Source organism: Rhizobium sp. K102 (genome assembly GCF_022385315.1).
In the GTDB taxonomy this organism is placed as follows: Bacteria; Pseudomonadota; Alphaproteobacteria; order Rhizobiales; family Rhizobiaceae; genus Rhizobium; species Rhizobium croatiense.
This window is the reverse complement of the sequence record NZ_CP092436.1, coordinates 1716215-1771988: the sequence shown is the minus strand read 5'-3', so window position 1 is coordinate 1771988 and position 55774 is coordinate 1716215. Positions and strand designations below refer to the sequence as shown.

Below are 55774 nucleotides of genomic sequence, written 5' to 3'. Positions count from 1 at the left end.
ACCTAGTGCACGAAAAAGCCGAGCGTGGCAGCCCGGCTTTTCCATCTTCAAGTCAACTCGGCTATTAGAGTTCAAACGCGCTGGTTTGCGAATGAACGCTGCGTAGCTCGCTCAGCTGCACCCGCTCGTCGCCCCGCACGTATCGCACTTCTCGCAGGTCCCGTTCCGCACCATCGTGAAGTTCTGGCACTCCGAGCACATGTTGCCGGTATAGCCCTGCATGATCGAGCGCTGGCGGCGTTCGGCCTCCACCTTCTTGGCTTCGGTCTTGGCCGTAGCCGCGTCGGCTGCAGCCTTGTCGGAGAAGAGGGCGGTGGCGTCGCTGGCGATTTCCTCCATCACCTCTTCGGCGATCTCTTCGGCCAATTCCTTGGCGCGCTCCTCGTAATCGCGCTTGAAGGCGACGATTTCGGAGGTGGAGATGGCGACCGTCGGTTCCAGCTTGCGGGCAGCACTTCCTGCAAAGGCGGTGACCGTGCCGGTCGACGCGGCGCGGGCAGGCGCTGATGTGGCAGCACCCTTGGGTTCGCCCGCCTGGCGTTCGCCGCCGGTGCCGGACACCAGCGTCGGCTTGTAGCCGCGGGTCCAGCCGGTCGACAGCAGGTTGGTCTTGCCTTCCTGGATGCCCTTGCCGAGTGCGGTGTTGGAGAAGTCCGACGTATCGACATGGGCGAGGTCGTGGCGGCCGAGATAGGAGACGGCAAGCTCGCGGAAGACATAGTCGAGGATCGAGGTGGCGTTCTTGATCGCGTCGTTGCCGATGACCATGCCGGCCGGCTCGAACTTGGTGAATGTGAAGGCCTCGACATATTCCTCGAGCGGGACGCCATATTGCAGGCCGAGCGAGATGGCGATGGCGAAATTGTTCATCATCGCGCGGAAGGCAGCGCCTTCCTTGTGCATGTCGATGAAGATCTCGCCAAGACGGCCGTCGCCGAATTCACCGGTGCGGAGATAGACCTTGTGTCCGCCGACGGCGGCCTTCTGGGTATAGCCCTGGCGGCGGTTCGGCAGCTTCTCGCGTTCGCGCGAAACGCGTTCGATCACCCGCTCGATGATCTTCTCGGTGATGGTGACGGCCTGGGCGGCGACGGGGGCCTGCAGCAGTTCCTCCAGCGCGTCCTCGTCGTCCTCGTCTTCGATCAGCGAGGCATTGAGCGGCTGCGACAGCTTCGAGCCGTCGCGATAGAGCGCGTTGGCCTTGAGGCCGAGCTTCCAGGACAGAAGGTAGGCGTTCTTGCAATCCTCGACGGTGGCGTCGTTCGGCATGTTGATCGTCTTGGAAATCGCACCGGAGATGAAGGGCTGGGCGGCCGCCATCATGCGGATATGGCTTTCCACCGAGAGGTAGCGCTTGCCGATCTTGCCGCAGGGATTGGCGCAATCGAAGACCGGCAGGTGCTCGGCCTTCAGGAAGGGGGCGCCTTCCAGCGTCATCGCGCCGCAGACATGGATGTTGGCGGCTTCGATGTCCTTCTTCGAGAAGCCCATATGGTCGAGCAGGCTGAAGCTCATGTCGGCGAGCTGCTCGTCGGAAACCTTCAGCGTCTCCTTCAGGAAGTCGGCGCCGAGCGTCCACTGGTTGAAGACGAACTTGATGTCGAAGGCGCTCTTCAGCGCCGCGTTGACGGCTTCCACCTTCTCGTCGGTAAAGCCCTTGGCCTTCAGCGTCGACGGGTTGATCGCCGGCGCCTGGTTCAGGTTGCCGTGGCCGACGGCATAGGCCTCGATCTCGGCAATCTGGCTCTCGGAATAACCGAGCGTGCGCAGCGCGTCCGGCACGGCGCGGTTGATGATCTTGAAATAGCCGCCGCCGGCGAGCTTCTTGAACTTGACGAGCGCGAAGTCGGGCTCGATGCCGGTCGTGTCGCAATCCATGACGAGGCCGATCGTGCCGGTCGGCGCGATCACCGAGACCTGGGCATTGCGGTAGCCATGCTGTTCGCCGAGCTCGAGCGCCTTGTCCCAGGCCGATTTGGCATGGGCGGCAAGATCCTGATCCGGGTTTTCCGAATGGATCAGCGCGACCGGGTCGATCGACAGCGCCTCATAGCCGGAGGTTTCGCCGTAAGCGGCGCGGCGATGGTTGCGGATGACCCGCAGCATGCTCTCGCGGTTCGGCGCGAAGTTCGGGAACGGCCCGAGCTCGGCCGCCATTTCGGCCGAGGTCGCATAGCAGATGCCGGTCATGATCGCGGTCAGCGAGCCGGCAATGGCGCGGGCTTCGGCCGAGTCATAGGGAATACCCGACGACATCAGCAGGCCGCCGATATTGGCGTAGCCGAGGCCGAGCGTGCGGTATTCGTAGGAGAGCTCGGCAATGCGCTTCGACGGGAACTGCGCCATCATCACCGAAACCTCGAGCACGACGGTCCACAGGCGAACGGCGTGTTCGTAATCGGCGATATTGATGCGCTTGGTGGCCTTGTCCTTGAACTGCAGGAGGTTCAGCGAGGCAAGATTGCAGGCGGTGTCGTCGAGGAACATGTATTCCGAGCACGGGTTCGAGCCGCGGATCGGGCCGCCGGCCGGCGAGGTGTGCCAGTCGTTCATCGTCGTGTTGAAATGGATGCCCGGATCGGCCGACGCCCAGGCGGCGTAGGAAATCGTTTCCCAGAGATCGCGCGCCTTCAGCGTCTTCATCACCCGGCCGTCCTTGCGGGCAGTCAGGTTCCATTCGCCGTCATTTTCGACGGCGCGCAGGAAGTCGTCCTTGATCGAGACCGAGTTGTTGGAGTTCTGGCCGGAGACCGTGAGGTAGGCTTCCGAATCCCAATCCGTGTCGTAGGTCTTGAATTGAAGATCCTTATAGCCCTGGCGGGCGAACTGGATGACGCGCTGGACGTAATTCTCAGGAACCTGGTCCTTCTTGGCAGCGCGGATCTCGCGCTTCAGGGCAGGGTTCTTGGCCGGATCGAAGCAATCGCCGTTGTCGCCGCCTTCGCAGTTGAAGCAGGCCTTCATGATCGCCTTCAGATGTTTGGCGACGATCTTCGAGCCGGTAACGAGAGCCGCGACCTTCTGCTCTTCCTTGACCTTCCAGTTGATGTATTCCTCGATATCGGGATGGTCGATATCGACGACCACCATCTTAGCGGCACGGCGCGTCGTGCCGCCCGACTTGATGGCGCCGGCGGCGCGGTCGCCGATCTTCAGGAAGCTCATCAGGCCGGAGGAGCGGCCGCCGCCGGAAAGCTTTTCGCCTTCGCCGCGCAGCATCGAGAAGTTGGAGCCGGTGCCGGAACCGTATTTGAACAGGCGCGCCTCACGCACCCAGAGGTCCATGATGCCGCCTTCGTTGACGAGATCGTCCTCGACCGACTGGATGAAGCAGGCATGCGGCTGCGGATGTTCGTAGGCCGACTTGGACTTGGTCAGTTTGCCGGTGAAGGGGTCGACGTAGAAATGGCCCTGGCCGGGGCCGTCGATGCCGTAGGCCCAGTGCAGGCCGGTGTTGAACCATTGTGGCGAGTTCGGCGCGACGCGCTGGGTGGCGAGCATATAGGCAAGCTCGTCCTTGAAGGCCGCCGCATCTTCTTCCGAAGAGAAATAGCCACCCTTCCAGCCCCAATAGGTCCATGTGCCGGCGAGACGGTCGAAGACCTGGCGCGCATCGATTTCGGAGCCGGTCTGCTCTTCCTTCGGCAGGGTCTTCAGCGCGGCATCGTCGGGAACGGAACGCCACAGGAAGGAAGGAACGTCGTTTTCCTCGACCTTCTTCAGCCGCGTGGGAACGCCGGCCTTGCGGAAATACTTCTGCGCCAGAACGTCGGTCGCGACCTGGGAGAACTGGGCGGGAACGTCGATATTCTCGAGGCGGAACACGATCGAACCGTCCGGGTTCTTGATCTCGCTCGTCGCCTTGCGGAATTCGATATCCGCATAGGCGCCTTGGCCGGCCTTCGTGAAACGACGTTCGATGCGCATAGTCTTGACCTCGCGTTGGCGCCTGTCCCCAGGGCGCAAAATTCCTATCCGGCGGCACATGTCGTCGTGCAGCCAGTCTCGTTTCCGTATCGTGACAGGGATGTCATCCGGAGATGCCCTTCCTGTATATTGTGGTGATGGTGGCTGCAAACACTAAATATAGTATTAACAGCTTATTATCGCCAGTCCCGATGTCACTTTTTTTGGGGGCTGAAAATCGCGCGGAAATCCTGTCGGGCCTGAACCGTTTTTCGGTGCAGCACCTGATTCCGAGTCCTATTTTCAAAAGGGAACCGGGCTCGTTACCTCCGGTCCTGTCGCCGCCGCAACATCAGGGACAGTAAAGTTTGAAACAGCTGATTCCGTCAAGGGCTGGGTTTTAATTGATTGCTAACCACAACATCTTGTGGATGCGCCTGTGGAGATTGGGGAAAGCCGGGGAACGCTGAAATTACAATGGCTTGCGGTCGCTGCCGGCTAAAGAAAATGCCGGAACCACAAAAAAGCGTCCTGCGGCAAATCTTGTGATGGCATTTCCGGCGCAAATGCGCATGGCGATTCGCCGGAAATATCGGGCTGTCGAACTGCGCCGGCGCACCCCGATGGGTGGCGGTCAGCGCGCGCCCTTGGCGATCGGCTCTTGATAGGTGAAGCCCATATCCCAGGGGAAATAGATCCAGGTATCCTGGCTGACCTCGGTGATGAAGGTGTCGACGGTGGGCACGCCCTTCGGCTTGGCATAGACGCAGGCGAAATGCGCCTTCGGCAGCATGGTGCGCACCTGTGCGGCGGTCTTGCCGGTATCGGTGAGATCGTCGACGACCAGCACGCCTTCGCCGCCGTTTTCCGCAAGCTCGGCCGCAATTCCCTTGAGCAGCACCATGTCACCCTGGTTGGCATAGTCATGATAGGAGGCGACGCAGACGGTTTCGATCAGGCGGATGTTCAATTCGCGCGAGATGATCGCGGCCGGAACAAGGCCGCCGCGGGTGATGCAGACGATCGCCTTGAACGTCTGTTCGAGGCCGGCAAGCCGCCAGGCAAGGGCGCGCGCATCGCGGTGGAACTGATCCCAGGAAACGGGAAAGGCTTTATCGGGAAGGGACATCGGGCTGCTCCGCGGCATGATAGAGATGACACGCCGTTTGCCGGCGACCGGACGGGCTTGCGGCGGCGATCGGCAAAACAAGAAATCGCGCGAGCCGGAACTGCGCGAGATCGGCCGAGGCTCGAAGCCCTGATCGGTCGCCGCAATTAGCGGGATTTGCCGGCAAAACGCAAGAGCGGCCAACTATTCCGGCAAGAGGATCAACGCGACAGAAGTGTCAGCGCCGTCATCGATTGCAGCAAGGTCCTCGTCGTGCCGCCGAAGATCATCTGCCAGAGCCAGGAATGGGTATAGGCGCCCATCACGAGGAGATCGATGCTGTCGTCGGAAAGCCGGTTCTCGATGACATGCGAGGTGTTCTTATCAACACTACGGGCCGTCGAAAGCGTCGTCCTTACGCCGTGGCGGGCAAGTGTCGCGGCGATCTCGGCGCCTGGGATCATCGATGAATGCGGCGCCATCTCGGCCGGATCAACCGAAAAGATCTCCACGGCCTCGGCCGCCTTCAGGAACGGCAGCGCGTCGAAGGTTGCGCGCGCCGCCTCCTTCGAGCCGTTCCAGGCGATCAGCACACGTTTGATCGGCTTCGGCTGGCGGATGATATAGGGGATCATCAGCACCGGCCGGCCGGTTTCGAAGAGGAAACTGTCGAGATCGACATGGCTGTCGGATGGGTTGGCCGGATCGGCTTGTGACGCAATCAAAAGATCGGCGCTGTGCGCGCTGTCGATCAGCGGTGCGGAGCCGTAGCCGGTCGATGTGGCAAAGCTGCGCCATTCGGAGGAGGTGCCGGCGGCCTGCGCCTTGGCGCGGAATATGGCCTCGACGGCGGTCGTTTCGCCATGCGCCATGTCCTGCAGCGCCTGCACGGCGACCGGATCAGGAATTTCCATCGGCGCCACCAGCGGCACGGCGGAGATGTTTTCGGCGTGCAGTCCGATCACATGAGCGCCGTTTTCGGCGGCAATGGCAAAGGCGAAATCGGCAACGGCGGCGCTATTGTCTCTCGTATCGAGAATGGCGAGAATGGTTTTGTAAGACATATCAATTCTCCTTGCGCTGAAATTGCTGGCGCGAGGGAAGGAATGCACCGGTCCTCTCTGCTGTTCCTTGACCGATATCAAGGATGGCCAGTTCCCGTGCTGTCCTCACGCCTCGGCGGAATGGTTCTCAGTGACCTCCTTTTTCCGGCGGATGGCGTCGATCATCGCATGCACCTCGGCGCCGGCCGCATCGATCGCCGCCTGCGCGCGGCCGCGCACGACGATCTCGGTCGAGAATTTCTGGCCAATATATCTGGGGTAGGAACCGATGCTGGTGTCCGGATGGGCTTTCTGGATGGCGGCAAGCGGCGTGCCGATATCGCCTTCGCCGTAAGGGCAGGCGATGGCGAGCGACAGCACCGGCGTGCCGGTTCGAAGCGTCGGCAACACATTGTCGACCATCGCCTGAAAAACCTGCGGCACGCCGGCCATGACATAGACATTGCCGATGATGAAGCCCGGCGCGGTCGAGACCGGATTGGCGATATGGGCCGCCCCGCGCGGCATGCGCGCCATGCGCTGGCGCGCCTCGGTGAATTCCATCTCGCGGCGCCGATACATCTCGGCCAGCAGCGTCATCGCCGCCTCGTCATGCTCGCAGGGCAGGCCGAACGCCTTGGCGATCGCATCGGCGGTGATGTCGTCATGCGTCGGCCCGATGCCGCCCGAGGTGAAGACATAGTCATATCGAGCGCGAAGCGCGTTCAGCGCCTCGACGATCGCCTCTTCGTCGTCGGCGACGATGCGCACCTCCTTGAGATCGATGCCGGAAAGGGTAAGGAGCTCGGCGAGGTGGCCGATATTCCTGTCCTTGGTGCGGCCGGAAAGCAGTTCGTCGCCGATGGCGAGCATAGCGGCGGTGACGACGGTGTCATGGCTCATGGGGTGTTCCGTGATGTGAGGCTGGTCAATAGGTAGCGCCGTTCGGCCGCTTTGCAAACACTCGAGCATGATGCGGAAAGGTGTGAGCGGCACGGTCGCCTCGCAGATGTGCAATTTCTGGGGCTTGGCGGTCGCCTTCGCGAAGGACGGGTACTTGGGAAGCTTGCCTTGTTCGTGCGATAAGAAGCCTGATATAGGCGATTGCGCGTGGCATCCATTGAGTCGCGCGCATGCATGGATTGAAAAGCAGGCCGCTTGCCGAAATTGGTAGACGGAAGGCACTTAAAATGCCTCGGGCTACGCCCGTGCGGGTTCGATTCCCGCAGCGGCCACCAATGCCGATTGCATAGGTTGAGGGCGAGCGCTCTCCCAATCGTCAACCGCGCCGCTTGCAATGAGGAGCGTGTCGATTGCGACGTAATTCATAGCGTTTCTCGGGTTGCAGCCAGTTGGTTTACAAGCTATCGCGATTTTCAAGATGACAAAGCTGTTGGACCGACGTGCAGACCTCCCGTAATTTTGAGTATTTCGCTATGTTCAGGCAGATGTCCGCCGTCCAGAGATCCGTTGCCGGTCAAACGGTTCGTGCGTTCGCATCCATGCTGCCGGCGAAGTGGGGCGCTGCATCAGGTGGGAGGAGCGCCAGGCCATGACCGTCCTCGCCGCCTGGCTTGTCGTTGCAGCGATTTTGCTGTTCGGCCTGATCTTTCATCGCGCCCTTGCGCTTCAGTTGAACCGCGGCCTCAATCCACCTGTTCGTGACGGCACGGACTTGCTCTTAAGCGGCATCTTGCCTGGAATTGCGCTCGTCGGTGGTTTGGCAACCGTTCTTGGGGCGATACATCTGCTGCGCGTGGAGGTCGTGCTGCCAATCGCCGCCCTTTTCGTGATCTGGCGCCGGAATGACCTGCTGGGTATTCTCGCCGATTTGCGCGCTTTGCTTGTGGCAGGCGTGCGGGCGACCGGCAAGGGCGATCCGTTTCCTCTCCTGGCGGCCCTCGCATTTATCGGTTTGGCCTGCGTCATATCAGTTACCGCTCTTTTCCCAGCGGCATCAGCCGACGTTTGGGCCTTTCAAATTCCGCTCGCACAAAGCATCGTTTCCCACGGCGGGTTTGTGACGCCGCAGATGGACAGTAATTTCTACGGAAACATACCGCTTTTCTTCAATGTGCTTTTCGCGTGCATATTGCTGTTCATCGATCATTGGCTGGCGGCGGGTCTGCTCAACGCGGCGATTTTCCTCGGATTCCTGCTGTTGCTTGTAAGCTGCGCGCACCGCTGGCGGGCGGCCGGATCATTGCTGGTCTGCTTCCTGATCGCCTTCCAGCCCTTTTTTACCCCGGGGGCTGCGGTTCCTCTCACGGACCTTCCAAGATCGTGTTTTTCGGTTGCCGCCGTCCTTTATCTTTGGCGGTACCTCGAAACCTCACGGCCTTCGGAGCTTGTCTCCTGTGCTCTCGTCCCGGGCGGGGCCGTCGGCGGCAAATACACGGAACTTCAAATGGTTGGGTTGATCGGCCTGGCGCTGTTGCCTTCGATCTGCCGCGGAAAGCTGCCATTACCGCTTTTCCTGACATGCGTTGTCGCCTTTTTGTCCCTAGCCGGCTATTGGTACGCCAAAAATCTCATCGTGCTCGGCAACCCCATCTACCCTTTCATGTTCGGACATCCCGGGCTTTCGGATCAATGGATGGCGGACTATACGCTTGAGCTCGGACGCGCTTTCGATCCGGCAAACCGGGTTTTTGTCACCGATCTGACAACCCGCCAGGGCTGGCACGACTTTTTCTTATCATGCATGATTGGTTTCTGGATCGCAGGCTCTATGCGATCGTCGCACTCATCCTCATCATCGGCGGCTTCATCGCGTCGCCGAGACGGATATTCATGCTTGTTGCAACGACTACCGCGATGTTCATCATCTGGTATGTCGTCATGTTCAACCATATCCGATGGGCGACGCCGGCTTATTTGCTTTATTTTTCGACTGCTTATATCGGCGCGAGCCTGATCGCGGAGAAAATTGCCGTGAGCAAAACCGCTCAGCCGGGCGGGTTTGTGTTCGATAAGTCCGCACCTCTGCTGGCAGGATATAGGGCCGTCAGCGGCTATTTGTTTGCGTTTGGAGTGGCCGCCGTCACTCTCGTGGTTTTCTGCCTTCCTGCCGTTAAATTCGTTTACCGCCCCAGCGGCCAGCCCTATTCCTGGATGGAGCAGGGGGTGATGGATGTCCTGGTCGGCCGGCAGGGGCTTGATGATTTTCTCGGCGCCCAGCGCGAAGGCTATGTCATCTACCGCTATGTCGCGGCGAATGATTTGAGGACCGTTTTCCAGCCATTCGATACGGGTAGCACTCTGTACGCGGCCGCCTACACCGGAGGACGGGATAAGGGATGGTTGTTGCCGCCCTATATATTTCCTGAATCCGAAGGAGATGTGGATGCCTTTATCACGCGCAACAACATTCGTTATTTCATCCAGGTAACCGAAAAAAGGAATTATTGGCTGACCGCATTGGCGCGGCCAAGTTCGTGTTGGCGGAGGAAACCATTTCCCGAATGCTGCCGAAGTCGACTTTGTTGCTGAAGGACGGATTTGGATGGGAATTGTATCGGTTCGACGGGTTCTCCGCGCAATAATGGCGGCCACGCCAGCTGCAATCGATCTACCCGCATCCACATCAGCTCGTTAGCCGTTCCATCCACGGCGCAGATGCGCCTCGCTCGTGTGCATCGCCTTCATAATTCCGTTGAACATGCATGTATATTGTGCATAAAGGCGAGTTATCGCTTGACAAGTGCATTTTCGGTGCAAGCATTGCGCCGCGACAGTTGAGTAAGTGTTGTCTTGTGGGAGTAAGGCGATGGTTTACGATTGGAGTGGGACTAAGGTTCGGCGCATCCGGATCTTCAAGGCCGGTGTTGCGCTTGTTCTGGGAACTGCGATGGCCGCAATCCCGCTGTTCTTGTGGGCGGTGCAACTGGCCGATTTCTAGAGTGTCCTTAGCGCGTCGGAGAAGACGCGCTAAGGACACTCTATCACTTCCGAACCGCACAGATTCCGAATTGGATTTTCGGGCTTACCTGTGGTCTGTTCCCTCTAATCGTCACCGTTCTGTGAGCGGAACGGGGCGCGGCGCCCTGGTCTCGCGCCACCTGTTGATTACCCAGCCGGCCAGCAGCCCGAGGGCCGCGCCCATCGCCTTGATGCCGGCGTCATGCAGGCGCGGATGGCGGGTCGGCGTGAAGTATTGCAGATATTCGATGGCGACCGCCCCCGTTATCAGCAGCATGGCGACCAGTTTCCACTGTCTGGGATAGGCGAGCGCGAAGGCGAGGCCGAGGAGAACATAGGCACCGCCACGATCCGTATCGACGCTCGTGACCGTATGCGGTCTCAGCCCGATCGGCGAAACCGTGAGAAAGAGGATCAAGGCGAGCAGCAGCCAGGCGAGCGGTCTTGCGAATTTGACGATCATCATCGCTCCATATAAGTGGCAGGCCTTTGCATTGACAGTTAAAATCAGTTCATCTGCCGCCGATTTTGCGATTGGCTTAAGAAACGCTTCGCGAGACCGGAACCGGCATCAGGAGATGAGCGGCTCGGTCAGCGAACCGGAAATGGCCGGAGCCGGCTTTCTTTTGCCGGCCGGCCTGTGCCATAGCGGCGGCGGTTAATCTTTAGGAATGGACCACGCCCGTGACAAGACTTGAAGTCGAAAGCGCCGAAGCGGCAATGCGCAGCCTTTTCCCGGCGACGCCACTGCAGCTCAATGACCATCTCTCCGCCCGCTACGGCGCCGATATCTGGCTGAAGCGCGAGGATCTGTCGCCGGTGCGCTCCTACAAGATCCGCGGCGCCTTCAATTTCTTCCGCAAGGCGATCGGGCAGGGTGCTTCAGGCAAGACCTTCGTCTGCGCCTCGGCCGGCAATCACGCCCAGGGCTTCGCCTATGTCTGCCGCCATTTCGGCGTGCCGGGCGTCGTCTTCATGCCGGTGACGACACCGCAGCAGAAGATCGACAAGACCCGCATGTTCGGCGCCGAATTCATCACCATCCGGCTGTTCGGCGATTTCTTCGACCAGTGCTACCAGGCCGCGCGTGACCATGTCGAGGCGATCGGCGGCGTCATGGTGCCGCCCTTCGATCACGCCGATATCATCGAGGGGCAGGCGACCGTCGCCGCCGAAATCCTGCAGCAACTGCCCGATGGAACGGTGCCCGACATGGTCGTGCTGCCGGTCGGCGGCGGCGGGCTTGCCGCCGGCTTTACCGGTTATCTCGACGGCATCGTGCCGAAATCGGCCTTTGTCTTTGCCGAGCCCGCCGGCGCGCCGAGCCTCAGGCGCAGCATCGAGGCGGGCCAGGTCACGACGCTTGCCAAGGTCGACAACTTCGTCGACGGCGCCGCCGTCGCGCGGATCGGCGACCTGAATTTCGCCGCTCTGCGCGATTTCCCGGCAAGCCAAGTGCAACTGATGCCGGAGAACGCCATCTGCGTCACCATTCAGGAGATGCTGAATGTCGAGGGCGTCGTGCTGGAGCCGGCAGGCGCTCTGTCGCTGACGGCGATCGCCGCGATGGAGGCGCAGGCAATGCGCGGCAAGACCGTCGTCGCCGTCGTCTCCGGCGGCAATTTCGATTTCGAGCGCCTGCCTGACGTAAAGGAAAGAGCCATGCGTTACGCAGGGCTGAAGAAATACTTTATCCTCAGGCTTGCCCAGCGCCCCGGCGCGCTCAGGGATTTCCTCAATCTGCTCGGCCCCGACGACGATATCGCCCGCTTCGAATATCTGAAGAAATCGGCGCGCAATTTTGGCTCGATCCTGATCGGTATCGAAACCAAGGCGCCGGAGAATTTCGCCCGGCTGATCGCAAATTTCGAAGCCGCCGGCATGGGTTACGAGGATATTACCGAAAACGAGATCCTCGCCAGTCTGATCATTTGACTTGGCGAGCGCGATACCGCCGTGTTAGAGACGGATCATGGCTTCGTTCCTTTCAAATCTCTTTTCGATGTTCTCCGGCGGCAAGGCCGCTTCGGAGGCGGCAGGCCCCTCCGGTGAGCCGCAGCTTTACGGCGACTGCACGATCTATGCGGAGCCACGCAAGGAAGGCAGCCAATACCGTCTGGCCGGTCGTATCGAAAAGAAGGTCGGCGACGAGGTGCTGGTGCGCAATTTCATCCGCGCCGATCTCTTCTCCTCCTCCGACGACGCGATCGACTGCACAGTGCGCAAGGCGCACCAGATCATTGACCAGCATGGCCCGTCGCTCTTCGGCGACGGCGAGAAGCTTCGCCAGGTCTGAAGCCGCGATCCGTTCCGACCCGGCGCGCCGGACAGAATTTCCTTGCTTTTCAATCGTATGCCTTGAGCGTCCATCGCAAATATAAGTACGCGCTCACGCAATCTTAAAGGATTGCGGTGAAAGCTATGGCCTGCAGGATTTGCAGGGCGCCCTCGTGTTTGACTTTTTCAGACGATCGATCAAAGGATCCGCAGCCGCGATCGCCGCGTCGGCGCGACGCCGGCCTGTAGCCGAGGTGTCGTAATGGAGGCACTGAACCTCGTTCTCTTCGTCGTCGAAGCCGTCGCCTATTTCGTGCTGATGGTGACGCTTCTGCACTTCCGCCATCGGCTCGGTCTCGGGGTCTTCCTGACGGCGCTCGGCGTCATGCATTTCATGGAAACCTATCTTGCTGCGGTCTTTTACGTCTCGCTGCCGTTCGGAGACGTGTCGCCGGGTTCATCCGTCTTCTTCTCCGGCAAGCTGATGATGATCCTGATGTTATACCTGTGGGAGGATGCCGCGACGGTGCGCCAGCCGATCTACGGCCTGTTCCTCGGCAACCTGCTCACCGTCGGCATCGCCTGGGTGCTGCAACTGCACGAGCCACTGCAGCTGTCGTCAAACCATACGCCCGACGTCGATTTTCTGAAGGAGATGGGCTGGCTGATGATCTGGGGCACGGCGCTGCTCTACGTCGATTCGCTCGGCATCATCCTGCTCTACGAAAAACTCGGCGAATTCTTCCGCAGGCGCGTCGTGCTGCGTTTCATGATCTCCGGCTTCGTGCTGCTGACTTTCGACCAGATCGGCTTCTTCGCCGCGCTGCACTATTTTCTCAATGTGCCGGTCGCCGTATTCTGGGGCGGCTGGAAGGCGAAGATGCTCTCCGTCTGCCTCTATGGGGCGATGTTTGCGATCTATGAATATCGAATCCGCCGCCTTGGCGCCGATGCCGCCGCGCGCTCCATCAGCGACGTCTTCGGCGATCTGACATTCCGCGAGCGCTACAACGATCTTCTGGAGCGCACCGGCCGCGACATGCTGACCGGCGTCTATGACCGCACGCGCATGGAGCTGGAGGCGCCGCTGATGTTGCGCGAGGCGCTGCGGCAGGGGCTGTCTGCGACGGTTCTCATTATCGACGCCGATCACTTCAAGGACGTCAATGATGGTTATGGTCATCTCCAGGGTGACGCGGTGCTGAAGTCGATTGCCGCCCGGCTCGGCACGACGCTGCGCTCCAGCGACCGCATCTTCCGCTTCGGCGGCGAGGAGTTCGTCGCCGTCTGCCCCGGCACGAACCATGAGGAAGGACTGCTGCTTGCAGAGCGTCTGCGCTGGACGATCGCGACCAGCGTCAAGACGCCGGATGACAATCCGGTCACCGTCAGCATCGGCGTTGCGACCGCCGATGAGGACGGCACCAGTTTCACCACGGTGCTTTCGGCTGCCGACGGCCGGCTTTACGCGGCAAAGAAGAGCGGCCGCAACTGCGTCGTCGGCCGCTCCGGCGTGGTGAAACTCGGTTAAGCTGGCGCCGCGGCCATGCCGGGCCTGGGTTATGGGCTGACTTATTCCGTCATCAACGGCCTGGCGGCAAACGAGGCGCCCACGGGCCTTATGCCGCAATCGCTGCTCTTGTTCTCGCTGTCCTATTTCATCGGCGTCTTCGGCTTTCCGCTGATCGCCGGCAACCTGATCGACTCCTCCGGCATCCAGACGATGCTCTGTGTCCTGCTGTTGCTTGCCGTCGCCAATTTGGCGTCCTGTTTCGTATTGCCCACCGCATCAGGAATGGCGAAGCGATACTGGGCAAGGTCGACTTGCCCAGCCTTTCGTTCACTTAGGCGGCCCGGAAGATCTTGGCGCCCGCAGGCGCGCTCGTCATGCCGCCATCGACGGTGATCTCGATACCGGTGACGTTGGACGCGTCATCCGAGGCCAGATAGAGCGCCGCCTTTGCGATTTCGTCGGCTTCGTTCATGCGGCCGAGCGGGCTCATGCCACCAAGCCGGGCCTCGAGCGCCGACATCGCGTCTTCCGTCTGTGCCATTGGCGACCAGATCGGCGTCTTCGTGCCGCCGGGCGTCACCTGATTGACGCGGATGCCGCGGGGTGCAAGCTCGGAGGCCATATTGCGCGTCATCGCGCGCACCGCCGCCTTGCTCGCTGCATAGGCTGACCAGCCGGGAGCCCCGACCACGGCGTGCACAGAACCGTTGAGAATGACCGAAGCGCCGTCGTTAAGATGCGGTAGGGCCGCCTGCACTGTGAAGAAAACCGCCGTGAGATTGGTGCTGATGATCTGGTTGAATTGCGCGGGCGACGTGTCACCGAGCGGTGTCGCCCCGCCGATGCCGGCATTGGCGAAGACGATGTCGAACTTGCCGGCCGTTCCGGCCGCTTCAGCAAAGGCCTTTTCGGTGGCGACGGCATCCGTGACGTCGAGCCTCAGGGCCACTGTGCCGGCGCCAAGCGCCTTTTCGGCGGCGGCCAGCGTTTCCGGATTGCGGCCGGTAATCACGACCCTGGCGCCCTCATCGATGAAGGCCTTGGCGGTGGCAAGACCGATGCCGCTATTGCCGCCGGTGATCAGGGCCACCTTGTTTCTCAGACGCATGATTCACGCTCCTCTTGGAAATGATAACGATCTGGATTATGATTGTTATCTATAAGGATTATGATTGTAATCCACCTAAGTCAAGAGGCACCGATGGGGCGTTCGCAGCTGGAAAAACAGAAGACGCATCAGAAGATCGTCGAGACCGCGTCCAGGCGGCTGCGCGAAGCGGGGCTCGACGGTATCGGCGTTGCCGACCTGATGAAGGAGGCCGGGCTGACCGTCGGCGGCTTTTACAAGCACTTCGCCTCTCGCGACGATCTGGTCGCCGAGGCGATCCAGTCGGCTTTCGATTCATGGGGAAGCAAACTGGAGGCCGATGGGATCAACCCGGCGGAGATGACGGCTGCCGATATCGCCGAGCGTTATGTCAGCACCTGTCACCGCGACAATCCCGGCGAGGGCTGCCCTTTTGCTGCGCTGACCTCTGATATATCGCGGAGCGGCGAGAAGGCGCGAGCGATCGCGACGGACGGGCTCAGGCGCAACTTCGAGGGATTGGCGAGCAAGGCTGCGGGAGCCGATGAAGGGGAAAGACGGCGCAAGGCGATCATGGCCTTCGCGATGATGGCCGGCGGCGTCGGTCTTGCCAGGATTTCTTCCGACGAGGCGCTGTCGGCCGAAATCCTGGAGACGGTCCGGGATTTTGTCGGCGGTATCGACAAATGACGAACGGCCGGCGAAGGCCGGCCGTTCCATGGAATATTGAAGAACCGATCAGGCGGCCAGAGCGATTTCCTCGACGCGCGACTTGGCGGCGTCGATGGCCTTTTCCGCAGCTTCAGGACCGAAGGCCAGGCCTTCGACATAGATCGTTTCGATGTCGGTGATGCCGAGGAAGCCGAGAACCGACTTCAGGTACGGCACGGCATGGTTGAGGGGAGCGGCCGGACCCTGTGAGTAGACCCCACCCGAGGCGAGAACGACATAGACCTTCTTGCCGGTGACGAGTCCGACCGGGCCGCTTTCCGTGTACTTGAACGTCACGCCGGCGCGGGCGACGTTGTCGATCCAGGTCTTCAGCGACGAGTAGATATTGAAGTTGATCAGGCCGGTGCTGATGACGATCGTGTCGGCGGCAAACAGTTCGGCGACGAGTTCGTCGGAGGTCTTGACGGCGGCGATTTCTTCGGCCGTGCGGGCCTCCGCCGGCTTGCGGATGGCGCCGGTGAACAGGTCATCGATATGCGGCAGCGGGTTGGCTGCGAGGTCGCGGCGAACGACGACGCTGCCCGGCTTCTGGTTCTTCAGCTTATTGGCGAGATCGACGGCGATCGGGGTCGAGAGCGACTCGGCGCGCGGGCTGGACGTCAGAAGAAGGATGGACGACATGCTGCATTCCTTTCGAATTGAATTTGACGGCTCGTTGCTGGGAGGTGAGCCGCGGTGTCGAGGAGGAAAATAAGTCTGGCCCGCTATCGAAAAAACGGTGATAATGTCGATCGAAATTATCGATGGAATGGATGGAAGATGCTTCCGAACCCGACTTTGGACCAGCTGCAGGTGTTTTTGACCGTTGCCGAAACCGGCAGCTTTTCGGCCGCATCCCGGGCGCTTAACCGTGCGCAGTCGGTCGTCAGCTATACGATCGCCAATCTGGAAGCGCAGCTTGAAATGCCGCTTTTCGAGCGCTCCGGCGCCCGCCAGCCGAAGCTGACGGAGGCGGGCAAGGCGATGCTCGAGGATGCGCGTCGTATCCTCGGCGACCTGCAGGTCATGCGCGCGCGCGTCAAGAGCCTGAGGGAGGGCCTCGAAGCCGAGGTTTCCGTCGCCATCAGCGTCATGGTGCCATCGCAGGCCGTCGTGGACGTGCTGCACGAATTCCGCGAAAGATACCCGACCGTTTCGTTGAACCTCAATGTCGGTGAACTCGGAATGGTCATGGATCTCGTTCTGAGCGGCAAGGCGACGATCGGCATCGGCGGCGCGGTCCTCAAGCCGGACGATTCGGTGGTCACCGAACGGATCGGCCATTCCTTCATGCTGCCGGTCGCCGCGCCCGACCACCCGCTTGCCGCGATCGGCCGGCCGCTCACGCTCGGCGACGTGCGCGAGGAGGTGCAGCTCGTCGTCACCGACGCGTCAGGCCGGACGAAGGGGCGGGATTTCAACGTTCTGTCGTACAAGACGTGGCGCGTCAGCGATATTGCGACAAAGCACCAGCTCATTAAGGCCGGTCTCGGCTGGGGCGGTCTTCCGGCGCCCATAATGCACGACGATCTGCGCAGCGGCGCGCTCGTCCATCTCGACCTGGATGCCTACGAACAGGGCGAATACGCCATCTATTCGATGCGCCAGCTCGCCAACCCGCCGGGGCCGGCCGCCGCCTGGATGATCGAGGCGTTCCGCACGCGGCTTTCCCATTGCCCGAACCAGGCCGATTTCCACGCAGAGATGGCGGAACTGCGTGAGCCAGCTCCGCCGCTCGCGGCCGAATGACGAAGGCGCTGTGCCACGCCTTCGTCGATATGCCTTGACTTAAAGAACCAGCCTGAACTTCGAGAAGCCGTCGGCCCCGTCGCCGGCCTCCTCGATCTTGACGCTCTTGACCGCGGCGAGGAACTGCTTCGCCTTGGGGCCGCTTTCGAAGGTCGCCGTCGTGCCCGGCAGCGGCTTGAAAGTCCAGTTCGCATCGGCCGACGGATTGATCGTGCCCTGCTCGTGGACGTAGCGCACGATGACGTCGCGGTTGGTGTCCGGCGCCTGGAAGATCACCTTGTCGGCAGCGATCTCCGGGAAACTGCCGCCGCCGCCGGCGCGGTAATTGTTGGTGACGACGACGAACTTCTGGGCCGGATCGATCGGCTTGCCATCGAAGGCGAGGTTCTGAATACGGTTGGCATCCGGATTGATCGCCTTGCCGGACGAATCATATTTCGGCGGCTGCGACAGGTCGATCTGATATGTAACGCCGTCGATCACGTCGAAATTGTAAGACGGGAAGTCGGCGTTGAGCAGCGGCGCATCCTTCGCGCCGGCGTCGATGTGATTGAACATGCCGGCCGACATTTCCAGCCAGTTCTTCACCTGGGCGCCGGTGATCGCGACAGCCTGCACCGTGTTCGGATAAAGATAGAGGTCGGCGACATTCTTGATGGCGATATCGCCGGCCGGGACATCGGTATAGTAGTCGGCGCCGCCGCGGCCGCCGGCCTTGAAGGGAGCTGCTGCCGAAAGCACCGGCAGATCCTTATACTCGGTGTCGGCGAGCATCTGCTTGATGTACCAGGTCTGGGCCTGGCTGACGACCTGCACCGAAGGATCGTCGGCGACCAGCGCGAAATAGGAATAGAGCGGTGCCGACGTCTTGCCGACTGGCGTGCGGACATAGGCGAGCGTCGCCTCATGCTCGGCCTTGGCGGCTTCGACCACGTCCTTCTTGTCGGCGTAGTCGGCGACCACTTTCTTCTTGTCGTCGCGATGATAGATCGGCCGCGCTTCCGAGGTGAAGTCGACGATCTTCCAGCTGTTGCCGTCCTTTTCGAGCAGCAGGTCGATGAGGCCGAGATGCGAACCCCAGAACCCGGCCATCACGGCGGGCTTGCCGTGCAGCGTGCCCTTGACGGGATCGGCATTGGCGATGCCGTCCCAGCTCTTCGGGCCGGGGAAGACGAGATGCTGGTGGCCGGTAAAGATCGCGTCGATGCCTTCGACGGCGGCAAGATGCAGCGAGGCATTTTCCATCTTTTCGGACGGTGCTGCTCCGTCGATGCCGGAATGGGAGAGCGCGATGACGATATCGGCGCCGGCTTCCTTCATGGCGGGAACCCAGGCCTTGGCGGCCTCGACGATGTCGCGGGTCTGCGCCTTGCCTTCGAGGTTCTTGATGTCCCAGAGCATGATCTGCGGCGGTACGAAACCGATGAAGCCGATCTTGACAGGGCTCTCCTTGCCGGCGCCGTCTTTGATCTGCTTTTCGACAATGATGTAGGGTTTGAAGAAGAGATCGTCCTGCTTGGGATCCGAGGCGAGCTGGCCCTTGGTCAGGTTGGCGCAGACGAAGGGGAAGTTAGCGCCGGACAGGACCTTAAACATGAAGTCGAGGCCGTAATTGAACTCGTGATTGCCGAGCGTTCCGACCGTGTAGCCGAGCGTGTTCATCGCCTTGATCACGGGATGGACGTCGCCGTCCTTCATGCCGTGCTGATAGGCCATGTAGTCGCCCATCGGATTGCCCTGCAGCACGTCGCCATTGTCGATCAGCAGCGAGTTGACGGCCTCTGCGCGGATATTGTCGATGATCGTTCCGGTGCGCGACAGGCCCATCGTGTCGTTCGGCTTGTCGGCGTAATAGTCATAAGGGAAGACGTTGACGTGAATGTCGGTCGTTTCCATCAGCCGCAGATGCGCCTGGTTGGCGTTGGCACGGGCGCTGAAAGGGTGCAGCAGCACCAGGGCGGAAGTCGCGGCGAGACCGCCGAGCAGGGAACGGCGGCTCATGACGCCGACATCAAAAATGGAAGACATGGAACTCTCCTATAGGGATCATGCAATCGTCCGGCCCGTCAGAATTAGGACGAATTGGCGAGGAGTACACTGCGAAAATGACAGGACGTCAAAACAACCGGCAGCAAAGGCGATATGATTTTAAAAGGCAATTTATCGCACCGCGGCGCCAGTCCGGCGCCGACGCAAGGCCGCCATTGCGCACGACGTCAATGTCAATGGCAGCTGCCGGAACGATGTCAGCCGCTCCTTCGGCGCAAAAGCGATGCGGTCCTACGATTTCGGCGTCAATGTCGCCAAATGCGGCGGGCGATCGCCGTTGGTCATGGCTCTTAGTTGACGCACCGCGAGTACCGGCCGGATTTCCTTATGGAAAAAGCGGAAATAGGAGGAAATCTGCGCCCGCGCATTCGAATTCACGTCGAACTGGATGCCGATGCGGCCATTGTGCTTCCAGCGGATGATGCCTTCGAGCATTCCAAGGTTTTCGGCTTCGATGCGCACCTTGCTGCCGGAAGCGGCATGGAGCGGGGTCTTCGTCTCCAGGGCGGCGCCGGTCACCGACAGGTTGAGAATTCGCACATCCACTTCGCTGTTCAGATATTTGACACTGCCGAAGACGCGGCAATTCTTTCGATCGGCCTTCCGCGCCGTGATTTTCAAGTTGCTGCTCATGCTGTCTCCCTTTGAAACGCGAGGGGAGCATAGCGCCGGAAAATTGAAATGGTTTTAGGGGCTTGGCTAAAATTGCAGTGAAACTTCAGTTGGCGGCCGCCGCCCTGCGCCCCACCACATGTTCGCGCCAGATGGTGAAGATGCCGGCGGCAACGACGATGACCGAGCCGATGACCGTGTTGAGACTGAGCGTTTCGTCATAGATCGTCACACCGATGATCGAGGCGTAGACCAGTGACAGATAGGTCAGCGGCTGGACGGCGGCGGCATCGAGAACATCGTAGGCGCGGATCAGGAAATAGTGGCTGGAAATGCTGGTCATGCAGACGAGCGCCATCCAGCCCCAGTCGCCCGGCGACATCCAGCTCCAGTAGAACGGGCCGACGAGCGTCATCGTGATGCCGCCGATAACGCCGGTATAGAAGAAGCTGGTCATCGACGAATCGTCGCGGCTGACGAAACGGGTGGCGATGACGTAGAAGGCGAAGTTGAAGCAGGAAAGAATGGCGAGAAGCAATTTCACGTCGAAAAACTCGCCTTCCGGCTTCAGGATCAGCAGCACCCCGCACAGCCCGACGCCGATCGCCGTCCATCGTCGCCATCCGACCCGCTCGCCGAGGATCGGCATCGACAGCAGCGCGATCAGGATCGGCGTCGCGGAAAAGATCGCTTGCGAGCGGGCAAGGCCGATCACGGCAAAGCAGGTGATGGCCAGAACCACCTGGACGGCCAGCAGCACGCCGCGCACCACCTGAAGAAGCGGCCGTTTTGTGCGGGCCGTCGCCTGGAGGCCGCCCCGCATTTTCGAAGCGAGCACGATCGTGAACAGCGCGAAGGCCCAGTAGCGGATCATCGTCACGAAGATCGGCGGATAAGTCGACGCCAGATGTTTCGAGATGGCGTCCTGCAAAGAGAAGATGGTGGTGGCCAGCAGGGCAAAAATATAACCGTGGGTCTTCGATGTCATGATATGCCGTAAAGGGGAAAACGTCCGCAAGCCCCGAAAGTCTGGGCAGCGTTTCGGCAAATAAGCAAGGCCTCAAAGTCCCACATTCGGCCTGTCGATGATTTCTCTGAGCGCGAAGCTCGAATTGATCTTGACCACATGTGGAAGCGCCGACAGCCAGTCGCGATGGATGCGCTCGTAATCCTCGAGATCGCGGGCGGCGACCCTGAGGATATAGTCATATTCACCCGACATCAGGTAACAGACGAGCACGTTCGGGCAGAGCTTCACAGCGGCTTCGAATTCCGCCAGCGTTTTGGCGAACTGGCCGGAGAGCGAGATATGCACGATGGCGATCATCTTGTAATCGAGCGCCTTGTGTGAAAGCCGCGCATGATAGCCGCCGATGACACCGCTTCTTTCGAGGATGTCGAGCCGGCGCGAACAGGCCGAAGGCGACAGCCCGATCTTTTCCGCAAGCTCGGCGTTGGTGATGCGTGCATTGGCCTGCAGGACCTTGAGAATCGCAAGATCGATAGTGTCGAGATCGGTCATTCGAAGAACTTTCGAATAATAATGATGATGGCGCAATAATCCGCGAAAAATTGCTTCTTCGCAAATCGTCTTTGCAAGGACATTTCACTGTCTTGGTGGTTGGATTCATCGTGCGAGGAGATCCGCGGCTGCGGAGACAAAATGAGAGGAACGCCAATGCGTGTCGGTTGCCCGAAGGAAATCAAGAACCATGAATATCGTGTCGGCCTGACACCGGCTTCGGTGCGCGAATACGTCGCCCATGGCCACGAGGTCTGGGTGGAGACGAAGGCGGGCGCCGGCATCGGCGCCGATGACGCCGCCTACGCGGCGGCTGGCGCGAAGATCGCCGCCTCCGCCAAGGATATCTTCGAAAAGTGCGACATGATCGTCAAGGTGAAGGAGCCGCAGCCCTCCGAATGGGCGCAGCTGCGCGACGGTCAGCTTCTCTACACCTATCTGCATCTGGCGCCCGACCCCGAACAGACCAAGGGTCTGATCGCCTCCGGCGTCACCGCGATCGCCTATGAGACGGTGACCGACGAACGCGGTGGCTTGCCGCTGCTGGCGCCGATGTCGGAAGTGGCAGGACGCCTGTCGATCCAGGCGGGAGCGACCGCGCTGCAGAAGGCCAATGGTGGCCTCGGCGTCCTGCTCGGCGGCGTACCCGGCGTGCTGCCGGCCAAGGTCGCGGTGATCGGCGGCGGCGTTGTCGGCTTGCACGCCGCCAGAATGGCCGCCGGCCTCGGCGCCGATGTCAGCATTCTCGACAAGTCGCTGCCACGCCTTCGCCAGCTCGACGACATTTTTGCCGGCCGTGTGCACACCCGTTATTCCAGCATCCAGGCATTGGAGGAGGAGGTCTTTTCGGCCGATCTCATCATCGGCGCCGTGCTCATTCCAGGGGCGGCTGCCCCGAAGCTCGTCACGCGCGAAATGCTGTCCGGCATGAAGAAGGGCTCCGTCATCGTCGACGTCGCCATCGACCAGGGCGGTTGCTTCGAGACCTCGCATGCGACGACCCATTCCGATCCGACCTATGAAGTCGACGGCGTGGTGCATTATTGCGTCGCCAACATGCCGGGCGCTGTGCCCGTCACTTCGGCGCACGCGCTGAACAACGCCACACTGGTCCATGGCCTGGCGCTCGCCGATCGCGGCCTGCGCGCCATTGCCGAAGACAAGCACCTGAGAAACGGCCTCAATGTGCACAAGGGCCGCATCACCAACAAGCCGGTCGCCGAAGCGCTCGGCTATGAGGTCTTCGCGCCGGAGAGTGTGCTTAACGTAGCGTAAGTTACCTGACTCGGGGTTAGGCGAGGACGCCGGTCTCCAAAAGGGCCGGCGCCTTTGCCTTGTCGATCCGGCATTGAAAGCAGTTGTTGCGGGCCGAGCGTACATGCACGTAGGCAATTTCGGGCCGCGCCAGCAATGTCTCCGCATAGGCCGGAATATCGGCGGTATCGGTCACCGCGCCGGTGCCATAGACGATGCGGTTGTTTTCGCCGTAGCCGCGCACGATGAAATTGGGACTCATGGTCAGTATCGGCGGCTGGATCTCCTCGGCGTAACGCCGGCACGGCTGTTTGTGGAGGAAAATCGGCCCGGTTTCGGCATAGGGCTGCAGTTCCGGAAACGGCCGGTAGGCGAAAACCAGCAGTTCCTCGCCCTCTTCGATATTCCGCAGGCAATGGCGGCAGGGGTTGCCGTCACCATCGGAAACCATCGTCTCAGGCAAATTCCCATAGGCATCGCGGCCGCCATTCCAAAGGGCTCTGGCATCGGCAGTCGGCATGGCGGCAAAACGGATGGCGGTCATGGCAAATCTCCTTGGTGGTTGCCATGAAATGCGCCCAGGTCATCGCCCAAGCCACCCGTTTCTTGCGCCTGCTATTATTTGTCGAGATCGCCGCGGCAAATTCGTTCGTGAAGCCAGGCATGCCAATTCCTCAACGCGTGGAGGAAATTTCCACCTCGCCTCCCTCATTCCTGTGCTTGTCACAGGAATCCAGCGCGCCCAAGTCCTTGGGCGCGATAGACTATTTCCGTTATAGTATTGCTTCATTCACGGCGCAGACGCGCCGTAGCTGGATTCCTGTGACAAGCACAGGAATGAGGGGCGGCCGGGGTAGGCGCTTTCCCCATATAGCCTGCTATACCCGATATGGGTAGCGAGCAGACACGTGCACCGGGAACCACCCCCTCAGCCTTTCCGCGCGATCTCCAGCAATTCCTTGTCGCTCAGCGGCCGGACGATGCCGGTGCCGGTCGAGACCGGGGAGAAGCCGTACATCTGGTAGAGCTGCAGCGCGCGCGGATGGTCGAGATTGTTGGTGGTGGTGGTGACCCGCTTCGGATTGAGCGACCAGATGGCATAGAGCGCCTGCAGCAGGAACCATTTGCCGATGCCGAGGCCGAGCGCATGTTCGATCAGGCCGAAATGGCAGAGTTCGATCGTATCCTCGTCCTCGCAGAAATATTCATAGAAGCCGGCAGGGGCGCCGTTCACATAGAGAACGCTGATATTGTTCCGCTTGTCGTTCAGCGTCTGGGTCAGCTGCTCGTCGCTCATGCGCAACCGGTCCACCCATTGCCAGCGCGCGCCCACCTGCCGGTAGAGATAGCGATAGAAGGGTAGCGGTATGCCGGGCGCGCGCATGATCGCTGTCTGGATATTGACCGGCACCGGCATGCTGGTTTTCGGCGCCGCCGTCATTTCGAGACGAGTGATGTGAGCTTTCAGCGAAGCGGGTGTCTTCCCCATGGCGATCAGGCTTTGACCGGCGTCGGCGGGCCGGTGACAACGGGCGTATCGTCACGGCTGCCCCATTCGCTCCATGAACCGTCATAAAGCTTGTTGTCGTGATGGCCGAGCGATTCCAGCGCCAGCGTGATGATGGCCGCCGTGATTCCCGAGCCGCAGGAGGTGACGACTGGCTTCGAAAGATCGATGCCGGCCTCCTCGATCGTCTGGCGGAGTTCGGGCAATGATTTGAACCGGCCCTGGCTGGCAAAGACGCCGGAAGGCAGGCTACGGGCGCCGGGCATATGGCCGGAGCGCATTCCGGCCCGCGGCTCAGGCTCGGTGGCGGCGAAGCGGCCGGCGCTGCGGGCATCGGCGATCTGCATCGCGCCGCTCGAGACGATGTCGCGCATGGCATCGAGCCTCACCACGCGGCTCGCATCGAAGTTCGGCGTGAAGGTCGCGGGCGCATGGCCGGGCACCGTGGTTTCGAGCGGACGACCCTCGGCCTTCCAGCCGTCGAGACCGCCGTCGAGCACGAAGACGTTCTTTGCCCCCATGACCCGGAACAGCCACCAGACCCGCGGCGAGGCGAACACGCCGATGCCGTCATAAACGACGATGCGATCGTTCTCGCTGATGCCGAGCCGGCCGGCCTCAATGGCGAAATAATCGGGCGAGGGGATCGAGTGCGGCAGCGACGTCGAATGGTCGGCGATCTTGTCCTGGTCGAAACGGATGGCGCCGGGAATATGGCCGGCCGCGTATTCGGCATCGGCGTCGCGTTTCTGCGCCGGCAGATAGAAGGAGGCGTCCAGCACACGCAGATCCGGTTTGCCGAGCTCGGCCTGCAGCCAGTCGGCGGAGACGACGAAACGGCTCTTGCTCTCAGTCATTTGGGTCTCCCTTGTCAGGCTTCTTCGCCGGGCGCACCGAAGCGGATGCGGAAGCGCCGGTTCTCCTTGCCCTTTTTTTCGATCTTGGCGATATGGATCTGACCGACTTCCTGCGTCTCCGAGACATGTGTGCCGCCGCAGGGCTGGCTGTCAATCGAGGAGTTTTCGCCGATGCAGACGAGGCTGACACGACCGAGGCCGATCGGCGGGCGCACGTTCTTCGATTTGACGATATCAGGATTGGCCGCAAGCTCGTCGTCGGTGATCCATTGCAGGTAGACCGGATGGTTCTGGCCGACCAGTTCCATCAGCCTGGCGGTGACCTCGTCCTTGTCGATCGTCTCGCTCATGTCGAAGTCGATGCGGCTTTCCTCCTCGCCGACCGCGGCCCCGGTGATCGGATAGGAGCAGACGACGGAAAGCAGGTGGCAAGCCGTGTGCATGCGCATCAGCCTGTAGCGGCGCGGCCAGTCGACATGCAGCACCAGCGTCTCGCCGATCTCAGGCTGCGGCGCATTGTCGAGCGGCACGTGGATGATGATATCCTTGCTCGCGCCATGCTTCGTCTGGCCGAGCCCGATCTTGCTGCCGTCGGCCCGTTCAAGCTGACCGGTATCACCGGGTTGGCCGCCCGATGCCGCATAGAAGCAGGTCTGGTCGAGTTCGATGCCCCCGTCGTCGTGAACGGCGGTGACGACCGCCTCGCATGTCGAGAGATAGAAGTCGTCACGGTAGAGGGCATTGACGGGCATGGATCTCACACGGGTTCGTAGGGAACGTGTATGTCGGACGACCTAGCCATCCAGCCCGGAACGGGCAGTCCCTTCGACCTCAGGAAATCCGGATTGAAGAGCTTCGACTGATAGCGGTTGCCGTAGTCGCAGAGGATTGTCACCACCGTGTGACCTGGCCCGAGATCCCGGGCGAGATTGACAGCGCCGGCAATATTGATCGCCGTCGAGCCGCCGAGGCACAGGCCCTCGTTTTCGACGAGATCGAAAAGATAGGGAAGGGCTTCGGCATCGGAGATCCGATAGGAAAAGTCCGGCGTGAAGCCCTCGAGATTGGCGGTGATGCGGCCCTGGCCGATGCCCTCGGTGATCGATGAACCTTCGGATTTCAGCGTGCCGTTCTGGTAGAATTCATAGAGAGCGGCGCCGTCGGGATCGGCGATGCCGATCTTGACGTCGGCCTTGAAAGCCTTGAGGCCGGCAGCGACACCTGCCAGCGTGCCGCCCGAACCGACGGAGCAGATAAAGCCGTCGATCTTGCCGTCGGTGTCGTTCCAGATTTCCGGCGCGGTCGTTTCGACATGCGCCTGCCGGTTGGCGACGTTGTCGAACTGGTTCGCCCAGATCGCTCCGTTCGGCTCGCTCTTCGCCATCTGCTCGGCGAGCCGCCCGGACACCTTCACATAGTTGTTCGGGTTCTTGTAGGGAACGGCGGGCACTTCGACGAGTTCGGCGCCGAGCAGTTTCAGCGCGTCCTTCTTTTCCTGGCTCTGCGTTTCCGGGATGACGATCACGGTGCGGTAGCCGAGCGCCTTGGCCACCAGCGTCAGCCCGATGCCGGTATTGCCGGCCGTGCCTTCGACGATGACGCCGCCGGGCCGGAGCAGCCCCTTCCGTTCGGCGTCGCGGATGATGTAGAGCGCGGCACGGTCCTTGACCGACTGGCCGGGGTTCAGGAACTCCGCCTTGCCGAGAATGGTGCAGCCGGTTGCCGCCGAGGCGCCCTTGAGTTTGATCAGGGGCGTATTGCCGATGGCTTCGAGGACGGAGGGGTGGAAGGTCATGGAATCTGCCTCTTTCGAACTCTTACTTTAAGAACGGTCTTTTCCCTTCACAAGGCTGTGTTGGCAAGAAATGCTATTCCATGCCTCTGTCGGCCACGACAAAATTTCGCTTTCCCTGGCCGAAGAGGCGCATTGTCCGCCATCCGGCGGTTGCGCGGTGATCCGAAGATTGACTTTACCCGTACGGATGACGACAAAACGAAACGGAGCGCAGCAACAGGGCGTGACCAAAACCGACATGGTTCACGAGCAGATCGATACGATCGACGCATTGATGGCGCATTACGTCGCCGGTTCTTTGCCCGAGCCGGCGCGGGTGCTCGTACGATCCCATCTGCAAATGAAGCCGGAGAATCGAAGCCTGGTGAGCAGCCTCGAGCTTTTGGCCGGGGAAGCCCTGGAAAGCACACCGGAAGCCGCCATTGCCGATCGCGACCAGCGGCTTGCTGCGATCTTTGCCTCTGCGCCTCCTGCCTCCGAATCCCATGTTTCCACGGGGCCACAAAGGGCGCTGTTTCCCCCGGCTTTGCGCGATCTCCTCGGCTTCGAAGCCGAGGACGTGCCCTGGCGCCGGCGCTTGCCCGGCTTCAAGGAATATTCGTTCGGGATGGAAGGCTGCGAAGTCAGCCTGATGTGGATCCGTCCGGGCCGGGCCTTACCGGCTCACACCCATAAAGGCATGGAACTGATCCTGATCCTCGATGGCGCTTTCAACGATGAACGCGGCCGTTTCGGTCCCGGCGACATCTCCATTGCCGACGAGACGGTCGAGCATCGGCCGGTCGCCGAGAAGGACAGGCCCTGCATCGCCTTTGCCGTTTCCGACGGGCCGATCAAGCTCACCGGATCCCTCCGTCAGATGATCGGCGACCTGATCGGCTGAAAGCAGCCACAATGGTGTGATAGAGCCATAAATCCGGGAGGAGATGTGAACTTCCGGACCTGTCTCGTGTTGGTCAGGCTGAGCCGGAGGAACATGTCATGCGTGATTTCATCGCCCGTCCCGAACATGGAATCGTCTGGATATCGGGCGCGAGTTCCGGCATCGGGCGGGCGCTTGCGCTGAAGCTCGCCGGCGAGGGATACAAGGTCGCCGTCACCGCCAGAAGCCATGAAAAATTGGTCGACCTGCAGACCGAGGCCAGCGGCCTTGACGGCAGCATCGTCGTTCTCGACGGCGACGTCACCGATGCCGAGGACATGGAACATGTCATGGCCTCCATCGAATACGAGCACGGCACGCTCGCCATGGCGATCCTCAATGCCGGCGTCTATCTGCCTGTTCATGCCGAGGACCTGCACCGCGCCGATTTCGAAAAGAGCTTCGCCGTCAATCTTTCCGGCGTCGTCAACTGTCTCTTGCCGGCGATCCGCCATATGAAGGCGAAAGGGCAGGGGCAGATCGCCATCGTCTCCTCCGTTTCCGGCTATGGCGGCCTGCCGACGGGGGCGGCCTATGGCGCCACCAAGGCGGCGCTGATCAACATGGCCGAAAGCCTGAAGTTCGATCTCGACAAGATGGGCATCCGCATCCAGCTCGTCAGCCCAGGCTTCATCGATGCCCCGGCGACAGGCAAGAGCGCCTTGCCGATGACGGCGCAGGTGTCGCCTGAGGAGGCTGCCCGGCAGATCGCAGCCGGACTGAAATCGCAGGCGTTCGAGATCACTTTCCCCGGGCGCTTCACCACGATGCTGAAGCTTGCGCGTCTGCTTCCCTACGGCGCTTATTTCCCGCTGGTGAACCGCTTGACCGGCTGGCGCGAACGGCCGTCATCGGCCGGTCACCATCCGGCGACACCGCATCCGGCGGAATGATCAGCAGCGCGAGAACACCACCTGGCGCACATCGATATTGCGGGCCCGGAAACCGGCTTCGCAATAGAACAGATAGAATTCCCAGAGCCGCTTGAAACGCTCGTCGAAGCCCATCGGGCGGATGCGTTCCCAGACCGACCGGAAGCGCTCGCGCCATTCGGCAAGCGTACGGGCGTAATCGAGCCCGAAGCTGAAGTCCCTGACCAGAGACAGATCGACCTTGCCGGCGAGCTCGGCCAGGTGGTTGCGCGTCGGCAGCATGCCGCCGGGAAAGACGTATTTCTGAATGAAGTCGGGATTGCTGCGGTATTGGTCGAAGGCTTCGGGCCGGATGGTGATGATCTGCAGGCCGGCCTTGCCGCCCGGCTTCAGGCATTGCCGGAGCTTGGAGAAATAGGACGGCCAATATTTTTCGCCGACCGCCTCGAACATCTCGATCGAGACGATCCGGTCGTAGAGCCCGGTCTCGTCGCGGTAGTCCTGGAAGCGGAATTCGACGCGATCGCCAAGACCGGCCTTTTCGATGCGCGCTTCGGCATAGGCGAGCTGCTCGCGGCTGATCGTCAGCCCGGTGACCTTGCAGTTCAGCTCGCCGGCTGCGAATTCGGCAAAACCGCCCCAACCGCAGCCGATCTCCAGCACATGATCCCCAGGCCTGATGCCGGTCGCCTCGGCAAGCGCGCGGTATTTGGCATTCTGTGCCGATTGCAGGTCGTTGGCGCCGGTGGAATAGAGAGCGGAGGAATAGGTCATGCTCGGATCGAGCCATTCCCGGTAGAATTCGTTGCCGAGGTCGTAATGGGCGGCGATGTTGCGCTTCGAGCCCGCTTTGGTATTGGCGTTCATCCAATGGCGGACACGCTCGACCAGGCGCCCGACGCCGCTTTTGCCATGCGCATAGCTGTGCGCGGCCTCGCCATTGACGAGGAAGAGCTCGAGGAAGGCGGCGATGTCGGGGCTGTCCCAATCGCCGTCCATATAAGTCTCTGCGACCCCGATCGTGCCGCTTGTTAGCGCCCGGTAGGCAAGGTTCCAGTTGTAGAGGCTGAGGGCCGCCTTCGGCCCCGCCTGCTTGCCCTCGATCAGCAGCCTGCGGCCATCGGGCAGGGTGACGGCAAGCGAGCCGTGCTGCATGCGCAGAAGTCCGCGCAGCGCCAGCTTGGCCTTGAATGGCAGACCCTTCACCAGACGGGATATGTTGTCGGCCGTCAGCGTCACCGCGTCACGGGCCAGCAGATTCCAATCCTGCGCCTTGCTCATCTCTCCTCCTCCAGCATTTTTTCGCCGGTTAGGGACGACGATACATCCGTGACGATGTGCTCGGGCGGCCTCCGGCCATTGTCCTTGAAAGCTAGCGCATCGGCCCGAAAATCGGAATCGATTTTCAGGCTGCTACGAATCTACGGATGGTCGGATCAAGAGTTTCATCCGAAGAGAAAGGCTTTTGGTGATCGCCGCGACATGAAAAAGGCCGGCGTGAACCGGCCTTTTCTCAAAGCGGGCGAAGGCCTGCTCAGTTGTCGTATTCGCGGCATGCTTCGCTGATCGATGCGCCGCTCTGTCCGCCACGGGTGTCGACGCCCGACATCTGCTGCGGCATGCCGGGGCATTCCATGGTTTGCGGCCGGCCGATGCTCTGCGTCGTGGTCGGATCGACCGGAGCGACCTGCACTGGATACATGCCATTGTCGCTGTTGGTGTAATCCGACGAATAGTTACCCGAACTCGGATCGGTCGAGCCGCCATTCGTCGGCCCGATCGGATCGGGGTTCGACTGGGCAAAGGCCGACGACGCCATGCCGATCGCGAGCAGCGAAGCGGCAATAAGGGATTTGGTCATGAGGATATCCTCCTTTGATTTTCATCTTGGATGACCCTGGTGTAACTGCGTCACGGAATCATTGTTCCGAAATTTGCGAAAAACCTGCACGCTGGCCTTGCATGGTTACGCATAAACCTTAACGGGCGAAGCCGCTGGATCGTTGCCACTGCCTGTCTTAGGGCATGACGAAACGCCAATCCGCAGCATGAGGCCACTATGTTCGTTTCTCCCCGCGAGGCCGCAGATATCGGTCTGCAGATTGCGCTTTCACTTGCTTTGACGGCAGGTGGCATGGCGATCGCCTCCGCGGCGATGGGCGGCGAAAAAGCCGGCGTTTCCGCGATCGACGTCAGCCGCCCCTTGTTATGGACCGCCATTCCGACGCGCGTCGATCCGACAGCACAGTCTTATGTGCGGGCCGACGCGCCGGCCGAACTGGAGCTTGCCGCCGGCACCGGCGACCTCTGCCATGACCGGATCGGCCTCCGCCTCTCCTGCGACCTGATCGCCACTTCGGGCGCCGCCGCTTTCTAGGGCGGATTTGCGACATCGTCGCCGTCACACTCTCGAAGCTTGCAAAACATGGCGATTTGCCGTTTCATCGCGTCCAGCGATCGCCACCCGACTCTTTTTCCCGAAGGATTCAGCCTTTTGTTCCAGCCGATGCCCCGTGGCTTCGAGAAGCCTTATGCCGCCTTCCTGTTCGATATGGACGGCACCATTCTCAATTCGATCCGTGCGGCCGAACGCGTGTGGAGCGACTGGGCAAGGCGTCGGGGGCTCGATGTCGCCGACTTTCTGCCGAAGATGCATGGATCGCGCGGCGTCGACACGATCGCCCGGCTGAACCTGCCGGGCGTCGATCCCGAACATGAAGCCAGGCTGGTGACCGAGGCCGAGATCGCCGATGTCGGCGATGTCGTCGCCATTTCGGGTGCCGCAGCATTCCTGAGCTCGCTGCCGCCGGATCGCTGGGCGATCGTCACCTCATCGCCTTTGCGACTTGCCCGCCGGCGGCTGGAGGCGGCAGGCCTGTCGCTGCCGAAATTCATGGTGACGGCTGAGGATGTGAAGGTCGGAAAACCCGATCCGCAATGTTATATTCTCGGCGCCGAACGCCTCGGCGTCAGCACGCAGGACTGCCTGGTTTTCGAGGATGTCGCCGCCGGCATTACTGCCGGCGAGGCGGCGGGCGCCGATGTCATGGTCGTCACGGCGACCCATCATGACAAGATGGAAACGCCGCACCCGACCTTCGCATCCTATGACGAGATCTCGGTCCGCATCTCAGCCGACCATAAGATGTTTATCGTGCCGAACGCGGCCTGACATCAGCCGCGTTACGGTTTCCTGCCTTTCATTCCGCGGCCGCGGCAAGACAGCGATCGATGATCCTGCCGATTTCGCCGCGGCAGGAGCCGCAATTGGTTCCGGCGCTGGTTTCCTTGCCGACCGCCTCGACGCTGTGGCATCCCTCGCGCACGGCGGCGGCGATCTGGTTGACCCCGACACTGAAGCAGGAGCAGACGGTGGCGCCTGGATCCGGCCTGCCGGCGCCGGGACGGCCCGCGACGAGCGCAAAACGTTTCCTCAGATCATCATGTGCGGCGGAGAGCTGCGAGATCGCCCAGTTGCGCGCGACGGCGACCGGCTCGCGAGCAAGGAACAATGCGGCGAGCAGCGTCTCGCCATCGAAGAAGGCGAGCCGGAGGTCGCCGGTTTGCCGGTCGGCATAACCCAGCGGTTCGATCTCATCAGGAATGGCGAAAACCGCCCGGCACCAGGCCGTCCAGTCTTCGACGGTCCGGTCGAAGGCAAGCTCCAGCCGCCAGCCGCCCTCGGCTTTCGCCAGCGCCCAATAGGCCGCGTCAGGTGTTACGGGTTTTGTCGCCGAGACGGCGAAACCGTAATGGCTGGCGGGGAAGGGCCGGACGGCGACAGCGACGTTCTTCGACGCCGGCTGGCCGGAAAAGGGATCGGTGATCGGTGCGACCACGGCGTCGATCCGCGCTTTTGCCGCGAACTGGTCGTTCCAGTGCATCGGCGCGAAGATACCGCCGCGCGCCTGGCGATCGGTCACCAGCGCCCGGACGATCGCCTTGCCGTGGGGGCTGTCGATCTCGACAAGACCGGCGCTCGATATGCCGGTCTCGATCGCGTCGCGCGGATGGATCTCGGCAAAGGGTTCGGCGATATGGGCGGACAGCCGCGCGCTCTTTCCGGTTCGCGTCATCGTGTGCCACTGGTCGCGGATGCGCCCGGTATTCAGCGTGAAGGGGAAATCGGCATTGGTGCGATCGGTTGCGGGCGCTTCCACCGCGACGAAGCGCGCCTTGCCGTCGGCATGGTAGAAACCGCCATCGGCGAAGAAGCGGGTGACGCCGGGCGCGTTCCCTGCCGCCTGCGGCCACTGGAAGGGCGACAGTTCGTCATAGGCGGCGCCTGAGATACCGGCGCGGGCGCCGATGTCGAAGTCGCGGCTGCCATTGTTTTCGAAGGCCGAAAGAGCGGCGTGTTCGGCGAAGATTTCGGCCGGCGCATCGAAATCGAAGGCGGTGGCAAATCCCATGCGGCGTGCGACCTCCGCAAGCTGCCACCAGTCGGCTTTGGCATCGCCGGGAATGCCGAGAAACGGCCGCTGCCTGGAAATGCGCCGTTCGGAATTGGTGACGGTGCCGTCCTTCTCGCCCCAGCCGAGCGAGGGCAGAAGCACCTGTGCGTGCCGGGCCGTATCCGTCTCTTTCAGGATATCGGAGACGACGACGAAGGGACAGGCGGCGATGGCGTTTTCGACGCTGTTCGCATCCGGCATCGAGACGACGGGGTTGGTGGCCATGATCCAGAGCGCCTTGATGCGCCCTTCGGCCACTGCGCGGAACATGTCGACCGCTTTCAAACCGGGTTTTGCGGCGATGACCGGCGATTCCCAAAAGCGCTGAACGCGGTCGCGGTCTTCAGGATTTTCGATTGCCATATGGGCGGCAAGCATGTTGGCGAGACCGCCGACCTCGCGCCCGCCCATGGCGTTCGGCTGGCCGGTCAGCGAGAACGGTCCCATGCCCGGCCGGCCGACGCGGCCGGTTGCGAGATGGCAGTTGAGGATGGCGTTGACCTTGTCGGTGCCGGAGGAGGATTGGTTGACGCCCTGGCTGTAGCAGGTCACCACCTTCGAGGTCGTCTCGAATAGGCGGAAGAATTCCCGGATCTGCATGGCCGGCAGGCCGGTCCGCTCGAGGAGATCGTTGATATCAAGTGCTGCGGCGGCCGCAAAGGCGCCGGCGAAGCCCTCCGTATGGGAGGCGATATAATTCTGGTCGATCGCCGGGCTTGTCGCGAGATGGGCGAGCAGCCCCATGAACAGCGCGACATCGCCGTCCGGGCGGATGGCCAGATGCAGATCGGCGATATCGCACGTCATCGTCCGGCGCGGATCGATAACGACGATGCGCATGTTCGGCCGCGCCGCCTTTGCGGCGGCCAGCCGCTGGTAGATGACGGGATGGCACCAGGCGAGGTTGGAGCCGGTGAGCACCACGAGGTCCGCGAGTTCGATATCCTCATAGGTCCCCGGCACGGTATCGGCGCCGAAGGCGCGGCGATGCCCGGCCACCGACGAGGACATGCAGAGCCTTGAATTGGTGTCGATATTGGCCGAACCGATGAAGCCCTTCATCAGCTTGTTGGCGAGGTAATAATCTTCGGTCAGCAACTGGCCGGAGACGTAGAAGGCGACGGAATCAGGTCCGTGTTCGGCGATCGTTTCGGAAAAACGCCGGGCGACCAGATCGAGTGCCTCGTCCCAGCCGCTGCGTGCGCCTGCGATCTCGGGATAAAGAAGCCGGCCGTCGAGATCGATGGTTTCGGCAAGCGCCGAACCCTTCGAGCAGAGCCGGCCGAAATTCGACGGATGCTCGGGATCTCCCTTGACGCTGACGGCGCCGGCTTCGTCGACCGTGGCGATAACGCCGCAGCCGACGCCGCAATAGGGGCAGGTGGTCTTGACCTCAGCCGCCATTATTCAGCCGCCATCAACAGGCTTTCCAGCGCGATGAACAGGGCGCCGTCCTCGTTGCGGACCGGTATGGTCCGCACCGCGCCCTCGTCGGCGCCGAGCGCCTTGCCGGTTTCCAGCGAGATCACCCAGTTGTGCAGCGGGCAGGTGACGGCCTTGGCATGCACGATGCCTTGGGAGAGCGGGCCGCCCTTATGCGGGCAGTGATCCTCGATGGCGAAGACCTCGTTTTCGGCCGTGCGGAAGACGGCGATCTTGCCCTGCGGCGTCTTCACGCAGCGCGCGCCCCGCAGCGGAATATCGGAGATGTCACCGATTGCGATCCAATTCATGTCCATCTCCTTACTCGGCAGCCTGCGGATAGCCGATCGTCGCCATCGGCTTGAACTCGTGTTTGTCCTTGCCGGAAACACGCTCCGACCAGGGATCGACCTGGGCAAATTTCTGGGAGAAGACGAAGCGGTCGTAATAGCCCTTGCGCTTTTCACCATCGTCCATGATCTGGCGGCGGATTTCGTCCAGCCCGACGCGCTTGGCCCATTTGTAGATGCGCTCGAGATAGCGGGCCTGCTCGCGATACATCTGCGTCAGCGCCACGATATGCTCCAGCGCTTCGTCCTCGGTCTTCACCAGGCCGAGCACCTCGGTGCCCTTGATGTCGAGACCGGCGGCACCGGCGAAATGGATCTCGAAACCGGAATCCACGCAGATCACCCCGATATCCTTGCAGGTCGCTTCGGCGCAATTGCGCGGGCAGCCGGACACGGCCATCTTCAGTTTGGCCGGCGTCCAAGAGCCCCACATGAATTTCTCGATGCGGATGCCGAGACCGGTCGAATCCTGGGTGCCGAAACGGCACCAGTCCGAGCCGACACAGGTTTTCACCGTACGCAGGCCCTTGGCATAGGCCTGGCCGGAGACGAAACCGGCCTTGCCGAGATCGGCCCAGACCGCGGGCAGGTCTTCCTTCTCGATGCCGAGCAGGTCGATGCGCTGGCCGCCCGTCACCTTCACCATCGGGATCTCGAACTTGTCGACGACATCGGCGATGGCGCGCAGCTCGTTCGAATTGGTGACGCCGCCCCACATGCGCGGCACGACGGAATAGGTGCCGTCCTTCTGGATGTTGGCGTGGACGCGCTCATTGATGAAACGCGACTGGTAGTCGTCGGCATATTCGTCCGGCCAGTCGCAGACGAGATAATAATTGAGCGCCGGGCGACACTTGGCGCAGCCGCAGGAGGTCTTCCATTCCAATTCCTGCATGACGGCGGGAATGCTCTTCAGACCTTTCGCCTTGATCAGGCGGCGAACATCGTCATGGCCGAGTTCGGTGCAGGTGCACATCGGCTGCACGGCGGCCGGATTGTAGCCGTCGCCGAGCGTCAGCGCCATCAGCTGTTCGACGAGGCCGGTGCAGGAGCCGCAGGAGGCGGACGCCTTGGTATGGGCGCGCACGTCGTCCAGCGACGTCAGTCCTTTGCTCGTGATCGTCGAGGTGATCTTGCCCTTGCATACGCCGTTGCAGCCACAGATTTCCGCGTCATCCGGCAAGGCTGCAACGGCCGCCATAGGGTCCAGCGGCGACCCTCCCTGATAGGCCTGACCGAAGATCAGCGTCTCGCGCATCTCCGAAATATCGGTCGCCTTCTTCTTCAGATCGTTGAACCACGCGCCGTCGGCGGTCTCGCCGTAAAGCACGGTGCCGATGATCTTGTTGTCCTTCAGCACCAGGCGCTTGTAGACGCCGGCGCTGGCATCGCGCAGCACGATCTCCTCGCGGTCGTCACCGTCGGCGAAATCGCCGAGCGAATAGAGTTCGATGCCGGTGACCTTCAGCTTGGTCGGCGTGTCCGCATGCACGAAAGCCGGCGAACGGTCGTCCGAGAGATGTGCTGCGGCAATGCGGGCCATCTCGTAAAGCGGCGCGACGAGGCCGTAGACCATGCCGCCGACTTCGGCGCATTCGCCGAGCGCGAAAATGTCGCCGTCCGAGGTCTGCATGCCGGCATCGACGACGATGCCGCGATTGACCGCAAGGCCGGCGTCCTTCGCCAGGCCGACGCTCGGACGAATGCCGACGGCCATGACGACAAGGGTTGCCGGGATGATGCGGCCGTCGTCGAGTTCGATGCCTTCGACCTTGCCATTGCCGATGATCGCCTTGGTATTGGCCTTGCAGATGACCTTGATGCCGCGTTCCTCGACCGCCTTCTGCAGGAGATAGCCGGCGGCGGGATCGAGCTGGCGCTCCATCAGCGTCGGCATGACGTGCAGCACGGTGACGTCCATGCCGCGCTGGGCAAGGCCGGCCGCCGCTTCGAGGCCAAGCAGACCGCCGCCGATGACGACCGCCTTTTCGCGCGACTGGGCGGCAAGCAGCATCGCCTGCACGTCGTCGAGATCGCGATAGGTGATGACGCCGGGCAGATCCTTGCCGGGAACCGGGATGATGAAGGGCACGGAACCGGTGGCGATCACCAGCTTGTCGTAGCTTTCGGTGACGCCGTGGTCGGAGGTGACCGTCTTGGCGGCACGATCGATGTTGACGATCTTGTGGCCCTTGTAGAGCATGATGCCGTGCTTGATGTACCAGCCGTCACCGTGAATGATGATCTGCTCGTAGTCCTTCTCTCCCGAGAGAACCGGCGACAGCATGATGCGGTCGTAATTGACGCGCGGCTCGGCGTTGAAGATCGTGACGTCATAGCGTCCGGGCGACTGTTCGAAGAGGTGCTCCAGCATGCGCCCGGGCGCCATACCATTGCCGATGATGACGAGTTTTTCGGTCATACGTTCAAGTCCCTTGGATTAGGTTGCAGCCACGGGCGCCGAGTGCCCCTGGCGCGACAGTTGCTTGACGGACAGGTGCATCCAGATCAGCGAAATCGCCACGATTGCGAAGAGCAGCAGGAAGCAGCTGGACCAGAGGCCGGTCATGTCCTTGAGGAGGCCGAAGGCGATCGGCAGGATGAAGCCGCCAAGACCGCCCATCATGCCGACGACGCCGCCGACGGCGCCGACGCTGTCGGCATAGTAGGCCGGGATGTGCTTGTAGACGGCAGCCTTGCCGAGGCTCATGAAGAAGCCGAGCACGAAGATGACGACGATGAAGATGACGGGTGTGATGGTCGCAGCCGGCAGCGATAGAATGAGCGTGGCCACGGCCGACACGGCAAACATTGCATACATCACGCTGCGTGCGCCCTTCTTATCCGACAGCACGCCGCCGAAGGCGCGGAAGATGCTGCCCGGGATCGAGTAGGCCGCCGCGATCATGCCGGCAGTTTCGAGGTTGAAGCCGTAGACGCCGACCAGATAGCGCGGCAGCCACAGCGACAGGGCGACGAAGCCGCCGAAGGCGAAGAAATAGTAGAGCGAGAAGCGCCAGACCTGGACGTTCTGCAGCGGCGCGAATTCCTGGGCGAGGCTCTTGGAGGCGACGCCGCGCTCGCGGCGAAGACGGAAGGCCGGATCGTCGGTGGTAGTGAACCAGAAGACGACCGCCATCAACGCCAGACAGACGGCCCAGATTTCCGCAACCGCCTGCCAGCCCCAGGCGAGCAGAACGAAGGGAGCGGCGAATTTCGTCACGGCCGCGCCGACATTGCCGGCGCCGAAGATGCCGAGCGCCGTTCCCTGTTTCTCCGCCGGGAAGAACGGCGAGATATAAGCGACGCCGACCGCGAAGGAGCCGCCGGCAAGCCCGACGCCGAGGCCAGCGATCAGCATCTGCGTATAGGTGTGAGCGTAGGAGAGCAGAAAGGTCGCCACCGCGGCGGCAAGCATCGTCAGCGTGTAAACGAGACGGCCGCCGTAACGCCCCGTCCAGATGCCGAGGACGATGCGCACGAGCGAACCGGTGAGAACCGGGGTGCCGATCAGCAATCCGAACTCGGCCTCGTTGAGGTTGAGTTCCTGCTTGATACGGACGCCGATGATCGCGAAGATCGTCCAGACGGCAAAACAGAGGGTGAAGGCGACCGTGGAGATCCACAGGGCCTTGGCTGGTTCGCCGGCGGACATAGGCTGCGCTTTCTCGATGACAGACATGGCTTCTCCGTGGCCCGACAAGGTCGCGCCGATCCATCGCTGGGGTTAAAAACAAAAAAGCCGCTGGTCAGGTTGCGCATGCACGAGGCGCGCGAACTATCCTGATCAGCGGCTTTGCTGGTGGCGCCCGCCGTTGGACGCCCAATTCTTGGTCTTCTGCGAGCGCCTATTGCGCTCTCATACTGCGCTGATCGCCATTGATCTGTGCGCTAATAGCCTTGCAAACTGCGTGCCAGTTTGGTCGTTATGCTTTAAGTGATTGAATGGAAACGGAATTTATAATGGGCGTCCGTCTGCACGTTTTTGTGGCTGTCAAAAAACGTGCAAATCTTTTGTGCGTTGCGGTGATGGCGGCGTCGAACTTTGCTGGCGTTTTGTGCAGGCCGGCATGGATCAGGTCTCTTCGCTATCGGAGGCGAAGGGCAGGGCGCTCTTGACGGCAAAGCGCGCCACATAGTCCGGCAGTTCCGTCGGATCGAAGACGTGGCCGTCCATGAAGCGGTCGCCCTCGTCATTGCCCTCGATACGGATATCGGCGTCGTCAGGTGCGTTGGCGTCGCCGAGAGCGGTGCGATAGAGATCGGGGCGGTAGGCGGAGGCGGCGGCCCGCGCCTTGACGAGACTGGCTTCGGCCTGCCCCCAGCGCATCATCTGGCTGTAGATCCACAGCGCATGGCTCGGCCGGGGATAATTGGCGAAGCCGGAATGGAACTGGAAATAATCGGCGATGATGCGCCGGTTTCCTCTGGCGTCGAGGCTGAATTCGCCGGAAAGAACCCGGCGAATGATGCCGACGGGGGCGGCGATATAGCGCGGATCGGCGAGAGCGGCGGCCAGCGCATCGTGATTGTCCGGTAGGTCGCACCAGCGGGCTGCCGCGTCGAGCGCCACGATCAGCCGGGAAACGGTCTCCGGATGGCTTTCCACCCAATCCGGGCGCATGCCGATCACCTTTTCCGGGGCTGACGGCCAGATATCCTGCTTGGCGGCGACGATGCGTCCGAGGCCGCGCTCCGAGGCGACCATGTTCCACGGTGCGCCGACGCAGAAACCGTCGATCGCCCCGGCTGCCAGTGCGTCCGATGTCAGCGGCGGCGGCACGACGACGAGCTTGACGTGCCTGTCGGGATCGATGCCGCCGGCCGCCAGCCAGTAGCGGAATTCGTAATTGTGCGAGGAGAAGGGATAGGTGACCCCGAAGGTCGGCAACGGCTCGCCGCGCGCCTTCATCGCCGCGATCGTCTTGGCCAGAGCATGGGCGTTATCCAGCGCGCTTGCCGTTTCCGGCAATCCGGCGTCATCCCGCATCCTGTCGAAGAGCCGCGTCGACAGCGTGATCGCATTGCCGCCGCGCCCGAGGGAAAACGGCGTGATCGTCGGCGAGGGATTGGAGCCGAGGCCGAGCATGGAGGCGACCGGCATCGGCGACAGCATATGGGCGATATCGAATTGGCGGAATGCCAGGCGGTCACGGACATTCGCCCAGGAGACGTCCTTGACGAGATCAAGCGTCAGGCCTTCCTTCTGCGCGAAGCCGAATTCCGCCGCCGCGATCAGCACCGACGAATCGACGAGCGGAATGAAACCGGCCCGCAGCACTTTCGGCCCTTCATTGTCGATGCGCACGGGCGAGGGCAGCCCGCCGCTGGAACTGACGGTCTTCGTCATCATATCCACTCCGGTTTCCTCCGGAAATTTAGGCGGCCCGCCATCACATCAAAAGTCCCGCGGCGGTGACCACACTCTGGGCGATTTCCGACATCTTCTTCTTTTCGTTCATCGCCGTCTGGCGCAGCAGGGCGAAGGCCTCTTCCTCGGAGAGACCGCGCATCTTCATCAATATCCCCTTGGCGCGCTCGATGAGCTTGCGTTCCTCCAGCGCCGAGCGGGCATCGGCAAGCTCGCGCCGCAGCCGGCTGAAGGCATTGAAGCGGCTGACGGCCATGTCGAGGATCGGTTTGACGCGTTCCTTCTTCAATCCGTCGACGATATAGGCGGAGACCCCGGCATCGACCGCCGCCTCGATCGAGGCCGTGTCGGAGCGATCGACGAACATGGCGATCGGACGGCTGACCGTGCGCGTCAGCTGGAAGAGATGCTCCATCATGTCGCGGTTGGGATTTTCGATATCGATGATGATCACATCGGGCATCAGCGTTTCGATGGTTCGCGCGATGCCGTTGACCTCATGCACGACGGTGACGCGCTTATGCCCTGCCTCGCGCAGCCCTTCTTCGATAATGGAGGCGCGAATAGCATTTTCGTCGATCACCAGAATCGTCAGATCGAGATGCGTCATGCCTTTATTTATGACGCAATGCAGCAATTTTGGCAAGATATACGCCCGAAAACTGTGCATAAATAAACACGCACAAAAATTAATCAATGTGCCTCACTTTCGAGCGCCGGCTCTTTGGTCTCCTCCTCCTCTTTGTTTGATAGTCGATCAAAAAACGTGGTCTTTTCGTCGCGTCGACCCGCGGGGAAAAATAATGCCGGCGCAGGCTGCAAATCGAAAGAGCATGCCTTCGGTTCTCGTGGTATATATTTTAAAGAAATGCAGCGAAAACCTTGGGATGGGAGAGTTTTTTGCTCGCAGCTGGTGCGCCCCTGGCGATCGCAATTTTATCACGACTGCGGCAGGCAGTTCCCATGGCCGCCATTTAACGAAACCCAACAACGGCTTTGGAGGGCCGACCATGAGCTTACGTATCAACGACATCGCTCCCGACTTTACTGCCGACACCACGCAGGGACCGGTCAGCTTCCATGACTGGATCGGCAACGGCTGGGCCGTTCTGTTCTCGCATCCGAAGAATTTCACGCCTGTCTGCACGACCGAGCTCGGCGTCATGGCCGGCCTCGCGGGCGAATTTGCCAAGCGCGGCGTCAAGATCATCGGGATCTCGGTCGATCCGGTCGAAAGCCATGCCAAATGGAAGGGCGACATCAAGACCGCGACCGGCTTCGACGTCGATTATCCGCTGATCGGCGACAAGGATCTCAAGGTTGCCAAACTCTACGACATGCTGCCGGCCGGCGCCGGCGAGAGCTCCGAAGGCCGCACGCCTGCCGACAATGCGACGGTGCGTTCGGTCTTCATCATCGGCCCGGATAAGAAGATCAAGCTAATCCTGACCTATCCGATGACGACCGGCCGCAATTTCAACGAGATCCTGCGCGCCATCGATTCCATCCAGCTGACGGCAAAGCACCAGGTGGCGACGCCGGCAAACTGGAACCAGGGCGAGGATGTCATCATTACCGCAGCGGTGTCCAACGAAGACGCGATCACACGTTTCGGCTCCTTCGATACGGTTCTGCCCTATCTCAGGAAGACGAAGCAGCCGACGGCCTGATCCCTTTTTTTCAAGCTGTTTGCAAGCCGCCGCGGCCATACGGTCCGGCGGCTTTTTTCGTGCCGGCATTGCGCAAAATGGGGAAGCTTCGCGCCTCGATTGATGTTATCTAGGGTCAGCGTCGCGATGGAAGTCGAACCTGCCGAGATCCGATGATAGGGCGAAAACGTCAGTCCGACATGGGGAGGAGATTGGCGAAGGTCCTGCTTTCGCTCTGCTTCCTGTTTTCCACGGCGGAGACGCCAAAGGCCGAGCCGGAAGGAAGCGATATGCCAGCGGCCTGCCTCTATTCCGGGCCTGCTGCCTCGGGCTCAGGCGAGACGCTCTGCATCCGCCAGGGCAGTTTCAATCGCGACCTCTGCGCTGCGATCGAGCATTTCGCCGAGGCCAATCGGTTGCCTCCGGCCTATTTCGCCCGTCTCATCTGGCGCGAAAGCACTTTTCGTCCTGACGCGGTGAGTTTCAAGGGAGCGCAGGGCATTGCGCAGTTCATGCCCGGAACGGCGAAACTGCGCGGTCTCGAAGACAGCTACCAGGTGCTGGAAGCCCTGCGGAAATCGGCGCAATATCTCGACGAATTGCGCGATCGTTTCGGCAATCTCGGCCTTGCCGCCGCCGCCTATAATGCCGGCGAAAACGGCCTTGCCGCTTATCTTACGTCAGGAAGATTGCCTTACGAGACGCGCGGCTATGTGATGGCGATCACCGCCCATACGGTCGAGGAGTGGAAGGATAATCCGCCGGAAAATGCGGCAGCCCCGCTCGACAAGGACAAGCCTTTCCTCGATGGCTGCGTGGCGCTTGCCGAAAGGCGGAGGTTGAAGGACACGCCCTGGCATCAGGAGGGCAACTGGGCGCCCTGGGGCGTTCAGCTGGCGGCGAACGCCGATGTCGCAGTGGCCCGGCGTCTTTTTCTCGATGCCGTGCAGGATCTGCCGTCACCTTTGGATGCGGAACAGCCGCTGATCCTGCGCCAGCGCGACCGCAGCTTCGGTTTCCGCCCGCGTTATGTCGCCCGCATCGCCCGGCAGACGCGTGTGGAAGCCAACGAGGTCTGCAACCAGATCCGAAAGCACGGCCGCACCTGCCTTGTCTTCAAAAATCGATAGCCGGGCGGCTTCCGCATTCTGAGACGAAAAGTCCGCTTGCGGGATCGCCGGATGGAGCAGCATAGTCTCGCGGGATCACGGCTAAGGAGGAACGACTATGCGGGTTTTGGTCATCGGGGCGACGGGCCATGTCGGAACCTATCTCGTTCCCCGTCTGGTGGAGGCGGGTCACGACGTCGTCACCATCAGCCGCGGTGCGGCAAAGCCCTATACGGCAAGCCGCGCCTGGGCCTTCGTCGATCAGCGGCAGATGGACAGGGCGGCCATGGAGCGGACGGGTGATTTCGGCCCGGCCGTACGCGCATTGAAAGCCGATATCGTGATCGACATGATCTGCTTCACGCTGGAAAGTGCCGAGCAGCTGGTGACGGCCCTGTCCGGGCATGTCGGCCACTTCCTGCACACCGGCACGATCTGGACACATGGGTACCCCACGACGGTGCCGACACGCGAGGAAGCCCCGAAGTCCCCGTTCGGTGACTATGGTATCCAGAAGGCGGCGATCGAAACCTATCTGCTGCAGCAGGCAAGGCTGCAAGGCTTCCCGGCAACCATCATCCATCCCGGCCATATTGTCGGCACCGGATGGGCGCCGCTCAATCCGGCCGGCAATTTCAACCTGCAGGTCTTCGCGACCCTTGCCCGGGGCGAAGCCCTGGCGCTGCCCAATTTCGGCTTGGAGACCGTTCATCACGTCCACGCCGATGACGTGGCGGCGACGTTCATGAATGCAATCGCCCACTGGAACGCGTCGCTCGGTGAGAGTTTCCACGCAGTTTCCGAGCAGGCCCTGACCCTTCGCGGTTATGCGGAAGCCATGTCGCGCTGGTTCGGGCGGGAGCCGAACCTCACCTTCGCGCCGTTCGACGCCTGGGCCGAAGGCCAGACGGCCGAGGATGCGGAGGCGACATGGGAGCATATCGCCCGCAGTCCGAATTGCTCGATCGCCAAAGCCGCACACCGGCTCGGCTACACGCCGCGATATACGTCGCTGCAGGCGGTGCAGGAATCGGTCGGCTGGCTGATCGGGCAGGGGCGGATCAAGACCTGATCGCCGGGTTTCAAGCGATCAGGATAGCCCTGAAATCATTGACATTGGTTCCGGTCGGCCCGGTTTCGAAGAGATCGCCGACGGCGGCAAAGCCCGAATAGCTGTCATTGCCGTCGAGCAGCCGGCGCGCATCGAGACCGGCGGCGCGAAGGCGCTTGATCGTTCCGCCATCGGCAAAGGCGCCGGCATTGTCCTCCGAACCGTCGATGCCGTCCGTGTCGGCGGCAAGGACATGAATGCCCTGCTGTCCATCGATCGCGAGCGCCATGGCGAGGGTGAACTCGCCGTTGCGCCCGCCCTTGCCGCCCTTGGCCCGCAGCGTCACCGTCGTCTCGCCGCCGGACAGGATGACGACCGGCTTCGCAAAAGGCCTGTTCCGGCCGAGCACCTCGCGGGCGATCGCAGCATGCACCAGCGCCACATCGCGCGATTCACCTTCGATCGCATCCGAAAGGATCGCCGATTCGATCCCTTGCGATTTGGCCAGGGCGGCAGCAGCCTCCAGCGATACGCCGGCCGAGGCAATGATGTGGTGCTCGTGCCGTGAAAACACCGGATCATCCGGCCGCGGCGCATCGGCCTTCGGGGAGTTCAGATGATCAAGGGCGGCCTGCGGCAGCTGCAAGCCGTATTGCCTGATGATCTCGAGGGCCTCGTGCCTTGTCGAACCGTCGGGCACCGTCGGCCCGGAGGCGACATGGGCGGGATTGTCGCCCGGAATGTCCGAAACGATCAGGCTGACGACCCTCGCCTTCGTCGCCGCTGCCAGTCTCCCGCCCTTGATGGTGGAGAGATGCTTGCGCACGACATTCATCGCCGAGATCGGCGCGCCCGAAGCCAGCAGCATCTCGTTGAGTGCGATCTCGTCTTCAAGGGTCAGCCCCTCCGGCGGGGCGGGGAGCAGCGCCGAGCCGCCGCCGCAGATCAGGGCTATCAGCAGATCGTCTTCCGTCAGCCGGTTCACGGTTTCCATCAACCGCCTTGCGGCAGCAAGTCCCGCGGCATCGGGCACCGGGTGGGCCGCCTCGATGATCTCGGTGTGGCGGGTGTCGCAGCCATAGCCATATCGGGTGACCACCAGTCCCTCGAGCGGTCCGTCCCAGACGCTTTCGAGCGCCTGCGCCATCTGCGCCGCGCCCTTGCCGGCGCCGATCACCACGGTTCTGCCTTTCGGCTTCTCCGGCAGGCGGGCCTTTATGCCGGTCAGCGGATCGGCGGCGCGAACCGCCGCGTCGAACAGGCTTGTCAGGAAATCGCGGGGGGCGGCGGTTATTGTCATCCTTGGTCTCTGCTGGCTGAGGTGTCGATCACGGCGGGGACTGTCGGCGCAACGGTGGGCTGCCGTCAAGGTCGAAGACGAGGCGATTTGACCCGTGCGGCGCCAAGTCTTGCCGTCGAACCAGGCGAACGAATAGAAAGCATTAACCATCGTCCCGTAGACAACACATAGGATCAAAGGAAACCTGTGTTCGATGGCCACTGAAATGACCCGCCGCCCTGCCGCCTCTCATGAAGGCAAGGTTATTGCCTTTCCCTCCGGAACCGGAATTGCCAATATCGAGCGCTGCGCCCGCGAACTCGGCCGGCGTCATGGTGCGGACGCGATCGAATTCTGGAAGGCTGAATGCCGCAGGCTGGCCGACCAGCTGTTGGCCGCGGGCATTGCGGAGAGCGACGTCGGTCAGCAGGTGCTGGAGTTTCAGCAAGATGTGCAGATCGAGCTCGTCCTTAGCCATCAAAAGCAGGCGATCGCCAAATCTCAGAAACGCTGATGCATGCCGTCCGAAAACCGCAGTGCGCCTGAGCGGCAATCTGGCGGATTGAGGCTGCCGTCGCCGTCTGGATCGACTGCGAGGGCACAAGGAACTTCCGCGCAGATGTGGAGTTGATGTTGTCGATTGACAGCATTGACGCCGCGGGAGCCTTCGCAAATGTCCAACAAATCCAACTTCTTCTCTTCCTTCGCAACCACCGTCTCCGAGCTGTCGGGAAGGCCCTTCACCTTTGTCGCGGCCTTGATGCTGGTGCTTGTCTGGGCGGTTTCCGGACCCTTTTTCGACTATTCCGAAACCTGGCAGCTGGTGATCAACACGACGACTACGATCATTACCTTCCTCATGGTGTTTGTGCTGCAGAACAGCCAGAACCGCGACGGAAAGGCTCTGCAGGCCAAGCTTGATGAGCTTATTCTGACAAGCCAGGCCGCCAATAAGTTTGTCGGCATCGAAAAGCTGGACGAGGGCGAACTCAGGGAAATGAGCAAGACCCTTGCTGAAAAGGCCGAACACGTCGAGGAGAAGGCGGAAGAAAAATCCGCTTCAGAGACGTCATTTTAAACGCATCGCTGTTCGGGCCCGCTCCTGCGAATCTGGTCTTGGTGTTGCTCGCGCATGCCTTCAATGGCGTCAGCGTCTTTCTTTTCGGCCGCAATCCAGTGGTTTCCCGCCTCGCTCGATCGGATCAGTTCGTCGAGCTTGGTGTGAAGCGCCTTCATGTCCCGATTCTGAGAGTGTTGCAGCAGCAGCAAAAGAAAGAACGTGATCAGTGTCGCGGTCATGTTGGTCAGCAAAAACCATTGCCGTGGAAACGAAAAGCTCAAGCCGACGGCCGTCCATGTGACAGCCAATGCGATCAGCGCGACCGGGATCGCACGATGCCCTGTCCAGGAGAGGTCAGAAATCTGTCGAAAGCGCCAGCGCATACGGCTCTCCACAGCCCCTGCAGGAGAAGATGGCGCAGATCGGAGCAGTGTCCATTGCTTCTAAGGGGTCGTTTTTTGCAGGCGTTACGAAAAAGCCGCTGCACGCTTTTGTCCTGCAAGGTCGAAACCAATCGGCCATATGCCAACACAGTGCGAAATCGAGCCGCTTCATGAAGGCGGTCGGTCCGATCGCCGCCGCCAGTCGGTGTCGGCCGGTGTGCCATAAACGGGGGCGTGGCGTTGTGCTCGCGCCCCCGTCCGATTCGATCTCTATACCCGGGACTTGACGATGAGATCTTCCTCCTCGTCGCGTTGCGATCCCCCGAGAGCCGCGGCCGCAGCGGCGATGAAAGCGCCGACCAGAAGGGACAAGGATCCGAGCAAGGCCGTGGTGGAGGCGGCCTTGCGTGCCTCATCGGCAGCTTTCTGCGTGGCGACCTTGGCGTCGTCGATACGCTTCAGCACCGTGTCGACGCGGGCGCGCGCATCTGCTTCGGGAAGACCGGTCCGCGCAGAGACGATGGTGGCAAGATAGGCCTTGTCGTCATCGGGAATTTGCCCCTCGGCGGCGCCGTTGAGGAGGATGCGGGAGACTTCCGATGTTGCCGCAGCATCGTTTTCTGGCGCCGCCGCACGCGCCTGATCAGGACGCAGCAAGGCGTCGGTAAAATAGGCGGTGGAGAGATCCAGGGGCGATGTTGCCGATGACGCCGCTGCCGTGCCGGCGGCAGCGGCAGTCGAGCCGACGGCTTGCGCGGCCGATCCTACCGCCTGCGCGCCGGCGCCGGCCAGCGATGTCAGCGACGAGGCAAGGAATCCGGCGACAAAGATCGTCGCCAGAGCCCAGCTGATGAAGCCATGGGCGGTGTCACGGAAGAAAACCTCATCGGTGTGGACGGCCGCCCATTTTGTGCGCAGGCGGCCGGTAACGTAGCCCCCGAGTGCGGAGGAGAGCCATTGCACGACCACAAGCCAGATCGCCGCCGTGATGCCAAGTGTGCCGAGCGAACTGCTTTGCCCCGACCAGGGCGACACCATCGTTAGCCCAAGCCCGGATCCCAGAAGCAGAAGGATGAGAGTCACCCCGATGGCGGCGGCCGCGCCGCCAAAGATAGGTCCCCATGTCATGGCAGATTTGGAAGATTCGACCGGAGCAGCAACCTCTCCGGAACCTGTCATTGAGACCGACATGATCCGCTCCTATCGCATAAACAAAGCGAGAAGAATGATGATAGGCAGTGGGACACCGAGCAGCCAAAGTAGAATACCGCGACCCATGAGAGACCTCCTGTCAAAGTCGACGTTACGTGGTTGATGCCACACAACTTTTATGCGCGGTGTTTGTTCCCGGCCGACGCCGGAGTCGCTTCGAAACGGCGGGCTCTTTCAATCGCGGGGCAGCATCTGAAGGAACAGCAGATTGCCGGAACGGTTGTCGCATCGCTGGCATTTGAGGCGCTTGGCGAGCTCCGCGAGAGACAGGTCCTGGCCACAGCGCCGGGCAACGTCCCGCCGCTCGATAAGCGTTTGGCGCCGGCATGCGCGGCAACGGGCATAAATGACGAACCACTGCGGTAAGGTTCTCAGCGTTACCTTGTCGATTTCGACGGCATGGTGATCAGGGGGTGCCAGCCCGATGCCGCGACGATGTTTCATAGCCCTTCGACATCGGTTGTCCGCTCGGCTGTCATGCCGCGGCTCATTCCCTTGTCGCCAAGGGCAAGCAGAAGTCGCAGATGACGGCAATCCAGCAACAGCGTCGTCATGGCGGCACGAATGTCCCCATCGTGAAAAGCGACGACTGCGTCGACTTCTCCTCTCAGCGCTTCTTCTGCCAGTTTCTCAGCTGTCTGCGGACGCACGACCTCGATCTCCTTTAGAACTCCACTAAGGTTTTTATCTGCCGCCGCGCCGATGTTCCTATTATGTTCTGGTTGTCCTTCGAGTCAAGCAGGAACTCGCGATGCAGTAGCCAATAGCGGCTGCTCGCACGCAATGTCGAACGGACGGAGAGAATCTGCGCGGCTGGAACTAACGTCGGTTGAGAGAGCGCCTATATCTTTAGGCGCAGGATGATTTGGACGCGGCGATGAGCCCTGGAAAACTCTCCCCTTATTCATGGGGAAAGCTCTCGCGATTGGGTCACAGCGGAAATGGGAGAACATCGATGAACAGATTTCGGGCAATTGCAGTCGCCGGAGCAATCACTGTTGCCGCCATTGCCTCCGCCTGCTCGACGCCGCCGAATTCCTATGGCTCGGCGTCCGGATATCAACCGGGAGAACTCGATGAACCCGGCCTGTGCCGACGGCTTCCGACCTGGCGACGGCCGCTCGTGCAGCTATTAGCGGCAGTACCGGTTCCAAATCTGATGCCGGTCCTGATACCGTGTAGACGAATGTCGATCCTGCAATGGTCGGCAGCCCGACGAAGCGGAACACTTATCGTTCGCCTCCGTTCCTCTATTCTGACGATAGGAGGAAATAACCATGGATTGGAACCGCGTCGAAGGTAACTGGAAGCAGATGAAAGGCAAGGTCAAGGAGCAGTGGGGCAAGCTGACCGACGATGACCTTGACGTCATCGATGGTAAGCGCGATCAGCTCGAAGGCAAGATCCAAGAGCGCTACGGCTACGAGAAAGACCGTGCCAAGAAAGATATCGATGACTGGTATAGTCGCCAGACTTGGTAATCGGCATGCACCGGGCAGGGGACTCCGTCGGTCTTCGGTCCGGTGATTTGCCGCGCCTATCCAAAAGGCTTTCGACGTTCAAACTTGCTGGGACCTGCCCCGTTCCGCGAGCGCGGTGAGCGCCAAACCCAAAAAAAGCCCCGCCGAGACGGGGCAAGTTCTGACAAACGAATCACACGGAGGAACACCGTGCGATCCTACTGTTTTAACGAAAGGGCGGCTGCAAGGTTCCGGTCTCGGACTGAGGATCTTCGCTACTCGCACCGGTGATAGTTAGGGCCCGCATCGCGCCGGCCGATCTCTTTCTGGAAAGTCCACGGCGGAGAGCCGTTCATGTTAGGTTAATGCCTGTTAACCCAGAACTCGCGGGCTGAAAGGATGCGCCGATGAACAAGCTTTTCCCCGCAGTCGCAGCGACAGTCTTGGCTGCATGTTTCGCTCTGCCGCTAAACGCCACTCCGATCGCAGTGCCAAAAGCGGTAGCTATGCACACCGCCGACGTCGAGCAGATCAAACACCGTCGTCATGGTAATGGACATGCGTACGGCCACTGGAAGAAACGCCGGTACGCTCACCGCGACTGCCGGTACTACGACTCTTGCTACCGTCCGCGGTATCGCGACTATTACGGCTATCGCGACTATTACCCCCGCCGTCGGTCAGGTGTGAGTGTGTATTTCAATTTTTAGCTGGGAGTGCCCGGGCCACTTGAGCCGTCGACGCGAATGCCGGCGGTCTAAAACGGATGGAAAGTGGGGAAAAGCGCCTGCTTTCGGATTTGTCAACAAAAACACGCTTACTTGAAAAATGGCTCCCCGGGCCGGATTCGAACCGGCGACCTGTCGATTAACAGTCGAATGCTCTACCGCTGAGCTACCAGGGATCACTGCTTGGCGCGGTGTGAGTGGGCTAATACAAATGCTTGCCCGATTTGCCAAGCGGTTTTTTCAAAAAAATGAAATGAACTTGTATTTGGGTGGCCTATGCCCATCTCTGGGAAATGACAAATAGGGATGATCTCCAGGACAGGAAGGGCAGCGAGAAGCGCAGGGTACAGGCACGGCGCTTCGGCATCGATCACGCAAGCCACAGGCTTATACTCGGCTCCTTCAGCATCGGTATGCCGCGTTCACGCATCGGGCGGATGGCAATCGGCATGGCCCTCGTCTTGTGCGGCTTGCTGGGCTTTCTTCCGATCCTCGGTTTTTGGATGCTGCCGCTCGGCCTCTTGGTGCTCTCGCATGATCTTCCCATAGCGCGCCGGCTTCGGCGCCGGCTGGCCGTCTGGTGGCACAGGCGGCGAGGGCCGGCCGGATGACGGCGGTCGCCGCAGAGCTCCGCGGAACTGTGGATCGCTTTTTGTGTTCGTGATTTATGGAGCTCCAAACGCGCCACGATCGTCCGGGGTGAGGTAATGAAGGTGTTCTTGATTGTCGTCCTGTCAGCGGCGGCGATTCTTTCGGCAAGCTCCGCCGGAGCCCAGCCCGTCGACAGCAGCGGATTTGATGCCAGCGGTATCTGCCGCCGTCCGGAAGGTTGCGTCATCGACCAAGGCCAGGGCGGCGGCTATAGCGGGCCTCGCAACTATCGCAATTTTAACGGCCGCAATGAGCGCGATGGCGAGAACGACCGTGGCCGGGATGATCGCCGCTACCGGTCCCGGAGCAGGACCTCGCTTGCGACGGTCAGCATCGTTGCCTGATTGCGCCCTGCCGGCTGTCGGGATCGAGACGCATGGATCCGGGCGCATGCGGTTCTAATTCGATCTCAGTTGGCTTTCCTCGAAAAATCCGCCATGGCCCGGATCGAGGTCGGTCGCCATTAACAGGCTGCAGGCGGCCAGAAGCAGAACGAGCTTCAGTCCGTAGGAGATCATTGCGATCGGCCCTCGACGAGCCGGCGAGACGCGCGATGGCGCGATATAGTACTGGTAATAGAAATGCGGATCGTTCGTTTCCAGCAGGTTCTGGTAAACATGCGGCGGAATGTCGGCATGTCGTACCGCCGCGGAACCGGAGAACTTTACGCGGAGATCGCCGGTTTCGGCATTATACGCCGCACGTCCCTGATTTGACTTGAGGGCAGCCCATTCCATACAGCAGCTCCTATACCCTCCCGGGGCGAAAGATGGCGGGCAGGCGTTCCAAGTCAAGTTAAGAGTTGGTTCAAATGCTGTGGTTGGTTCGAAACAGGGCGTGATCGCCGAGAGGAAGTTTCAGCCTGGGCCGGGGCCCATCCCGCGATGGAAAAATGGTCTTCTCGGCTGCCGCGGAATGGCGTTTTTCCAAAATGCCCTCTTGCGATTTCCTTACGATCATTCTAAACGCTCGCCACGGCTCAGATGATGAGCGTGTGAGGCCTCGTGGCGGAGTGGTGACGCAGAGGACTGCAAATCCTTGTACCCCGGTTCAATTCCGGGCGAGGCCTCCAATATCTCCCCACCGCTGATAAATGATTGTGAAACCTCGATAATTTCGAGACGATCGCGCGCCGCTCGCTCCAGCTTATTTTCAAGCGGCGTGCGCTGCCCGCCTCGGCCCGCATGAGATTGTGGCCGGCGCCGTCAGAGCCATGCCGGAGCGCGCGAACCTCAGGTCGTTTCACCGTCCAGCAGCCCGCAGCAGAAGATGCCGATGAGCGCTGCGAGGATGAAGAAATCGAACAGCGTGAGATATTCGAAAATCGCAGACATGGCCTGCTCCTCCTATTTCCTCCGCTACAAATCATACCATGAAGGGACAGGGGATTCTACGTTTGGGCTGCAGCGTCTTGCCCCTCCTGTGGCGCGAAAGAGGCGTCCGCCGGATTCTTTTCGCCGACGGCTGCCAAGCCTTGAAAGCATCCGTGTCGGGGATTAAGAGACGGGGGACAGGAACCGCTTTTCAAGAGCGAGAGGACATGATGGATTTCGAAGCTGCGCGCGCAAAGATGGTCGACAACCAGGTTCGCACGACGGACGTTACCTCGCATTCCGTGCTGACGGCGTTTCTCACGGTGCCGCGTGAGGCTTTCGTGCCGGAGAAGGCAAAGCTTCTGGCCTATGTCGACAACGACGTCGAGATCTCCGCTGCCGCCCCGGGCAAGCCGGCCCGCTTCCTGATGGAGGCTTCGCCACTTGCCAAGCTGTTGCAACTGGCGGCCATCAGCAAGGATGATTTCGTACTCGAAGTCGGTTGCGGCACCGGTTACACGTCGGCGCTGCTGTCGATCATCGCCGGCTCCGTCATCGCGCTCGAATGCGACGAGGCGCTGGCCGCCGAGGCGAAGGCAAAGCTTGCCGGCTACGGCAAGGTGGAAGTCGTGACCGGCCCGCTCGAAAAGGGCTATGCTGCTGGCGCTCCCTATGACCTGATCTTCATCAATGGCGCGGTCGAGGAAGTTCCGGCCGCTCTTCTCGGCCAATTGCGCGATGGCGGCCGTCTGGTCACCGTCGAAGGTCATGGCAATGCCGCCCGCGCAAAAGTCTTCGTCGCCGAGCGCGGCGCCATTTCGGAGAATGTCTTCTTCAACGCTTCGGTCAAGCCGCTGCCGGGTTTTGCCAAGGCGCGCGAATTCGTTTTCTGACGCTGTTTTCCTCGGTGAATTTCAGCGACGGGCGCCGATGGCGCCCGTTTTTATTGCGTGCCGCCTGTCTTTTCAGGCGTGCAAAGGACGCTGTGACAGTTTGAATCGACGCATCCGCCCTCAAGATCGATTCCGATTTTCGGGCGGATTCGTTCGCGCTGCCGGAAACCCTTCACAAACATCATTTATCCTGACGCCTCGGCCGCGAATTGCCGACGGCAATCATTGGGTAACAAAACTGTGCATGGCCGCATTCATTTGATTCGCGATGATTTTTTTCAAGTCTGGGGTATTCTAAGGTCGTGGTGATTCGGATGAACGCTCCACACCATCCGGTCGTTGTTTTGGGATAACGGGGATAGATATGGCTCAGCCAAGTGTAGCGCGTGAACCGTCCATGGAAGAAATTCTGGCGTCCATCCGCCAGATCATCGAAAGCAATGAACCCGGCGCCGGCAAGGCGATTTCCGCATCCCTGCCGCCGGTTTACGGCGCCGATGAGGACGTAAACGGCTCCGAGATCCATCTGACGGTCGATGACACCTATGCCGGCGTGGAGTTTCCCGAACCGGCCATGCGCTCTTCCGATCCGCGTTTTGTCGCCGCCAATTCGGCCGGCACTGCCCCCGAGACAGAAGCGCCGGCCCGCGCGCTGTCGCTTGCCGATGTCGCCGCCCGTGTGCGTGCCGCTTCCGAGCGCAGCGCCGTGCAGGCCGGCCAAGCCCTGCGCGAAATTCCGAGCGGCTTCCGCCAGCCCGAACCGCAGCCCACCGTGATGCCGGAACCGCCGCGCGCCGCAGTCCCGCAGCCGCAGCCGGCACAGTATGTTTTCCCGGCCGCCGCCGCACCCGTTCCCCCTGTTGCGCCTCCGCAGCCAACCGAGCCGGCATTTGTCGAAACGCCGCGGGTCGCTGTCGCCGAGCCGGCCGCCGCCCTCGAACCGGCGCCGCCGGCTTTGGAGCCCGCTGGTTCGTCGACCGAGCGTTTCCTGCCGAGCGTCGTCGAGGAGGTCCAGCCGACGCTGCTTTCGGAAGATGCCGGCCTGCAGATCAGCCGCTCCTTCGAGGAGCTCGCCGCGGCAATCGACGGTGCGGAACGCCGCTCGCTGGACGAAATCGCCGAGGATATGCTGCGCCCGATGCTGCGCGAATGGCTTGATGATAATCTGCCGACGCTGGTCGAGCGCTTGGTGCGCGAGGAAATCGAACGCGTGGCGCGCGGCCCGCGCCGCTGATCGGATTGCTTTTTCCTGGAAAAGCCGCTCCGGTCTCCGGGGCGGCTTTTTTATTGACTTGGCCGTGGCCATCCTATTTACAAACGCCCATCCTCGAACCTCGAAATTGGTCAGAAAATGCTCGACAAGACCTATGATTCCGCTGCCGTCGAACCGAAAATCGCCGCCAAATGGGATGAAGCGGATGCCTTCCGCGCCGGCACGAACGCCAAGCCCGGGGCCGAGACCTTCAGTATCGTGATCCCGCCGCCGAACGTCACCGGTTCGCTGCACATGGGGCACGCACTGAACAACACACTGCAGGACATCCTGGTGCGCTTCGAGCGCATGCGCGGCAAGGACGTGCTCTGGCAGCCGGGCATGGATCACGCCGGCATCGCCACCCAGATGGTCGTTGAGCGCAAGCTGATGGAACAGCAGTTGCCTGGCCGCCGCGAAATGGGCCGCGAGGCCTTCATCGACAAGATCTGGGAGTGGAAGGCGGAATCGGGCGGCCTGATCTTCAACCAGCTGAAGCGCCTGGGCGCGTCCTGCGACTGGTCCCGCGAACGCTTCACCATGGATGAAGGACTGTCACAGGCGGTTCTCGAGGTTTTCGTCACGCTCTATAAGGAAGGCTTGATCTACAAGGACAAGCGGCTCGTCAATTGGGACCCCAAGCTGCTGACGGCGATCTCCGACATGGAGGTCGAGCAGCACGAGGTGAAGGGCCACCTCTGGCATCTGCGTTATCCCCTTGAGCCGGGTGTCACTTATCAATACCCGATCGCTTTCGACGAGGAAGGCAAGCCGACCGAATTCGAGACGCGTGACTATATCGTCGTCGCGACGACGCGGCCGGAGACGATGCTCGGCGATACCGGCGTTGCCGTGAACCCCGAAGACGAGCGTTACAAGCCGATCGTCGGCAAACATGTCATCCTGCCGATCGTCGGCCGCAAGATTCCGATTGTCACCGATTCCTATGCGGATCCGACGGCCGGCACGGGCGCGGTGAAGGTCACGCCGGCCCATGATTTCAATGACTTCGACGTCGGCAAGCGTGCCAAGCTGCGCGCCATCAACGTCATGAACGTCGACGGCACCATCGCAATCAAGGACAATGAGGATTTCCTCGAGGGCCTCGACAATCCTGCCGCACTCCACGGCGCCTGGGACCGCCTGGAAGGGCAGGACCGTTTCTATGCGCGCAAGGTCATCGTCGAGATCTTCGAAGAGGCCGGCCTCCTCGACAAGATCGAACCGCATAAGCATATGGTCCCGCATGGTGACCGAGGCGGCGTGCCGATCGAGCCGCGGCTGACGGAACAATGGTTTGTCGACAACAAGACATTGGGGCAGCCTGCTCTGGATTCCGTTCGCGAGGGAAGAACCCGGTTTATTCCCAGGAACTGGGAAAACACCTATTTCAACTGGCTGGAGAACATCGAGCCGTGGTGCATTTCCCGCC

General features: G+C 61.3%; 55 protein-coding genes, 3 tRNA genes and 2 pseudogenes (1 of these 60 only partly in view). 29 read left to right on the top strand and 31 right to left on the bottom strand.

What is annotated here, in order from left to right:
• Positions 1–111 precede the first annotated feature (111 nt).
• The 4 genes from MHI61_RS14670 to MHI61_RS14655 form a co-directional block, all read right to left on the bottom strand.
• Positions 112–3927, bottom strand: coding sequence for a vitamin B12-dependent ribonucleotide reductase (locus MHI61_RS14670; protein WP_239792534.1), 3816 nt, complete (start codon positions 3925–3927; stop codon positions 112–114).
• Positions 3928–4540: 613 nt separating this feature from the next.
• On the bottom strand, positions 4541–5035 hold the full coding sequence (gene gpt, locus MHI61_RS14665; protein ID WP_239792533.1) for a xanthine phosphoribosyltransferase: 495 nt from the start codon (positions 5033–5035) through the stop codon (positions 4541–4543).
• A gap of 200 nt (positions 5036–5235) precedes the next feature.
• Positions 5236–6078, bottom strand: coding sequence for a universal stress protein (locus MHI61_RS14660; protein WP_239792532.1), 843 nt, complete (start codon positions 6076–6078; stop codon positions 5236–5238).
• 105 nt (positions 6079–6183) lie between these two features.
• Positions 6184–6960 (bottom strand): competence/damage-inducible protein A, encoded by a 777-nt coding sequence (locus tag MHI61_RS14655; RefSeq protein WP_239792531.1) that lies wholly within the window; start codon positions 6958–6960, stop codon positions 6184–6186.
• A gap of 249 nt (positions 6961–7209) precedes the next feature.
• On the opposite strand from MHI61_RS14655, the gene MHI61_RS14650 reads away from it, so the two are divergent.
• The 3 genes from MHI61_RS14650 to MHI61_RS14640 all read left to right on the top strand — a co-directional run bounded on the left by MHI61_RS14650 (position 7210) and on the right by MHI61_RS14640 (position 9549).
• Positions 7210–7295: transfer RNA gene (locus MHI61_RS14650), tRNA-Leu, on the top strand.
• 314 nt (positions 7296–7609) lie between these two features.
• A complete protein-coding gene (locus MHI61_RS14645) occupies positions 7610–8974 on the top strand; it encodes a hypothetical protein (RefSeq protein WP_239792530.1) in 1365 nt (454 codons plus the stop codon).
• Positions 8899–9549: a hypothetical protein gene (locus MHI61_RS14640; RefSeq protein ID WP_239792529.1), complete on the top strand. Its 651-nt coding sequence runs from the start codon at positions 8899–8901 to the stop codon at positions 9547–9549. Before MHI61_RS14645 ends, MHI61_RS14640 begins: the two co-directional genes overlap by 76 nt.
• A 520-nt stretch (positions 9550–10069) precedes the next feature.
• Here the strand turns inward: MHI61_RS14640 and MHI61_RS14635 are convergent.
• A complete protein-coding gene (locus MHI61_RS14635; RefSeq protein WP_239792528.1) occupies positions 10070–10444 on the bottom strand; it encodes a VanZ family protein in 375 nt (124 codons plus the stop codon).
• Here MHI61_RS14635 and MHI61_RS14630 point away from each other — a divergent pair.
• The 5 genes and pseudogenes from MHI61_RS14630 to MHI61_RS14610 all read left to right on the top strand — a co-directional run.
• Positions 10431–10640, top strand: coding sequence for a hypothetical protein (locus MHI61_RS14630; RefSeq protein WP_239792527.1), 210 nt, complete (start codon positions 10431–10433; stop codon positions 10638–10640). The two genes, MHI61_RS14635 and MHI61_RS14630, sit on opposite strands and share 14 nt — an antisense overlap.
• Positions 10641–10662: 22 nt before the next feature.
• The gene (ilvA, locus tag MHI61_RS14625; RefSeq protein ID WP_239792526.1) at positions 10663–11913 is read left to right on the top strand and encodes a threonine ammonia-lyase; all 1251 of its coding nucleotides are present in this window, start codon (positions 10663–10665) and stop codon (positions 11911–11913) included.
• A gap of 37 nt (positions 11914–11950) precedes the next feature.
• Positions 11951–12274: an HlyU family transcriptional regulator gene (locus MHI61_RS14620; protein ID WP_239792525.1), complete on the top strand. Its 324-nt coding sequence runs from the start codon at positions 11951–11953 to the stop codon at positions 12272–12274.
• A gap of 243 nt (positions 12275–12517) precedes the next feature.
• Entirely contained in the window at positions 12518–13786 is a 1269-nt protein-coding gene (locus MHI61_RS14615; protein ID WP_239792524.1) for a GGDEF domain-containing protein, read from the top strand.
• A 9-nt stretch (positions 13787–13795) separates the two neighbouring features.
• A pseudogene (locus MHI61_RS14610) lies at positions 13796–14103 on the top strand (hypothetical protein); the annotation flags it as partial.
• Here the strand turns inward: MHI61_RS14610 and MHI61_RS14605 are convergent.
• Positions 14100–14876 (bottom strand): SDR family oxidoreductase, encoded by a 777-nt coding sequence (locus MHI61_RS14605; protein WP_239792523.1) that lies wholly within the window; start codon positions 14874–14876, stop codon positions 14100–14102. The pseudogene MHI61_RS14610 and the gene MHI61_RS14605 sit on opposite strands and share 4 nt — an antisense overlap.
• Before the next feature lie 93 nt (positions 14877–14969).
• Here MHI61_RS14605 and MHI61_RS14600 point away from each other — a divergent pair, with 93 nt between their 5' ends.
• Entirely contained in the window at positions 14970–15545 is a 576-nt protein-coding gene (locus MHI61_RS14600) for a TetR/AcrR family transcriptional regulator (protein WP_239792522.1), read from the top strand.
• Positions 15546–15593: 48 nt separating this feature from the next.
• Here MHI61_RS14600 and MHI61_RS14595 read toward each other — a convergent pair whose 3' ends face one another.
• The gene (locus MHI61_RS14595) at positions 15594–16208 is read right to left on the bottom strand and encodes an FMN-dependent NADH-azoreductase (protein ID WP_239792521.1); all 615 of its coding nucleotides are present in this window, start codon (positions 16206–16208) and stop codon (positions 15594–15596) included.
• Between the two features lie 138 nt (positions 16209–16346).
• Here MHI61_RS14595 and MHI61_RS14590 point away from each other — a divergent pair, with 138 nt between their 5' ends.
• Positions 16347–17315: a LysR family transcriptional regulator gene (locus MHI61_RS14590; RefSeq protein WP_239792520.1), complete on the top strand. Its 969-nt coding sequence runs from the start codon at positions 16347–16349 to the stop codon at positions 17313–17315.
• 39 nt (positions 17316–17354) lie between these two features.
• Here MHI61_RS14590 and MHI61_RS14585 read toward each other — a convergent pair whose 3' ends face one another.
• The 4 genes from MHI61_RS14585 to MHI61_RS14570 all read right to left on the bottom strand — a co-directional run bounded on the left by MHI61_RS14585 (position 17355) and on the right by MHI61_RS14570 (position 21498).
• Positions 17355–19343 carry a bifunctional 2',3'-cyclic-nucleotide 2'-phosphodiesterase/3'-nucleotidase gene (locus tag MHI61_RS14585; RefSeq protein ID WP_239792519.1) on the bottom strand — a complete coding sequence of 663 codons (1989 nt, stop codon included), beginning with the start codon at positions 19341–19343 and terminating at the stop codon, positions 17355–17357.
• Between the two features lie 252 nt (positions 19344–19595).
• Entirely contained in the window at positions 19596–19997 is a 402-nt protein-coding gene (locus tag MHI61_RS14580) for a PilZ domain-containing protein (RefSeq protein WP_239792518.1), read from the bottom strand.
• A gap of 85 nt (positions 19998–20082) precedes the next feature.
• Entirely contained in the window at positions 20083–20964 is an 882-nt protein-coding gene (locus MHI61_RS14575) for a DMT family transporter (RefSeq protein WP_239792517.1), read from the bottom strand.
• Positions 20965–21036: 72 nt separating this feature from the next.
• Entirely contained in the window at positions 21037–21498 is a 462-nt protein-coding gene (locus tag MHI61_RS14570) for an Lrp/AsnC family transcriptional regulator (RefSeq protein WP_004672173.1), read from the bottom strand.
• A gap of 156 nt (positions 21499–21654) precedes the next feature.
• On the opposite strand from MHI61_RS14570, the gene ald reads away from it, so the two are divergent.
• On the top strand, positions 21655–22773 hold the full coding sequence (ald, locus tag MHI61_RS14565; protein WP_097665419.1) for an alanine dehydrogenase: 1119 nt from the start codon (positions 21655–21657) through the stop codon (positions 22771–22773).
• Between the two features lie 16 nt (positions 22774–22789).
• Here the strand turns inward: ald and MHI61_RS14560 are convergent, their stop codons facing one another.
• From MHI61_RS14560 to MHI61_RS14540, 5 genes are all read right to left on the bottom strand, one after another.
• Positions 22790–23296, bottom strand: coding sequence for a DUF1203 domain-containing protein (locus MHI61_RS14560; protein ID WP_239792516.1), 507 nt, complete (start codon positions 23294–23296; stop codon positions 22790–22792).
• A 384-nt stretch (positions 23297–23680) separates the two neighbouring features.
• A complete protein-coding gene (locus MHI61_RS14555; protein ID WP_097579049.1) occupies positions 23681–24241 on the bottom strand; it encodes a GNAT family N-acetyltransferase in 561 nt (186 codons plus the stop codon).
• Positions 24242–24246: 5 nt separating this feature from the next.
• Positions 24247–25116 (bottom strand): 3-mercaptopyruvate sulfurtransferase, encoded by an 870-nt coding sequence (gene sseA, locus MHI61_RS14550; protein WP_239792515.1) that lies wholly within the window; start codon positions 25114–25116, stop codon positions 24247–24249.
• Positions 25117–25130: 14 nt separating this feature from the next.
• Complete coding sequence (locus tag MHI61_RS14545; RefSeq protein WP_010033067.1) at positions 25131–25868, bottom strand: serine-tRNA(Ala) deacylase AlaX; 738 nt, start codon at positions 25866–25868, stop codon at positions 25131–25133.
• Positions 25869–25873: 5 nt separating this feature from the next.
• Positions 25874–26911, bottom strand: a complete 1038-nt coding sequence (locus MHI61_RS14540) for a cysteine synthase A (protein WP_010033065.1) — start codon at positions 26909–26911, stop codon at positions 25874–25876.
• Positions 26912–27134: 223 nt separating this feature from the next.
• Between MHI61_RS14540 and MHI61_RS14535 the strand changes: the two genes are divergently transcribed.
• Complete coding sequence (locus tag MHI61_RS14535; RefSeq protein ID WP_239792514.1) at positions 27135–27794, top strand: ChrR family anti-sigma-E factor; 660 nt, start codon at positions 27135–27137, stop codon at positions 27792–27794.
• A 98-nt stretch (positions 27795–27892) separates the two neighbouring features.
• Entirely contained in the window at positions 27893–28726 is an 834-nt protein-coding gene (locus MHI61_RS14530) for an SDR family NAD(P)-dependent oxidoreductase (protein WP_239792513.1), read from the top strand.
• On the opposite strand, the gene MHI61_RS14525 is transcribed toward MHI61_RS14530, so the two are convergent.
• Together MHI61_RS14525 and MHI61_RS14520 are read right to left on the bottom strand one after the other, a co-directional pair.
• The gene (locus MHI61_RS14525) at positions 28727–29986 is read right to left on the bottom strand and encodes a cyclopropane-fatty-acyl-phospholipid synthase family protein (protein ID WP_239792512.1); all 1260 of its coding nucleotides are present in this window, start codon (positions 29984–29986) and stop codon (positions 28727–28729) included.
• Between the two features lie 253 nt (positions 29987–30239).
• A complete protein-coding gene (locus MHI61_RS14520) occupies positions 30240–30566 on the bottom strand; it encodes a hypothetical protein (protein ID WP_010029846.1) in 327 nt (108 codons plus the stop codon).
• 198 nt (positions 30567–30764) lie between these two features.
• On the opposite strand from MHI61_RS14520, the gene MHI61_RS14515 reads away from it, so the two are divergent.
• Positions 30765–31082: a hypothetical protein gene (locus tag MHI61_RS14515; RefSeq protein WP_239792511.1), complete on the top strand. Its 318-nt coding sequence runs from the start codon at positions 30765–30767 to the stop codon at positions 31080–31082.
• Positions 31083–31199: 117 nt separating this feature from the next.
• Positions 31200–31877, top strand: a complete 678-nt coding sequence (locus MHI61_RS14510; RefSeq protein ID WP_239792510.1) for an HAD family hydrolase — start codon at positions 31200–31202, stop codon at positions 31875–31877.
• A 28-nt stretch (positions 31878–31905) separates the two neighbouring features.
• Here the strand turns inward: MHI61_RS14510 and MHI61_RS14505 are convergent, their stop codons facing one another.
• The 6 genes from MHI61_RS14505 to MHI61_RS14480 form a co-directional block, all read right to left on the bottom strand.
• Complete coding sequence (locus tag MHI61_RS14505) at positions 31906–34563, bottom strand: nitrate reductase (RefSeq protein WP_239792509.1); 2658 nt, start codon at positions 34561–34563, stop codon at positions 31906–31908.
• Positions 34563–34898, bottom strand: a complete 336-nt coding sequence (gene nirD / locus MHI61_RS14500; RefSeq protein ID WP_170964722.1) for a nitrite reductase small subunit NirD — start codon at positions 34896–34898, stop codon at positions 34563–34565. The genes MHI61_RS14505 and nirD overlap by 1 nt, the downstream gene beginning before the upstream one ends.
• Positions 34899–34902: 4 nt before the next feature.
• Positions 34903–37353, bottom strand: coding sequence for a nitrite reductase large subunit NirB (nirB, locus tag MHI61_RS14495; protein ID WP_239792508.1), 2451 nt, complete (start codon positions 37351–37353; stop codon positions 34903–34905).
• Between the two features lie 18 nt (positions 37354–37371).
• The gene (locus MHI61_RS14490) at positions 37372–38613 is read right to left on the bottom strand and encodes a nitrate/nitrite transporter (RefSeq protein ID WP_239792507.1); all 1242 of its coding nucleotides are present in this window, start codon (positions 38611–38613) and stop codon (positions 37372–37374) included.
• A 393-nt stretch (positions 38614–39006) separates the two neighbouring features.
• Positions 39007–40290 carry a CmpA/NrtA family ABC transporter substrate-binding protein gene (locus MHI61_RS14485; RefSeq protein ID WP_170964998.1) on the bottom strand — a complete coding sequence of 428 codons (1284 nt, stop codon included), beginning with the start codon at positions 40288–40290 and terminating at the stop codon, positions 39007–39009.
• Between the two features lie 34 nt (positions 40291–40324).
• Complete coding sequence (locus tag MHI61_RS14480; protein WP_064683734.1) at positions 40325–40912, bottom strand: ANTAR domain-containing response regulator; 588 nt, start codon at positions 40910–40912, stop codon at positions 40325–40327.
• Positions 40913–41312: 400 nt separating this feature from the next.
• Here MHI61_RS14480 and MHI61_RS14475 point away from each other — a divergent pair, with 400 nt between their 5' ends.
• The 3 genes from MHI61_RS14475 (at position 41313) to MHI61_RS14465 (ending at position 44132) form a co-directional block, all read left to right on the top strand.
• Positions 41313–41972: a peroxiredoxin gene (locus MHI61_RS14475; protein WP_097579062.1), complete on the top strand. Its 660-nt coding sequence runs from the start codon at positions 41313–41315 to the stop codon at positions 41970–41972.
• 152 nt (positions 41973–42124) lie between these two features.
• Entirely contained in the window at positions 42125–43081 is a 957-nt protein-coding gene (locus MHI61_RS14470; RefSeq protein WP_239792506.1) for a lytic transglycosylase domain-containing protein, read from the top strand.
• Positions 43082–43178: 97 nt separating this feature from the next.
• Positions 43179–44132 carry an NAD-dependent epimerase/dehydratase family protein gene (locus MHI61_RS14465; RefSeq protein WP_239792505.1) on the top strand — a complete coding sequence of 318 codons (954 nt, stop codon included), beginning with the start codon at positions 43179–43181 and terminating at the stop codon, positions 44130–44132.
• A 10-nt stretch (positions 44133–44142) separates the two neighbouring features.
• Here the strand turns inward: MHI61_RS14465 and MHI61_RS14460 are convergent, their stop codons facing one another.
• Positions 44143–45411: a glycerate kinase gene (locus tag MHI61_RS14460; protein ID WP_239792504.1), complete on the bottom strand. Its 1269-nt coding sequence runs from the start codon at positions 45409–45411 to the stop codon at positions 44143–44145.
• Positions 45412–45604: 193 nt separating this feature from the next.
• Between MHI61_RS14460 and MHI61_RS14455 the strand changes: the two genes are divergently transcribed.
• Both MHI61_RS14455 and MHI61_RS14450 read left to right on the top strand, forming a co-directional pair.
• Positions 45605–45904: a DUF6074 family protein gene (locus MHI61_RS14455; RefSeq protein ID WP_239792503.1), complete on the top strand. Its 300-nt coding sequence runs from the start codon at positions 45605–45607 to the stop codon at positions 45902–45904.
• A gap of 159 nt (positions 45905–46063) precedes the next feature.
• Positions 46064–46468: a low affinity iron permease family protein gene (locus MHI61_RS14450; RefSeq protein ID WP_239792502.1), complete on the top strand. Its 405-nt coding sequence runs from the start codon at positions 46064–46066 to the stop codon at positions 46466–46468.
• Here the strand turns inward: MHI61_RS14450 and MHI61_RS14445 are convergent.
• The 4 genes from MHI61_RS14445 to MHI61_RS14430 form a co-directional block, all read right to left on the bottom strand.
• A complete protein-coding gene (locus tag MHI61_RS14445) occupies positions 46465–46833 on the bottom strand; it encodes a low affinity iron permease family protein (protein ID WP_239792501.1) in 369 nt (122 codons plus the stop codon). The genes MHI61_RS14450 and MHI61_RS14445 overlap by 4 nt on opposite strands.
• Positions 46834–47103: 270 nt before the next feature.
• Complete coding sequence (locus MHI61_RS14440; RefSeq protein WP_239792500.1) at positions 47104–48024, bottom strand: hypothetical protein; 921 nt, start codon at positions 48022–48024, stop codon at positions 47104–47106.
• Between the two features lie 195 nt (positions 48025–48219).
• Complete coding sequence (locus MHI61_RS14435) at positions 48220–48489, bottom strand: hypothetical protein (protein ID WP_239792499.1); 270 nt, start codon at positions 48487–48489, stop codon at positions 48220–48222.
• On the bottom strand, positions 48486–48695 hold the full coding sequence (locus tag MHI61_RS14430) for a hypothetical protein (RefSeq protein WP_239792498.1): 210 nt from the start codon (positions 48693–48695) through the stop codon (positions 48486–48488). Before MHI61_RS14430 ends, MHI61_RS14435 begins: the two co-directional genes overlap by 4 nt.
• A gap of 305 nt (positions 48696–49000) precedes the next feature.
• Between MHI61_RS14430 and MHI61_RS14425 the strand changes: the two are divergent.
• The 3 genes and pseudogenes from MHI61_RS14425 (at position 49001) to MHI61_RS14415 (ending at position 50215) form a co-directional block, all read left to right on the top strand.
• Positions 49001–49181 (top strand): annotated as a pseudogene (locus tag MHI61_RS14425) (hypothetical protein).
• Positions 49182–49322: 141 nt separating this feature from the next.
• The gene (locus MHI61_RS14420) at positions 49323–49526 is read left to right on the top strand and encodes a CsbD family protein (RefSeq protein ID WP_183838687.1); all 204 of its coding nucleotides are present in this window, start codon (positions 49323–49325) and stop codon (positions 49524–49526) included.
• 386 nt (positions 49527–49912) lie between these two features.
• A complete protein-coding gene (locus MHI61_RS14415) occupies positions 49913–50215 on the top strand; it encodes a hypothetical protein (protein ID WP_239792497.1) in 303 nt (100 codons plus the stop codon).
• A gap of 119 nt (positions 50216–50334) precedes the next feature.
• Here the strand turns inward: MHI61_RS14415 and MHI61_RS14410 are convergent.
• Positions 50335–50409, bottom strand: a tRNA-Asn gene (locus tag MHI61_RS14410).
• 117 nt (positions 50410–50526) lie between these two features.
• On the opposite strand from MHI61_RS14410, the gene MHI61_RS14405 reads away from it, so the two are divergent.
• Positions 50527–50844, top strand: a complete 318-nt coding sequence (locus MHI61_RS14405; protein ID WP_239792496.1) for a PGPGW domain-containing protein — start codon at positions 50527–50529, stop codon at positions 50842–50844.
• Positions 50845–50940: 96 nt separating this feature from the next.
• Positions 50941–51228, top strand: coding sequence for a hypothetical protein (locus MHI61_RS14400; protein ID WP_239792495.1), 288 nt, complete (start codon positions 50941–50943; stop codon positions 51226–51228).
• A 54-nt stretch (positions 51229–51282) separates the two neighbouring features.
• Here the strand turns inward: MHI61_RS14400 and MHI61_RS14395 are convergent, their stop codons facing one another.
• Positions 51283–51621 carry a KTSC domain-containing protein gene (locus MHI61_RS14395; protein WP_239792494.1) on the bottom strand — a complete coding sequence of 113 codons (339 nt, stop codon included), beginning with the start codon at positions 51619–51621 and terminating at the stop codon, positions 51283–51285.
• A 261-nt stretch (positions 51622–51882) separates the two neighbouring features.
• Between MHI61_RS14395 and MHI61_RS14390 the strand changes: the two genes are divergently transcribed.
• The 4 genes from MHI61_RS14390 to MHI61_RS14375 form a co-directional block, all read left to right on the top strand.
• Positions 51883–51956, top strand: a tRNA-Cys gene (locus tag MHI61_RS14390).
• A 468-nt stretch (positions 51957–52424) separates the two neighbouring features.
• Positions 52425–53090 carry a protein-L-isoaspartate O-methyltransferase gene (locus tag MHI61_RS14385; protein WP_239792493.1) on the top strand — a complete coding sequence of 222 codons (666 nt, stop codon included), beginning with the start codon at positions 52425–52427 and terminating at the stop codon, positions 53088–53090.
• Between the two features lie 364 nt (positions 53091–53454).
• Positions 53455–54324, top strand: a complete 870-nt coding sequence (locus MHI61_RS14380) for a DUF2497 domain-containing protein (RefSeq protein ID WP_239792492.1) — start codon at positions 53455–53457, stop codon at positions 54322–54324.
• A 117-nt stretch (positions 54325–54441) separates the two neighbouring features.
• Positions 54442–55774, top strand: the 5' end (the start) of a protein-coding gene (locus MHI61_RS14375; protein ID WP_239792491.1) for a valine--tRNA ligase. It continues 1511 nt past the right edge of the window; the window shows 1333 of its 2844 coding nt (coding positions 1–1333); its start codon is at positions 54442–54444; its stop codon lies beyond the right edge, outside the window.

Coding starts and splice junctions, on each gene's coding strand:
- MHI61_RS14490 (WP_239792507.1), bottom strand. CDS start 38,613: ATGTCTGTCATCGAGAAAGCGCAGCCTATGTCCGCCGGCGAACCAGCC.
- MHI61_RS14670 (WP_239792534.1), bottom strand. CDS start 3,927: ATGCGCATCGAACGTCGTTTCACGAAGGCCGGCCAAGGCGCCTATGCG.
- nirB (WP_239792508.1), bottom strand. CDS start 37,353: ATGACCGAAAAACTCGTCATCATCGGCAATGGTATGGCGCCCGGGCGC.
- MHI61_RS14380 (WP_239792492.1), top strand. CDS start 53,455: ATGGCTCAGCCAAGTGTAGCGCGTGAACCGTCCATGGAAGAAATTCTG.
- MHI61_RS14440 (WP_239792500.1), bottom strand. CDS start 48,024: ATGTCGGTCTCAATGACAGGTTCCGGAGAGGTTGCTGCTCCGGTCGAA.
- MHI61_RS14660 (WP_239792532.1), bottom strand. CDS start 6,078: ATGTCTTACAAAACCATTCTCGCCATTCTCGATACGAGAGACAATAGC.
- MHI61_RS14395 (WP_239792494.1), bottom strand. CDS start 51,621: ATGGAATGGGCTGCCCTCAAGTCAAATCAGGGACGTGCGGCGTATAAT.
- MHI61_RS14655 (WP_239792531.1), bottom strand. CDS start 6,960: ATGAGCCATGACACCGTCGTCACCGCCGCTATGCTCGCCATCGGCGAC.
- MHI61_RS14385 (WP_239792493.1), top strand. CDS start 52,425: ATGATGGATTTCGAAGCTGCGCGCGCAAAGATGGTCGACAACCAGGTT.
- MHI61_RS14600 (WP_239792522.1), top strand. CDS start 14,970: ATGGGGCGTTCGCAGCTGGAAAAACAGAAGACGCATCAGAAGATCGTC.
- MHI61_RS14400 (WP_239792495.1), top strand. CDS start 50,941: ATGAAGGTGTTCTTGATTGTCGTCCTGTCAGCGGCGGCGATTCTTTCG.
- MHI61_RS14645 (WP_239792530.1), top strand. CDS start 7,610: ATGACCGTCCTCGCCGCCTGGCTTGTCGTTGCAGCGATTTTGCTGTTC.
- MHI61_RS14635 (WP_239792528.1), bottom strand. CDS start 10,444: ATGATGATCGTCAAATTCGCAAGACCGCTCGCCTGGCTGCTGCTCGCC.
- MHI61_RS14640 (WP_239792529.1), top strand. CDS start 8,899: ATGTTCAACCATATCCGATGGGCGACGCCGGCTTATTTGCTTTATTTT.
- MHI61_RS14590 (WP_239792520.1), top strand. CDS start 16,347: ATGCTTCCGAACCCGACTTTGGACCAGCTGCAGGTGTTTTTGACCGTT.
- ald (WP_097665419.1), top strand. CDS start 21,655: ATGCGTGTCGGTTGCCCGAAGGAAATCAAGAACCATGAATATCGTGTC.
- MHI61_RS14475 (WP_097579062.1), top strand. CDS start 41,313: ATGAGCTTACGTATCAACGACATCGCTCCCGACTTTACTGCCGACACC.
- MHI61_RS14570 (WP_004672173.1), bottom strand. CDS start 21,498: ATGACCGATCTCGACACTATCGATCTTGCGATTCTCAAGGTCCTGCAG.
- gpt (WP_239792533.1), bottom strand. CDS start 5,035: ATGTCCCTTCCCGATAAAGCCTTTCCCGTTTCCTGGGATCAGTTCCAC.
- MHI61_RS14505 (WP_239792509.1), bottom strand. CDS start 34,563: ATGGCGGCTGAGGTCAAGACCACCTGCCCCTATTGCGGCGTCGGCTGC.
- MHI61_RS14580 (WP_239792518.1), bottom strand. CDS start 19,997: ATGAGCAGCAACTTGAAAATCACGGCGCGGAAGGCCGATCGAAAGAAT.
- MHI61_RS14615 (WP_239792524.1), top strand. CDS start 12,518: ATGGAGGCACTGAACCTCGTTCTCTTCGTCGTCGAAGCCGTCGCCTAT.
- MHI61_RS14460 (WP_239792504.1), bottom strand. CDS start 45,411: ATGACAATAACCGCCGCCCCCCGCGATTTCCTGACAAGCCTGTTCGAC.
- MHI61_RS14560 (WP_239792516.1), bottom strand. CDS start 23,296: ATGACCGCCATCCGTTTTGCCGCCATGCCGACTGCCGATGCCAGAGCC.
- MHI61_RS14465 (WP_239792505.1), top strand. CDS start 43,179: ATGCGGGTTTTGGTCATCGGGGCGACGGGCCATGTCGGAACCTATCTC.
- MHI61_RS14530 (WP_239792513.1), top strand. CDS start 27,893: ATGCGTGATTTCATCGCCCGTCCCGAACATGGAATCGTCTGGATATCG.
- MHI61_RS14525 (WP_239792512.1), bottom strand. CDS start 29,986: ATGAGCAAGGCGCAGGATTGGAATCTGCTGGCCCGTGACGCGGTGACG.
- MHI61_RS14620 (WP_239792525.1), top strand. CDS start 11,951: ATGGCTTCGTTCCTTTCAAATCTCTTTTCGATGTTCTCCGGCGGCAAG.
- MHI61_RS14405 (WP_239792496.1), top strand. CDS start 50,527: ATGACAAATAGGGATGATCTCCAGGACAGGAAGGGCAGCGAGAAGCGC.
- MHI61_RS14450 (WP_239792502.1), top strand. CDS start 46,064: ATGTCCAACAAATCCAACTTCTTCTCTTCCTTCGCAACCACCGTCTCC.
- nirD (WP_170964722.1), bottom strand. CDS start 34,898: ATGGACATGAATTGGATCGCAATCGGTGACATCTCCGATATTCCGCTG.
- MHI61_RS14480 (WP_064683734.1), bottom strand. CDS start 40,912: ATGACGCATCTCGATCTGACGATTCTGGTGATCGACGAAAATGCTATT.
- MHI61_RS14585 (WP_239792519.1), bottom strand. CDS start 19,343: ATGTCTTCCATTTTTGATGTCGGCGTCATGAGCCGCCGTTCCCTGCTC.
- MHI61_RS14420 (WP_183838687.1), top strand. CDS start 49,323: ATGGATTGGAACCGCGTCGAAGGTAACTGGAAGCAGATGAAAGGCAAG.
- MHI61_RS14445 (WP_239792501.1), bottom strand. CDS start 46,833: ATGCGCTGGCGCTTTCGACAGATTTCTGACCTCTCCTGGACAGGGCAT.
- sseA (WP_239792515.1), bottom strand. CDS start 25,116: ATGACTGAGAGCAAGAGCCGTTTCGTCGTCTCCGCCGACTGGCTGCAG.
- MHI61_RS14605 (WP_239792523.1), bottom strand. CDS start 14,876: ATGCGTCTGAGAAACAAGGTGGCCCTGATCACCGGCGGCAATAGCGGC.
- MHI61_RS14555 (WP_097579049.1), bottom strand. CDS start 24,241: ATGGGGAAGACACCCGCTTCGCTGAAAGCTCACATCACTCGTCTCGAA.
- MHI61_RS14540 (WP_010033065.1), bottom strand. CDS start 26,911: ATGACCTTCCACCCCTCCGTCCTCGAAGCCATCGGCAATACGCCCCTG.
- MHI61_RS14520 (WP_010029846.1), bottom strand. CDS start 30,566: ATGACCAAATCCCTTATTGCCGCTTCGCTGCTCGCGATCGGCATGGCG.
- MHI61_RS14415 (WP_239792497.1), top strand. CDS start 49,913: ATGAACAAGCTTTTCCCCGCAGTCGCAGCGACAGTCTTGGCTGCATGT.
- MHI61_RS14515 (WP_239792511.1), top strand. CDS start 30,765: ATGTTCGTTTCTCCCCGCGAGGCCGCAGATATCGGTCTGCAGATTGCG.
- MHI61_RS14545 (WP_010033067.1), bottom strand. CDS start 25,868: ATGCCCGTCAATGCCCTCTACCGTGACGACTTCTATCTCTCGACATGC.
- MHI61_RS14595 (WP_239792521.1), bottom strand. CDS start 16,208: ATGTCGTCCATCCTTCTTCTGACGTCCAGCCCGCGCGCCGAGTCGCTC.
- MHI61_RS14470 (WP_239792506.1), top strand. CDS start 42,125: ATGATAGGGCGAAAACGTCAGTCCGACATGGGGAGGAGATTGGCGAAG.
- MHI61_RS14575 (WP_239792517.1), bottom strand. CDS start 20,964: ATGACATCGAAGACCCACGGTTATATTTTTGCCCTGCTGGCCACCACC.
- MHI61_RS14455 (WP_239792503.1), top strand. CDS start 45,605: ATGGCCACTGAAATGACCCGCCGCCCTGCCGCCTCTCATGAAGGCAAG.
- MHI61_RS14435 (WP_239792499.1), bottom strand. CDS start 48,489: ATGAAACATCGTCGCGGCATCGGGCTGGCACCCCCTGATCACCATGCC.